Here is a 56,107-nt window from a genome sequence, read left to right on the forward strand (position 1 = left end):
GGGGTGGGGGGGCCGCCCCGTTTATCTGGCGGGGGGGGTTTGGCCACTATGTACAACGCCACGGTGCCTGATCGTCGGGACCGCAGGGGCCGCCGACTCGAGCGCGCCAGCGCTCCAATATCTCAGCTCTTGCCGACCTCTTTGTTGTAGGCCTCGGTGATGTCGGCCGAGATACGGCCGCGTGCGGAGACCTTGTGGCCCTTACGACGGGCCCATTCACGAATTGCGGCGCTCTGTTCGCGGTCCATGGAAACGCGGCTCTTGCCCTGCGGCGCCGGCGCACCGGCGGCCTTGGTCCGGCGACGGCCACTCACGCGACGCGCGTTGGCGACCCACTCGTCCAGGCCTTCGCGCAGGCGCGCCGCATTTGCCTCCGACAGATCGATCTCGTACGACACCCCATCGATAGCGAACTCGATGGTTTCGTCCGCGATGGACTCACCGTCGACATCGTCGATCAGGCTAACGGTGACCTTCTTTGCCATGAGATGAACGTCCTCTCGAAATCGTCAAGCCTGCCTCCAGGCCGAATACCCGAGGCAAGAATACCCCGAAATGCGAAATTTCCAACACGAGGCCTTCGCCCCGCGAATTCACAGGTCAGCGACTACTCGGGCGCACAATGGGGAACAGGATCGTTTCCCGGATTCCCAAACCCGTGAGTGCCATCAACAAGCGATCGATTCCCATACCCGTTCCGGTGGTCGGCGGCATACCGTGTTCCATCGCGGTGAGGAAGTCTTCGTCGAGCACCATCGCCTCGTCATCGCCCGCCGCGCCGAGGCGCGCCTGGTCGACGAACCGTTCCCGCTGGATGACGGGATCGACCAACTCCGAATAGCCCGTGGCCAACTCGAAGCCGCGAACATAGAGATCCCACTTCTCAGTAACGCCTGCCTTGCTGCGATGCTGACGGGTCAGCGGTGAGGTCTCCACGGGGAAGTCGCGAACGAAAGTCGGCGCGTAGAGCTTGTCGCCATAGACGTGTTCCCAGAGTTCTTCGACCAGTTTCCCATGGCCGTAGCCCTTGCCCGACGGAATTTCCAGACCGACCCGTTCGGCGAGTGCCAGCAATTCCTCGACAGTCGTTTCCGGAGTGACCTCCACACCGATCGACTCCGACAGCGACGGATACATCTCGACCGTCGTCCACTCGCCACTCAGATCATATTCAGTACCGTCGGCAAGAGTCACCACGAGGGTGCCGAATGCCTCTTGTGCGACTTCCTGGACCAATTCCCGGATCATCGTCGCCGAGTCGTCGTAGGTGCCGTAGGCCTCGTACGTTTCCAGCATCGCGAACTCGGGCGAATGGGTGGAGTCGGCGCCTTCGTTGCGGAAGTTCCGGTTGATCTCGAAGACCTTCTCCAGGCCGCCGACCACGCAGCGCTTGAGGAACAGTTCCGGCGCGATACGCAGGAACAGGTCCATGTCGAGGGCATTGGAATGGGTGACGAACGGGCGCGCGGCGGCACCGCCGTGGATGGTCTGCAGCATCGGGGTCTCGACCTCGAGGAAGCCGCGGCGCTCGAGCGCCGTGCGCAGCGCGCGCACCACGTTCACGCGGGTACGGGCCATTTCCCTGGCCTCGGGGCGCACGATGAGGTCGACGTAGCGCTGACGGACGCGCGATTCCTCGTTCATTTCCTTGTGCGCCACCGGCAGCGGGCGAAGCGACTTGGCCGCCATCGACCACGAGTCGGCCATCACGCTCAATTCGCCCGTGCGCGAGGAGATGACCTCACCGTGCACGAACACGAAATCGCCGAGGTCGACATCGGACTTCCAAGCCGCGAGCGCGTCCGCGCCCACGCCGTTGAGGCTGATCATCGCCTGCAGTTTGGTTCCGTCGCCCTCCTGCAGGGTGGCGAAGCACAGCTTGCCGGTATTGCGGACGAAAATGACGCGGCCGGCCACACCGACCTGCAGACCGGTTTGCGTATCGGGTTCGAGATCCGGGTAGGCGGAACGGATTTCGGCCAGCGTGTGCGTGCGCGGCACGACCACCGGATAGGCGTCACCACCGCCGGCGAGCAGCCGTTCACGCTTGTCCCGGCGAATCCGCATCTGCTCGGGGACATCGCTGTCCACGGCGGAACTGACGGCGCGGCCGGTCTCGGCGGAGTTAGGGGTGCTCACATTCGATAACAGTAGCGTGCACCGGAAAGGACCAGTGCGCCGCCCGTTACAACGAAGCCAGCGACTCCACTTCCCGGGCGAAGTGCGGCACCCCGACGCCCACGGTGAGCATGCCCGCCGACTTCAGCGCCTGATAACCGCCGATCAGATCGGTCGCACGGTGCAATCCGAGTTCCTGAAGCGAGGCCGCGGCCAAACTGGAGGTATAGCCCTCCGAGCAGAAAATGATCCACTCCACATCGTGGTCGCGCGCGAGCGACAACCGCGCCGACGATGTGGGATCCAGCCGCCATTCCAGCACATTGCGCTCGATCACCAGCGCGCCCGGCAGCGAGCCCTCCCGAACACGCTGCGCGGCCGGGCGGATGTCGACCAGAACGGCGCCTCGGGCCAGCGCGGCGGGGACGTCGTACACATACAGCCTGCGCAGCTTGGCGCGTGCGTTGTCGAGCATCTGGTCAATCGACAAACGGCTCATCACAGATCACCTTCGGGCTGGTCGGTGAGGACGGTTTGGGTGCGTCGCAGGGTGCCGTGGCCGGTCACCTCGTAATACGACATGGCGGTCAGCGGCGGCGAATACGCGTGCACGCTGAGGGTGGGATCGAGCGGGCCCGCCGTCGCGTCGGCGGCGCGGACCACATCGTGGACCCAGCCGATCGGAAACGACGCCTGATCGCCCGCGGCGAGGGTGCGCTCGCGTAACTCGGTGCCATTCCAGCGGAATTCCGACAGCGCGCCGCTGAGCACGGTGAGCGCGCCGAGCGAACCGGCGTGGTCGTGCAATTCGGTGGATTTTCCCGGCGTCCAGCTGATGAGCCAGACATCGACCTCGTCGTCGGCGATCAGGCGGGTGGCCCAGCGCTGTTCGGTCGGCCAGAGCCCGTCGGCGGGCAGCAGATGGTCGTAGCGACCGGCCAGGACATCCTCGGCGCCCTCGTCGGTGAGACGCAGCAGGTCGGCGGGGCGCAGCCGGGTGGGCAGGGCCGAGGCGACCGCGCGGTCGAGCGGCGGGGTCGCGGAGTATTCGTCACGGGCCGACGCCAGGGAAAGAACAGAAGAACGCATGAGCGCATCTCCAAGGAGTGAGAATCGGTCGAGGGGAAAACGTCAGCCTCGAACGGTCGAGGCAGGTCAGCCTCGACAACACTCCTGGGTGCTCACACGGAAAGACACGGGAGCGAGCTTAGCAGGCTCCCGTGTGGACGGGCCAATGACCTGGATCACTTCTTGTTGCGCTCGTAGACGTGGCGCAGGCCGGTGAGGGTGAGATGCGGTTCGTGCTGGTCGATCGTTTCCGATTCCGGCACGATCAGCGGCGCGCCCGTTCCGGTGGCGACGACGGTGACATCGGTACCGGCGAACGCGTCGAATTCGTCGCGAATGCGGTCGATCAATCCGTCGACCAGGCCGGCGAAACCGAAAATGGCACCGGATTGAATGCACTCCATCGTGTTCTTGCCGAGCACCGAGCGCGGCCTGGCCAGTTCGACGCGGCGCAAGGCACTGCGTTCGACCAGTGCCTCCGTCGAAACCTCGACGCCCGGCGCGATCACGCCACCGAGGAACTCGCCCTTGGCCGAGACCAGGTCGACACAGGTGGCGGTGCCGAAGTCGACGACGATCGCCGGGCCGCCGAACCGGCGGAACGCGGCGAGGCAGTTGACGATGCGGTCGGCGCCGACCTCCTTGGGATTGTCGACCAGCAGCGGAATGCCGGTCCGCACACCGGGTTCCACGACCACATTCGGCACATGCGACCAATAGCGGGCGAGCATGATGCGCAGTTCCCGCAGCACCGGCGGCACCGTCGACAACGCCGAGACACCGACCACCTGGTCGAGATCGGCACCGACCAGACCGCGCACCTGCATCGCGAACTCGTCGGCGGTGAGCAGTGGATTCGTGTGAATGCGCCAGTGCCGCACCAGTTTCGAGTGCTCGCCGAGACCGGAGAACAGGCCGAGTTCGATGGCGGTGTTGCGGACGTCGATCGTCAGCAGCATGTCCGACCCCCCGCCGCGATCAGGCGATCGACAGGGAACGCGGCGAGGTGAGCCCGGAACCCTCGGGCGCGTGGGCGGGATCGGCGCCGAGCTCGACGGGCCGGTTGCGGTCGTCGACGAAGACCACCTTCGGCGCGTACTCGCGCAGCTCGGCCTCGTCGAGCTGGCCGTAGGCGATGAGGATGACCAGGTCGCCGGGGTGCACGAGATGTGCGGCGGCGCCGTTGATCCCGATCACACCCGAACCGCGTTCGCCCGCGATCACATAGGTCTCGAGGCGGGCGCCGTTGTCGATGTCGACGATGCACACCTGCTCACCCTCGAGCAGGCCCGCGGCGTCGAGCAGATCCTGGTCGACGGTCACCGAACCCACGTAGTGCAGGTCGGCGTGGGTCACGGTGGCACGGTGGATCTTCGAGGTCATCATGGTGCGCAGCATCGGCTTCGCCTTTCTCAGTGCGCCTGCGGAGCAGGCAGGGAGTTCGCGTCGGGGTGCCCGTCGATCTGGGCGCCGAGAACAAGGGGTGCGTTGTCGATCAGGCGGGTGCTGCCGACCTTGGCCGCGACGAGCAGGCGCGCGTTGCCCGCGTCCGGGGCGGGGCCGAGGGTGGAGTCGCGCAGTTCGAGGTAGTCGACCTCGACACCGTCGGCCGAGTCGAGGACGGCGCGGGCGGCGGCGAGGACACCCTCGGGGCCGAGGCCCGCGGCGTGCCTGCCCGCGGCCAGTGCGGCCGACAGGGCGAGCGCCGATTCCCGTTGCGCCGCATCGAGATAGCGGTTGCGCGAGGACAGGGCGAGACCGTCGGGTTCGCGGACCGTCGGGTAGGCGACGATCTTCACGTCGAAGTTCAGGTCGCGGACCATCTGGCGGATCAAGGTGAGCTGCTGGTAGTCCTTCTCCCCGAAGTACGCCTCCGAGGCGTGGGTGAGCTGCAGCAGTTTCGCGACGACGGTGAGCATGCCCGCGAAATGCGTCGGCCTGCTGCCGCCTTCGAGCTCGGCGCCGAGCGGGCCCGGCTGCACGGTGGTGCGCGGGCCGTCGGGGTACATCTCGTTGGCCGACGGCGCGAACACCAGATCGACGCCCTCGGCCGCGAGCAGCTCGAGGTCGGCGTCGAGGGTGCGCGGGTAGGCGTCGAGATCCTCGCCCGCGCCGAACTGCAGCGGGTTGACGAAGATCGACACGATCACGATCTGATTGGTGAGCCGGGCCTGACGCACCAGCTGCAGGTGGCCCTCGTGCAGCGCGCCCATGGTCGGCACGAAACCGATGCTGCGACCCGCGCCGCGCAACGCCTTGGCCACCGTCGACAGCACCTCGGGGCTGTGGTGCACGGTGAGCGCGCCGGGCTTGAACGCGCCGGTCGCCCGCGCGCCGCCCTGGTGGTGATGCACTTCTCGGGGTTCCATCAGTGGCCTTTCTCGGCGAGCAGCTCGAGCAGAGCGGGATTGGTCCTTGCGAGTTCGGCCGTGCGCAACGACATGGCGCGATACGACGCGGCCAGGCGTTCGTCGAACGACTCGACGGCATTCAGGTGTGCGGCGACCGCGTCCACGTCGCCCCGGGCGACCGGGCCGGTGAGCGCGGCCTGACCACGGCGCAGCGCGTTGTCGAGGGCGGCGGAGACCAGCGGGCCGATGAGGCGTTCGGGCAGACCGCCCGGTTGCTCGTCGACCACCGGCTGGCCGAGCAGACCCGGGCCCGACATCGCTTCGCGCAGCGCCGAAACCGCATCGACGATGAGCGTGACCAGGTGATTGCTGCCGTGCGCGAGGGCCGCGTGATAGAGCGTGCGCTGGTCCTCCTCGATCCGCACCGGCTCGCCACCCATCTCGATCACCAGCGCCTGGGCGATGGCGTAGCCGACCTCGTCGGCGGCGGTGATGCCGAAGCAGGCATTGGCGAGGCGGGCGATGTCCTCGTCGTGACCGGTGAAGGTCATCGCCGGATGGATCGCCAGGCCCAAGGCGCCCTGCTCGGTGAGCGGGGCGAATACGCCGACGCCGTTGGCGCCGGAGGTGTGCGCGACGATCGTGCCCGGCCGGACCACACCGGCCGAGGCCAGACCACGAACCAACCCGGCCAGCTCGGCATCGGGCACGGCGAGCAGCAACAACTCGCTGCGCTGGGCCACCTGCTCGACCGGCAGGATCTGCGAATCGGGCAGCCGGGTGCGCGCCCGGTGCACGGAGGCATCGGAGATCGCGGCGACACCGAACACCACATGCCCGGCTCGCTCGAGCGCCACACCGAGCGCCGAACCCACCCGTCCCGCCGAGACGATTCCCACCGTCAGCCGTGCGGGCGCTGGATCGACACCTGAGTTCGCGCCATCAGAATCGACACTTCTCGAGGTCAACATTGTCCTCTCGATTGCGTTCCAGTCCCGCTGTGCGGGTACCAGACGTACGGGTCGAGAATAACGGGCCCTACGCCCGCCCCGCCACGCCCCCTGTCGTGATCTAGCACACCCGCCTCTCCGGGAATTCAGGCCAGACTCAGGAGCGGGGTGACGTGCGTCGGCGGCCAGACCATGTGCGCGGTTGCGGTTGCCCGTCCCCGGTGAGTTACCCATGTCCTCACTGACCCGCCTCCCCGAGAATTCAGACCAGGCTTATGCGCGGAGAGACTTGCGTCGGTGGCCAGACCATGTGCGCGGTTGCGGTTGCCCGTCCCCGGTGAGTTACCCATGTCCTCACCGAAGTGGGCGGGTGCGTGGCGGATTCAGCGGTGTGGTTCGGGTGGGTGGCCCGCTGGACGGTGATCTTGGTGCGGCTATGTGCGGGTGGACTCCGATTGGAGGTTGGCCATGATGTCGGCTACCGAGAGGCGGGTGCCTTCGGATTCGGCGCGACGGCGGCGGCGGGAGCTGGTGCCGACGGTGGGGGTGGTGGCCGGGGTGGGGTCAGGCGTGGGCTTGGGGGCGGGGGCCGGGCCGGAGTTCGGGGGGGCTTCGAAGCCGGATTCGGTGGTGGTGGCCGCGGCAGGCTGTTCGATCGGAGGCTCAGGGGTGGTGTAGCCGGTGGGTGCCGGGGTGGCCGACGGGTCGGTGCCGGTGGGTGCCGGGGTCGACGACTGGTCCGTGCCGTTCGACGACGTGGGGGCCGAGGGCTCGGGGTCGAGGAGGCGGCCGTCGTTGTCGACCTTGCGGGTGTGGGGGGCCGACAGGCGCGGGGGTGGGGTTTTGGTCGACGACGACTTGGCCGGTTCTGGCTCGGGGGTCGACTGCTGGGACTCGGCGTATTCGTCGAGCTGCACGGCCGAGGTCTCGGCGGTGACCGGGTCGTCGTAGGGGTCGGCGAAATTGGCCGACACCGGTTGCATGAAAACCGGCTTCAGGGCGCTGGGCGGTTGCTGCCAGGGGCCGAACCAGGCGGCCGCGGCAGCCTCGTGGCTATCGTCGATTTCGGGCTCCGCCTCGTCGAAGGCGTCGAAATCGGCATGGGCCGTCGCGCCGCTCGGCAGCGCATCGATGCGGACCGCGTCGGCCTGCAGGGCAGGCTGGTCATCGGGCAGGGCACCTTCGAACAGCACCTGCAGGTTCTGGCGCAGCAACGTGAGCTCCGCACGCAGGGCCGCGATCTCGGAAGCGTCGGCGCCCACTTCGGCGCGCACTCGTGCCTCGACACCCATCTCGTATTCGCGGCGGGCGTTGATCTCGCGCTCGAGCTGCAACTCGTACACCGTCTGCAGATCGCGCACCTTGGCCTTGTCGACGGCCGCGTCCTTGCGATACCGGGTGGCCGCGAGGGCACCGATCACGGCCGCCCACAGCGCCGCTACCAGGCCGATCCGGACGAATTGCACATTGTCGCTGAAGACGAGGAAAACGCTGGCTGTCAGGCCGAGGAGAAGGAGGGCGCCGATGAAGAGCTTTCCCGCGTCGTCCCGCCGTCGACGGGGCGTGGTGCTACGGGAGGGTGAAACCATGGTGGCCAGGGTAGCCGGAAACAGCTGGTCGGCACACCGACAACGGGGGTGATTCCATTCGCAAGTTGCTAGGTGGTTGCCGGTTCGTCCGGTGGTTCGTCGGGCGCGCGGCAGCAGTACTCGAGCCACAAAGCCGCGGCAACCAGGGCGGAACCGGCGAGCAGACCGACCACCGCGCCCGGTGAATCCGACGCCGCCGCCGTGACCGTGCCGCTCTGTGGGAAGACCCACAGCAGGAAGCCCAGCCACACGCCCGCCGCCAGCGAACCGACCTGCAACGACGCCTTGGCCAGCGCGGCCGCCCGCGCCACATTGATCGGATGCAGTTCACCCGGTCCGTCGCCGATGCGCTGCTCGGCGATCCGGTTCTTGACGACGAACCCGAGCGCCGCCTCGATTCCGGCCACCGGCAGCAGCGAGGCGCCTGCGAGCACCGAGATGGACGGAAAGGTCGAATAAGCGAAGCGGGTCGCGGTCCAGGCGATGGCCGCGGCCAGCACGACATTCAGGGCGAGGTCGAGCAGCCGGGTCGGTTTCAGCACGGGCGGGCGCCTTCGCCGAGGACCAGGTCGGTGCGGATCACACCCGCGCGTTCGGTGGGGTCGACGGCGGCGAGCAGGTCGGCGACGGGCACCTCGGCGCCGTGGACGTAGAGCCGACCATCGGGTTCGACATCCAGCCACGGAACCAGCACGAACGCCCGATGGTGCGCCTCGGGGTGAGGCAGGATCAGCGTCGGATCATTGTCGCGCACAACGGCTTCGCCGCTGTCGACGCATTGCACGATGTCGACGTCGAGAGTCCTGGCACCCCAGCGCACTTCACGCATCCGGCCCGCCGCCTGCTCGAGCCGCTGCCCGAAACGCAACCAGTCGTAGTCGTCGAACGACGGATCCTCGGCCACCACAACGGCATTCAGATAGTCGTCCTGCGCCACCCCACCCCACGGCGCCGTGGTGTACACCGGTGACACCGCGCGGGTGCGCTCCCCCAGCGCGTCGAGCACGCTGCGCAGATTGGCGAGCCGGTCGCCCAGGTTGGCGCCGATCGAGAGCACCGCACGGGTCATCGGCGCGGCTCCGGCACCGCGGTGCGGTAGCGGGTGGCGACCACGCGCACATCGGTGAAGGTATGCGGGATCGGCGCCTTCGGCTTGTGCAGCACCGCTTCGACCGCTTCGATCCGTGGGTCGGTCATCACGTCGTCGGCGATCTCGGAGACGACCGTTTCGATGAGATCGCGCGGCGGACCCGCGACGATGCGCACGGCGCGTTCGGCGAGAGCGCCGTAGTCGACCGTGTCGGCCAGATCGTCGGAGGCCGCGGCGGCCGCGAAATCGACCCACACGGTGAGGTCGACGACGAACTCCTGACCGTCGCGACGCTCGAAATCGAACACGCCGTGCCTGCCGAACACGGTGAGCCCGCGCAGTTCTATGCGCGAGGACGCGGGCCGGTCGGCGGGCGGGGGCAGCAGCGGTGAGTTCATCGGACGGCTCCTCGGGCGGCGGTGGCGCGCTGCCACGCATCGACAACGGTGACGGCGTCCAGCGAAGCGCGCACGTCGTGGACGCGCACACCCCAGGCGCCGTGGGTCGCGGCCAGCGCCGAGACGGTCGCGGTGGCGACCTCGCGTCCGTCGGGCGGGCGCGGGCCGGATTCGTCGGCCAGCAGGGCGCCGAGGAAACGTTTGCGAGACGCGCCGATCAGGATGGGCAGGCCGTCGGCGACCAGCTCCGGAAGGGCACCGAGCAGGGCCCAGTTGTGGTCGGCGTTCTTGGCGAAACCGAGGCCGGGATCGAGGATCAACCGGTCGGCGGCGATGCCCGCGGCCACGGCCAGGTCCACCTGGGTGCGCAGTTCGGCGCGCACCTCGGCGACCACGTCGTCGTAGTGGTCGGCCGGGCCGGTGTGGCGATAGTCGGCGCCCGCACGCCAGTGCATGAGGATCCACGGCACGCCCGCGTCGGCGACCACCCGGACCATGTCCGGGTCGGCTCGCCCGCCGGATACGTCGTTGACGACGGCGACACCGGCGGCCAGCGCCGCCTCGGCGACCTCGGCGCGCATGGTGTCGACGCTGGTCGGCACACCCGCCGCGACCAACCCGCGGATCACCGGCGCCACCCGTGCGGCCTCGGTGGCCGGGTCGACGCGGTCGGCGCCGGGCCTGGTGGACTCACCACCCACATCGACGATGTCGGCGCCCGCCTCGTACAGGGCGACACCGTGCGCGATCGCGAGGTCGGGATCGAGATAGCGGCCACCGTCGGAGAACGAATCGGCGGTCACGTTCACCACGCCCATGACCACGCACGAGCGGCCGCCCCGCGCGGTCACGAGGGGCTGGTTCATTTGCGCAGGATCAGGTCCAGCGCCTCGGATCGCGAGGCGGCATTGGTCTGTAAGAGGCCACGCACCGCCGAGGTGGTGGTGCTCGCGCCGGGCTTGCGGATACCGCGCATCGCCATGCACAGGTGTTCGGCCTCGATCACCACGATCGCGCCGCGCGGGTCGAGCCTGCGCATCACCGCGTCGGCGACCTGGCTGGTGAGGCGTTCCTGTACCTGGGGGCGTTTGGCGTAGAGGTCGACCACGCGGGCCAGCTTCGACAGGCCCGTCACCCGGCCGTGCGGCCCGGGAATGTAGCCGACGTGCGCGACGCCGTGGAACGACACCAGGTGATGCTCACAGGTGGAGAACATGGGGATGTCACGCACGAGCACGAGTTCCTGGTGGCCCTCGTCGAAGGTGGTGGCGAGTACCTCGTCGGGCTCGGTGTAGAGGCCGGCGAACATCTCGCGGTAGGCGCGGGCCACCCGGGCGGGGGTGTCGACCAGGCCGGGGCGATCGGGGTCCTCACCGACCGCGAGCAGCAGTTCACGCACCGCGTTCTCGGCGCGCTGCTGGTCGAACGCGCGGCCTGTCGCCAGCGCCGTCAGCTGGGCCGGGCTCGTCTCACCGAGCTCGCCGGCCGGGTCGAAACCCGAACCGTTCCCGGCCGGCTCAGCGACTTTCCTATTGGCCGACAACTTCTCCACACCTCCGGGGCATAACGCTGCCGGGTCGATCCGGCAGTGGTCGGGCCACCAGAGCCGGAAAGTCCCGGCTCGAACGGCAACCAGAGCCGAATCGATCCGGCTCGAACATCCCAGCGTAGTTGGCGCGTGGCCGACGGCAGCAGCTCGGCCCGGTGTCGATGGTCCGCGTCCACGACACGTGCCCGGTCGGGGCGCCGCCCGGTGTTGTTCCAGGCGGCGCACCGACCGGGCGGGCGCGACGGAGGTCCGTCAACGGCCGTTCGGGCCGTTCCATTCGTTGGTGTCCGGGTCCGCATCGCGCGCAGGTGGCTGCTGCGGCGGTGCGGTCGGCTGCTCGCCCCACGGCTCGAACTCGCTGCCGTGGCGCGGCTGGTGCTGGGGCGCCTGCTGCTGGGGCGGCTGTGACCAACCTCCCTGGCCCTGCGGCTGCTGCTGTTCATCGCGCGGCGGCCAGCCGGGTGCGGACCAACCGGCCGGGGCGCCGTAGTCCGGACGCGAACCGTGCGTGCCCGTCGTCGGACGCGGGAACGCCTGGGTCGGCGCGTTGGGCAGCGGGTATCCGCCGGCGGGCGGGGCAGGCTGACCGTAGGGCTGCTGACCCGGGTAGCCGTTGGGCTGCTGCGGCGGGGCACCGTTGGGCACCGGAACCGGGGCGGGCTGCACCGGCGGCCACGGCTCGCCACGCTCGAGCGCCAGCTCGCCCGGGGTCTTCACCGGCGGCTTGTCCGAGGGCAGCCGCTCACCGAAATCGTTGAAGGCGGTGATGCGCGGACGCTTCTCCACACCGGCGAGAACCTCCTCGAGGTCCTTGCGGTGCAGGGTTTCGCGTTCCAGCAGGGCCGTGGCCAGCGCGTCGAGCTGCTCGCGGTACTCGCTCAGGATCGACCACGCCTCGGTGTGCGCGGCCTCGATCAGGTTGCGCACCTCCTCGTCGATCTCGCGGGCGACCTCGTGTGAGTAGTCGGCCTGCACGCCCATGGAGCGGCCGAGGAACGGGTCGCCCTGCTCCTGGCCGTAGCGCACCGCGCCGAGGCGGGCGCTCATGCCGTACTCGGTGACCATGCCGCGCGCGATCTTGGTGGCCTGGTCGATATCCGACGACGCACCGGTCGTCGGCTCGTGGAACACCAGTTCCTCGGCCGCGCGGCCACCCATCGCGAAGACCAGTCGCGAGATCATCTCCGAGCGGGTCATCAGGCCCTTGTCGTCCTCGGGCACCGTCATGGCGTGCCCGCCGGTGCGGCCGCGCGCCAGGATGGTGACCTTGTAGACCGGCTCGATATCGGGCATCGCCCACGCGGCGAGCGTGTGCCCGCCCTCGTGGTAGGCGGTGATCTTCTTCTCGTGTTCGCTGATGATGCGGCTCTTGCGACGCGGACCACCGATCACGCGGTCGACCGACTCCTCGAGCGATTCGCCGGTGATGACCGACCCGTTCTCACGGGCGGTGAGCAGCGCGGCCTCGTTGATGACGTTGGCCAGATCGGCGCCGGACATACCGACGGTGCGCTTGGCCAGGCCCTCGAGGTCGGCGTCCTGAGCGATCGGCTTGCCCGCCGAGTGCACCCGAAGGATGGCGCGACGCCCGGCCAGGTCGGGGTTGCCCACCGGGATCTGCCGGTCGAAACGACCGGGGCGAAGCAGCGCGGGATCGAGGATGTCGGGGCGGTTGGTCGCCGCGATCAGGATGATGTTGGACCGGTCGCCGAAGCCGTCCATCTCGACCAGCAGCTGGTTGAGGGTCTGCTCACGTTCGTCGTGACCGCCGCCGAGGCCCGCGCCGCGCTGGCGACCGACCGCGTCGATCTCGTCGACGAAGATGATGCAGGGGCTGTTCTGCTTGGCCTGCTCGAACAGGTCGCGCACGCGCGAGGCACCGACACCGACGAACATCTCGACGAAGTCGGAACCGGAGATGGTGAAGAACGGCACACCCGCCTCACCGGCGACCGCGCGGGCCAGCAGCGTCTTACCGGTGCCGGGCGGACCGTAGAGCAGCACGCCCTTCGGGATCTTCGCGCCGAGCGCCTGGTAGCGGGCCGGATTCTGCAGGAAGTCCTTGATCTCGTACAGCTCTTCGACGGCCTCGTCGGCACCGGCCACGTCCTTGAACGTGGTCTTGGGCATGTCCTTGGACAGCAGCTTGGCCTTGGACTTACCGAAGCCCATCATGCCGCCGCGACCACCGCCCTGCATGCGCGACATCACGAAGATGAACAGGCCGACCAGCAGCACCATCGGCACGATGAACAGCAGCAGCTGTGACAGCCAGCTCTCCTGCTTGACCACCGTGTCGTAGGGCGCGCCCGACTTCTGGACCGCGTCGAGGATCTTGGCGGAGGTCTCGCCGCCGCCGGGGTACTTGGCGACGATCTTGGCGTTGTTCTTGGTCGCGTCGTTGCCGTTGTTCAGTTCGACGCGGAGCTGCTGCTCCTTGTCGTCGATCTGGACGTTCTTGACGTTGTCCTTGTTCTCCAGCTGACTGAGCGCCACGGAGGTGTCGACACTCTCCCAGCCGCGCGTGTCATCGCCGAGATAGCTGAACAGCCAGATCATGAGCATGATGCCCGAGATGATCGCCAAGGTGCGAAACACTGTCTTGCGGTTCATAGAGCGTCGGCCGGACGGCCCAGTCCTTTCCGGTTATTTCTCCGGGGTGTGCCTAGCGAAGCTGTCGAGATCGGCGGGATTCGGATGCGGACATGCCACGTTACCGCGTACGGTCTAGTCGATACATCGCGCAGTTCGGCTGCTGGTGCAGCTGCACTGGTAAACGGCCGGGGAACGGGAGAGGTTCCCGAGTACCCCGTCCGGGTTGTTGCAAGTGGCCACAATCATGTCATGCCCGTCTTATCGTGGGCGAGGACACAACTACAGCGCAGGGGGTACGGACATCGTCGAGCTACGAACACCCACAGCGATTCTGCGCCACGGCGAAGGGCGGCTCACCGTCCTGCGGCCGGGTACCGACGGCGAACGGGTTCTCGACGTTCCCATCGCCGACCTGCTCAAAGTCCGGCTGAACCGCCGCGCCGACGACGCGGTGGTGATCGAGATCTATCTGCGTTATCCCACCGCCGTACTCACCGGTGTGCCCGCCGACCGCACCCCGCTTCCGGTGCTGATCGCCGAACACGACGTGCCGACCGCGCTCGGCATCGTCGACCGGATCAACGACCAGATCATGGCCACCCAGCGCACCGATATCGCCGCGCCCGATCTCACCCCGCCCGCTCCCGAGTGGGGCAAGTCCGGGCCGGTCCGCGCCGATGTGGATCGTGCCGTGCGTCGGATGGCGCCGCGCAAGGACGCCCGCTCGGCGATCAACGCGCTGCACCGGTACGTCACCTCCGACGAATACGTGCTCGAGACCGCGATCGCCATCGCCTCGCCGCCCGCCGGCTCGGGTACCGGGCTGCTCGCGGCGACGACCGACCGGCTGCTGTTCATCGGCATCGGCGGCGATCGTTATGCCCACGAGCTGCCCGTTCCCGCGATTCTGGGCGCCAGGACGGTCGAGAGCCATGCGGCGCCCGGTGAGATCGACACCAGGCACGGCGGCTCGGGGATGGATGTCGGCGACGGCAATCGCACCCTGCATTTCGCGGGTGTCGACCGGGCCGATATCGAACGGGTGACCTGTGCGGTGAACTTCGCCGTGCGCAGGCAGGCGGCCGACGGCGCGCCGGGGCCCGCCGATCCCGGTGTCACCCAGCTCTACAGCGAATGGGAACTGCTGGTGGAGCGGCATTCGCTCGGCATGGTCGACGACACCCAGTTCCAGCGCTACGGCCGCGGGATCCTACGCAGCCTGTAGCTCGGTCAGCTGGGTTCTTCGGTCGGCGCCTCGGTCTTCGGTTCGGAGTCGTTGAGTTCGATGCGCCGCCAGGGGCTGGTCGGGCGGGTCCACAGCCGCAGCAGTTCCATCCGCCGGTCGACGCCGCCGTTCTTGAGTTCGGCGAGGTCCTCGGTAGCCTGCCAGTAGGTCCAGCCCGCTAGATAGGCGTCACCGAACTGGCGCCAGTTGCGGTAGCGGCGCTGGGCGGGCGGCAACGCGCGCATGGCGTACTCCCACGCCACATCGGCCTCTAGATAACCGGCCGTGAACGCCATCCGCGCCACCGCGACCACGCGCGCCAGGTCCCAGGCGTGGATGTCGTTGGGCAGGGGGCGGGCCAGGTGCTCGGTGAAACCGATCTTGATGGCCTGGGCCCAGATGTCGTAGTCGCGGACCAGCGCCTCCGGGTTGTCCATCCCGCGGAAGGAACCGACCTGGCGCAGGAAGGCGCGGTGCCGGTCGGCGCGCTCGCCGAAACGGTCGCGTTCACTGGCATTGACGGACGCCATCACCAGCGGATGCACCAGCGCGTAGAGGGGCGCGTGCATGCCTTCGAGGAGCTGTTCCATCGAGGCGCGCGCCTCGTTGCCGTCGGTGATCCCCCACGCACCGGTGAGCGTGTCGATGGCGAGTTCGCGCCGGTCACCGAGGGGGTGTTCGCGTTCGGGACCGAGCAGCATGGCGTCGTGGAAGGCGTCCCAGCGGGTGGAATAGAAGGCACCGAGTGCCAGGGCGCGCAGTTCGTCGTCGCTGACGCCCGCCCCCGACCAGTGGTCTTCCTCGCGCTCGTCGAGTTCCGGGTAGGGAAAGGTGGTCAGCGCTGGTACTCCCCGAGCAGGCATGCGGCCGAGTCTAGTGTCTTCTTGCCCTGCAGTGATGTGCCCCACAGGTCTATTGTTCTGTCATGTGTAGAAATATCACCGTCTTGCGTGGTCTGGAGCCTGCCGCCACCGAGCAGGAGATCTACGCTGCCGCCTTGCAATATGTGCGCAAAGTCGGCGGCATCTCCGGGCTGAGCAGCACCACCAAACCTGCGGTCGACAAGGCCGTCGCCGCCATCGCCGCGGCCACGACCACCCTGCTCGCCGAACTCCCCGACCGCCGCGTGCCGCCGCCGACGGAACCACCGTTGCGCCGGATCGCGGCACGCGATGCCGAGGTGTCCGAGACCGGCTAGACCGAGGGCGATTCGCGCGCACCGGGGAACCGGTGCGCCGATAACCCGTGACGTACGGGCACGACCGTGCCAGGCTGGTTGTGATTCACACAACGCAGTGGGGAGCACAACCGTGACACATATCGACCAGGTGATCGACGTCCGCAACCCGGCAACGGGCGAATCCGTGGGAACGGTGCCCGTCACCGACCCGGACGACGTCGCGGCCGCCGTCCGCGAACTGCGCCTCTACCAGCCCGAATGGGAGGCCATCGGGCCGAACGGGCGCAAGGAGTGGCTGCTGAAGCTGCAGGACTGGTTGATCGACAACACCGAGCACCTGGCCGACGTGCTGCAGTCCGAGACCGCCAAGCCGCGCGTCGACGCACTGATCGACCCGGCCTTCGCGGTCGATCTGGCCGGCTACTACGCGCGCCGGGCCGCCAAGTTCCTCGGCGACGATCATCCGTCGCCGCACAGCCCGCTGGCCAGGGTCAAGGCCCTCACCGTCACCTATCGGCCGTATCAGGTGGTCGGTGTCATCACGCCGTGGAACTTCCCGCTCGCGATGCCCGCGATCGACGTGTTCCCGGCGCTGGCCGCCGGTGCCGCCGTGATTCTCAAGCCGTCGGAGGTGACGCCGCTGTCCGCGGTCGAGCTGGCCCGCGGCTGGGCCGAGATCGGCGCGCCGCCGGTGTTCAAGGTGGTGACCGGCGCGGGCGCGACCGGAGCGGCCGTGGTCGACAACGCCGATTACATCCAGTTCACCGGTTCCACCGCGACCGGCCGCAAGATCGCGCAGGCCTGCGCCGACCGTATGGTGCCCTACAGCCTCGAGCTCGGCGGCAAGGACCCGGCGATCGTCCTGGCCGACGCAGACCTGGACCGCGCCGCGCACGGCATCGCCTTCGGCGGCATGTTCAACGCCGGTCAGGTGTGTATTTCGGTGGAGCGCGTGTACGTCGAGGCACCGGTCTACGACGAGTTCGTCGAGAAGCTGACGGCGGCGGTCGCGGCGCTGCGCCAGGGCGCCGACGACCGGGAGTCACGCAACGACGTCGGCGCGCTGGCCAACGAGAACCAGCTGCGCATCGTGGAACGTCACGTGAACGAGGCCGTCGCGGCGGGCGCGCGGGTGACCACCGGCGGTAAACCCACCGGCGTCGGCACCTTCTTCGAGCCGACAGTGCTTGTGGACGTTGATCATTCGATGTCGTGCGTCGCCGAGGAGACCTTCGGTCCGACCCTTCCGGTGATGAAGGTGGCCGACGAGGACGAGGCGGTACGGCTCGCCAACGATTCGATCTACGGCCTTTCCGCGTCGGTGTGGACGGGTGACAAGGCGCGTGGGCAACGCGTGGCGCGGCGGCTGAACGCGGGCGCGGTGAACATCAACGACGTATTCGCCAACCTGTTCAATTTCGCTATGCCGATGGGTGGCTGGGGCAAATCCGGCGTCGGCGCGCGCTGGGGTGGCGCTGCCGGAATCCGGAAGTACTGCCGCGCCCAGGCGATCACGGCACCGAAGCTGCCGACCATGTCCAAGGAACTGTTCTGGTTCCCCTATGACATGAACAAACTCGTCGTGGCGGTGGCGGCGATGCGGTTGGCCGGTGCGCGTGGGCTGCGGCGAGTGGACCTGCCCAAGGTGTGGCGACTCAAAGGCGGCAAGTAGGTCTCCCAAACCAATTTGTGATCAATGTCACTGATTCGTCGGTTCTGCGTGGTCAGCGAGCCGCCGCAAGGCCCCGTGACAGCGCACGGAGCGCCGTTACCGCTGTGAAAAGCAACGCATTTGCCCTGGTCAAACGCCCAGGTGTCGCGATGCGGCCGCTCACATCGGTCGTCGGCGAAATTCGATCGGGCTCGGTGGTGCGTTGCACCATGCCAGGCCATATGCTGTGAGATACCGACCTGGTGACTGTTTTGACCCGCTTTCGCGAACTTCTCTGCCCGTTTTGGCTAGATTTTCCCGACCGATTCTGATAGCAAGGTGCTATGGACCCGCATTTGCGCGATCTGCGGTATTTCGTCGCCGTCGCTGAGGAACTGCATTTCACCAACGCCGCTCAGCGGCTGCATATCGCCCAGCCGACGCTTTCCCGCCAGATCCGCCAGCTCGAACGCCAGCTCGACGTGGTCCTGTTCGACCGCAATCAGCGCAGCGTCGCCCTCACCGTCGCCGGTAAGGAACTACTCGAGGGCGCCCGCAAGATCCTCGAGCTGTGGGAGGTGACCAACGTGTCCCTCCAGGAAGCAGGCGAGGTGCTGCGCGTCGGCATCCAGTCCGCGCTCGGTCGCGGCCTGCTCAACGATCTGGAAAGTGCGAGCGGACACCGCCTCGCCCTGCACGCGGCGTCCTGGAACGACCCGTCGAGCGGGCTCGCGGGCCGCCAGGCCGACCTGGCCCTGGTGTGGCTGCCGCTGCCCGACCCCAACCGCTACCGCTGGCAGGTGCTGCGCACCGAGCCGCGCTGGGTGCTGCTGCCGGAGAACCACGCGCTGGCCGAGCGCGACACCATCGAGTTCGCCGATCTGCTCGACGAGCCGTTCGTCGCCCTGCCGACCGAAGCCGGCGCGGTGCGCGACTTCTGGCTCGGCAACGACGCGCGCGGTGGTCGCGCGGCCAAGATCGGAGCCGAAGCCGCCACCCCCGAAGACAAGCTCGAGGCCGTGAGCCTCGGCCTGGGTGTGTGCCTGCTGGCCGAGAACAATGTGCCGATGTACCGCTGGCCCGGTCTCACCGCGCGGCCGGTCGCCGGTCTTTCGCCGTGCGAGCTGGCCGTGGCCTGGCGGGCCGACGACACCCGTCCGACGATTCTCGAATTCGCCGGTCGCGCTGTCGACGGTGGTTTCTCCGAGCCCGCGCAGGCACCGCAGCCGATCGCGGTCTAGTTCGTCAGTTCGAGTTGGGCGGCCAGGCCGAGCAGGGTCGCCTCGGTGCCGGGTGGGCCGGCCAATTGCGCGGCGAGCGGGGTGTGCGCCTCGGGATGGATGCCCATCGGCAGTGACGCGGCCGGCCAGCCGACCAGATTCCACACGCCGGTGAACGGTGCGTAGCGCACCGAGGACACGACATTGGCGGCCCAGCCGCGCCTGCTCCACTGCCGCGCCTTGGGCGGCGGGGCGGCCAGCGTCGGGGTGATCACCACGTCGAAATTCTCGAAGAAGTCGAGCAGCCTGGCTTCGGCCCGGTCGGCCTGACTGGGCCGGACCAGGCGCAGGCGGCGGATGAGCCGGCCGAGGGCCAGGTGCCTGCGGGTACGTGGTTGGAGCCGGTCGGGGTCGGCCAGTCGCTCGGCGTCGGCCAATCCCGCTGTCGGCCAGCGCAACAGCATCGCCAGTGCCGCGTCGCCGTAGGGCAGTTCGACGGGCTCCACCAGGTGCCCGGCCGCTGCCGCGCGCGCACCCGCGGTGCGCGCCGCCGCCGTCCAGTGCCGATCGACCCGGACCAGTCGCGACGGCGGAGCCACGGCCAGTCCGATTCGTAGTCGCTGCGGTGGCCGTAGGTCGGCCAGATCGCTGCGGTCGGCCAGCACCGAGAGGGCGAGGGCGGCGTCGGAGACGGTGGTCGCGAGGATGCCGTTCTCGGCCATGCCCGACCAGGAGTCGGCGCCGATACCGGCCGGAACCACGTCGCGACCGGGTTTGATGCCGAAGACACCGCAGGCGGCGGCGGGCACCCGGATCGAGCCGAGCCCGTCGTTGCCGTGTGCGATGGGGACCAGGCCCGCCGCCACGGCCGCGGCCGCGCCGCCGGAGGAACCACCCGGCGTGCGGCCCACATCGCGCGGGTTGCGGGTGACGCGCCCGTCGGCGTCGGTGTTGGCCCACAGGCCGAGTTCGGGCATCGCGGTCAGCCCGACGACGATCGCGCCCGCCGCCCGCAATCTCGCAACCACGGGGTGATCGGCCGTTTCCACCTCGGCGGACGTGGCGGCCGAGCCGGCCGTGGTCGGCTCCCCCGCGACGGCGATGTTCTGCTTCACCGCGACCGGAACCCCGGCCAACGGCAACTCGTCCAGGTCGGGTCGCGCGGTGAGTTCGAGTGCCTCCGCGCGCGCCTTCTCGGACCGCACGACGGTGAAGGCGTTGATCTTGTGGTTCTCCGACGAGATGCGGGTGAGCGCGTCGGCGACCGCGTCGGCGGGCGTGATCGTGCCCGCTCGCACCCGCGCGGCCAGTGCTGCGGCCGGGCCGCCGATCGGGAAGTCGTCGGCGGGTTGGTGGGAGGAGTTCATCGCCACCTCAGCGTCCGTCACGCCGTCGTCGTCGACGGACTCCCATGCTACCGCTGTGAGGTCATCGTGCATGTGCGGATTCGCCCCCGTCGCATGGTCGTCGAAAATCGGGTGATCAGCTCTCCAGGCGCAAGTTATCATTTCGGGTACGGCTCGGGGCACGATGACGTCGGGTGTGGCGGAAGGAAATTCGTACCGATCCGCGCGAACCTTAGGTCGGCTGATGAGTGATAACACCGCAAGCGGTGAACAACCCGACGCGAGTACCGGTCGGTATCTGAACGTGCGCGCCGACATGGTCGAGGCATTCGCCGCCGCCTGGGGCACGGTCGACGGTGAACCACCCGATATCGCCGAGTTCCTCCCCGATGCGCGCACGCTGCGCAGGCAGGCGTTGCACGAGTTGATCCGGGTGGATCTGCGTCAGCGGTGGTTGCATCACGCCGCCGAGACCATCCCTCGCAAACGGCTCACCGAGTACTGCGCGGAGTTTCCCGAACTCGAACCCGAGGCGCTGCCCGCCGGGTTGGTCTTCGAGGAGTTCGTGATCCGCAGGCACAGCGGTGAGCGGGTCGATCCGCGCGACTGTCTGCGCGAATACCCGCACCAGGCCCCCAGCCTGCGCGCCCTGCTCAACGCCGACGACCTGGACCAGAGCACCCACCGCGTCGTCGACCCCGACGCGACGGTGAACCAGCCGGCCGAGCAGACCCGTAGTACCCAGATGTCGAACTTCGACTTCACCGCGACAGCGACCGCGCCCGCGTCAGCGCCCTCGGCCGCCACTGCGGCCGGTTCGGTGCCCGGTGCGTTCGTCGCGCTCGACCGTATCGAGATCGGTCAGCGGATCGGCGACTTCGAGTTGCTCACCGGGTTGGGGACGGGTGCGTTCGCGCGGGTGTTCCTGGCGCGGCAGCGGTCGATGCAGCGGCTGGTCGCGGTGAAGATCTCCGCCGACCGCGGCACGGAGCCGCAGACGCTCGCCCAGCTCGACCACGACTACATCGTCCGCGTGTTCGATCAGCAGTTGCTCGACGCGGATCCCGAGCCCACGGGCGCGCGCCGGTTGCGGCTGCTGTACATGCAGTTCCTGCCGGGCGGCACACTGCTCGGCCTGTTGCGCTGGGTCCGCTCGACCGCGCCCGCCGAGCGCAGCGGCAAACTGCTGCTCGAGGCGGTCGACGCGGCGATGGAGGAGAAGGGCGAAATCCGACCGACCGATTCCAGTGTGCGCGCCGAGATCGCCGCCCTGAGCTGGCCCGAAACCGTCGCCTGGTTGGGGCGCAGGCTGGCCGAGGCGCTCGACTACGCCGCGGCGCACGGTGTGCTGCACCGCGACGTGAAACCGGCGAATGTGCTGCTCACCGCCGAGGGCGTGCCCAAGCTCGCAGATTTCAACATCAGTTTCAGCCGGTCGGTCGAAGGCACGAGTCCGGTCGCCTACTTCGGTGGGTCGCTGTCGTACATGTCGCCGGAGCAGCTCGAGGCCTGCCATCCCGGGCGCGGCCGCAGCGCCGCCGACCTCGACACCCGCGCCGACATCTACTCCCTCGGCGTGGTGCTGTGGGAGTTGCTCACCGGGGCGAAACCGTTCGACGACTCCACCGCCGAAGCCGAGGGCCGAGGCGACGAGACCACCCTCGAGGCCATGCTCGAGCGGCGCAGTTCCGGCGTCGACGCGGCCGCGATGGAGCGGGTGCCGCCGAACTGCCCGTCGGCGCTGCGCCGCGTTCTGCTCACCTGTCTGACGCCCGATCGGGCGGGCCGCTGGGCCGACGGCGCGACGCTGGCCAAACAGTTCGACCTGTGCCTGGACGAACGCGCTCGTGACCTGGTCGACCCACCGCCGAACAGCTGGCGGATCCGGTTGCGGCGTTGGCCGCTGCTGGTTCTCGTACTGGCCATCGGCATTCCCAACGCCCTGGCCTCCTGGTACAACATCCAGCACAATCAGACGCTGGTGGTGAGCCGGCTCGGTGAGTCGGCGCAGCAGACGTTCATCATCATCACGGCCGGAGTGAACCTGGTGTTCTTCCCCGCCGGCGCGGCGCTGCTGATCTATCTGGCCCGTTTCCTGTTGGGTGTGCCCGGCGGATTACGCAAAGGCCGACGCTACGACCCGGCCACCCTGCGCCGGGCCAGACACGACACCGTGCGGTTCGGCGACCAAGCGGTGGTCGTCGCCTTCTCGCTGTGGGCGCTGGCCGGAGTCACCTTCCCCATCGCGCTGCAACTGGCCACCGGCAATGTGCCCGGCCGGGCGGTGGTGCACTTCCTCGCATCGCTGCTGGTGTGCGGGGCTATCGCGGTGGCGTATCCGTTCTTTCTCGTCACGTTCTACCTGATCCGCTGCCTCTACCCGGTGTTCCTGCGCCACGGTGAGATCAGCGCCGACGACAGCGCCTGGCTGCGCGGGTTGAGCCGCCGCTGCACGTGGTACCTGGCCGTGGCCGCCTCGGTGCCGCTGCTCGCGGTGGCCGGGCTGACGTTCCTGCCGCCCGCCGACATCCCCTCGGTGATCGTCGCGGTCCGGGTGCTGTGCGTGGGCGGCATCATCGCGTTCATCTGGTCGTATCTGCTGTTCCGTGCGCTCGAGGGCGACCTGCGCGCGCTGGAACGGGTGGTGAGCTGAACCATCACGTCCGCGCGTGCGTATGCCCAGCCGTGAGCTCCACCCGCACCGCGGAGGCGACCCGGCCCTCGCCTGTCCACAGCGCGACCATGCATCCGGCCGATTGCCGTGCGCTCGACCGGATCGAGGTCCATACACGGCTCGGCGATTTCGAATTGCTCACCGAATTGGGCGCGGGCGCGTTCGCGCGGGTGTTCCTGGCCAGGCAGCGGTCGATGCAGCGGCTGGTCGCGGTGAAGATCTCCGCCGACAGCGGCACCGAACCGCAGACGCTGGCCCGCCTGGACCACGACTACATCGTGCGCGTGTTCGACCAGCAGGTACTCGACGGCCCGACCCCCCTGCGCCTGCTGTACATGCAGTTCCTGCCCGGCGGCACGCTGCTCGGTGTACTGCGCTGGGTGCGCGCCACCCCACCCGCCGAACGCACCAGCGCCCTGCTGCTCGACGCCGTCGACGCGGCCATGGAGGAAAAGGGTGAGATCCGCCCGGGCGACTCGGCGGTGCGCGGCGAGATCGCCGCACTGACCTGGCCCGAGACCGTCGCGTGGCTGGGCAGCAGACTCGCGGCCGCGCTGAGCTACGCCGCCGCACGTGGCGTGCTGCATCGCGACGTGAAGCCGGCCAACGTGCTGCTCACCGCCGAAGGCGTGCCCAAGCTGGCCGATTTCAACATCAGTTTCAGCCACTCGGCCACCGAGGTGTCCGCCGCGTCCTACTTCGGTGGCTCGCCGGCCTACATGTCACCCGAGCAGCTCGAAGCCTGCTACTTCGGGCGCGATCCCGCCGACCTGGACACTCGCGCCGACATCTTCTCCCTCGGGGTGTTGCTATGGGAACTGCTCACGGGGACAAAGCCTTTCGACGGCGACAACGACGACCCGGCCGCGGTGCTGGACCGCCGCCACGGTGCGGTGGTCGGCGAGCTGCCCGCCGATTGCCCGGCCGCGTTGCGCCGAATTCTGCTCACCTGCCTGTCGCCCGAACGCGAGAATCGCTGGTCGGACGCCGACCTCCTGGTCGCGCAATTCGAGCTCTGCCTCGACCCCCACGCCCGCGAACTCGTCGACCCCCCACCACGCAGCTGGCGAAACCGCTTGCAGCCGTACCTTTTTCCCGTACTCGCCCTGGCGATCCTCATCCCGAATCTGCTGGCTGCCTACTACAACCGGGGACTCAACATGTCCCTGCTCCACGGACTCGACCCCGCGGTCCAACCCATCCGGCGGACCTACGCGATCACCATGAACGCGGCCTTCTTCACCGCGGGCGCCGCGACCATGATCTATCTGGGCAGAAGGCTGCTCACCGTGCCCCGCCGACTGCGCGCGGGCAGACCGTGCGAGCCTGCCGTGCTCGCGCGCACCGGCCGCGATTGCCTGCGCCTGGCCGACTGGGCCGTGGCCGTGGCCTTCGTCCTGTGGATCGCGGGCTCGGCCGGGCTGGCGATCACGTTGAACCTGGTCGACGACCCGCCGATGCGCACCGCGATCCACCTGCTGCTGGTCGCCTGCCTGTGCGCCGCGGTCGCGATGACCTACCCGTTCTTCCTCATCACCCTGTACCTGGTGCGCTGCGTGTACCCCCTGCTCCTGCACCACGGTCAGGACCTGCGCGCCGACCACGCGGCGCTGTCGGGCCTGCGCGCCCGCTGCCACCGGTACCTGGTGGTGGCCGCGTCGATTCCGCTGCTCACCATCGCGGGCGCGACGTTCCTGCCGGTCGACGACCTGCTCGCGACGCTCACCCCGCTGCGCACAGTGTGCGCGGGCGGGGTGCTCGGTTTCGTCGGGGCGCTGCTGGTGTTCCGGGTGATCGAGACCGATATCCGCGCGCTACTGCGCGTGGGCTCGGCTCAGGAGTAGACGGCGGGGTTCAGGGTGCCGATGTAGGGCAGGTCGCGGTAGCGCTCGGCGTAGTCGAGGCCGTAGCCGACGACGAACTCGTTGGGGATGTCGAAGCCGACGTGAGCCACGTCGACCGGGGTGCGTAAGGCGTCGGGCTTGCGCAGCAGGGTCACCACTTCCAGCGAGGCCGGGTTGCGGGTGGCCAGGTTGCGCTTGAGCCACGACAGGGTCAGGCCCGAGTCGATGATGTCTTCGACGATGAGGACGTTGCGGCCCGCGATGTCCTTGTCCAGGTCCTTCATGATGCGCACGACGCCCGAGGACGAGGTGGACGACCCGTAGGACGACACGGCCATGAATTCGAGCTGGGTGGGGATGGGCAGGGCCCTGGCGAAGTCGGTCACGAAGAAGATCGCGCCCTTGAGGACGCAGATCAGCAGCAGGTCACCTTCGGGAGAATCCGGCGGGTACCGCTTGGCGACGAGTTCGGCGAGCTCTTCGATCTTTGCCTTGATCTCGTCTTCGGTGATCAGCACCGACGCGATGTCGTCTCCGTACACGGAAGTGGGTATCCCTTCGTGGTGTCGGTCCCGGCTCGACCGATCCATTATGTGGCATCGAAACGCGGCTGGGCGCGCACGGTCAGCGTGCCATGTTCACGCACTACGACCAACCGGTGGGCCCTGCTGCCGCCCCCGATCGCCACCCCGCCCTGGCCGCGCCAGTTGCTCACCAGCTCGTCGATCGCCTGTAAGTGGGTGTTCATCAGGCCGCTGACGCCCTGTTCGGTCAGCCAGGCGCGGATCGCCCGGCGACGCAGGGCCGCCGGTGCAGTGGTCAGAATCTCGATCGCGAGGGCGGACCGATCGCTGTCGTCGCCGCCACTGCCGGGTCCGGCGTCTGCCCCTTCGTGGATCATCGGCCCACCGGTCTCGCCGACGCCACCAGCGGGCCGAGCCGACGACGGCCCTTCAGCGGTCGGCGCCCGGGTCTCGCCGAGCACAGCTCGGGGTCGAACGGCAGGCATTCGGGCGGCGCCCAGGAGTTCGCGCGCGAGGTCGTCGAGGACGGCACCGTCGGCGCGCAGCTGGTCGGCGGTGCGGGCCAATGCCTGCGCCACACCCCCGCCGAGCACGTCCTCGAGCAACGGCAGCACTTCGTTGCGCACCCGCACCCGCGTGTAGGCCGGGTCGTCGTTGTGCGGATCGCGCCACGCCTCGAGACCCAGGTCGGCGCACAGCTGCTCGGTCTGCGCCCGCCGTACCCCGAGCAACGGCCGCCCCCACGGCTCGTTCCACGCCGCCATCCCCTGAATGGACCGCCCACCCGACCCACGCGCCAAGCCGAGCAACACCGTCTCGGCCTGATCGTCGAGGGTGTGCCCGAGCAGAACCGGCTGACCGTCCCGCACCGACTCCAGCGCCGCGTACCGAGCCGCCCGAGCCGCCGCCTCGACCCCACCCTCGCGTCCGACCTCGACCGCGACGACCTGCGCGTCCACGCAGCCCAGCGCGAGGGCCTGGTCGGCAGCCCGCCGGGCGACCTCGCCCGACCCGTCCTGTAACCGGTGATCCACGACGACGGCGGTCACCGCCCCGCACTCGATGACGGCGCCCGCGACCAACGCCAGCGAATCGGCGCCTCCCGACAAGGCGACGACGACCGGACCGCGCTCACCGTGCGCACTGAACCACTGGCGCACGGCACGGCGCACTGCCAGCACCGCCGGGGTTTCGGGGAGTTTCGGCGTCCGCACCGGCTACAGCACGCGGTCGATCCACCGTTGCGGCGCATCGACCTCATCGAGTCGAGGCAGCGTGTCCGCATTCGTCCAGATGGTGTTGAACTCCGTGACGCCCACCCGCTCGACCACCGCGTCGACGAATTTCTTGCCCCGCACGTACTGCGCCACCTTGGCGTCCACGCCGAGCAGCGCCCGCAGGATCCGCTGGATCGGGTTGGACGGCTTCTGCCTGCGCCGATCGAAGGCGGCCCGGATGTGGGCGACGCTCGGCACCACCGAGGGGCCGACGGCGTCCATCACGTGGTCGGCGTGCCCTTCGAGCAGGGTGCCGAGCATGAGCAGCCGGTCGAGTGCCTCGCGCTGAGGTGGCGCCTGGGCCGCGCGCAGCAGGCCCACGATGCCCTTGGCGTTCGGGTCGTCGGCGAGGTCACCGCTGCGGCGGGCGCGCAGTTCGCCGACGAGCCGGGTGAGCATCTCGCTCATCGGTTCCTCGCCGACCTCGCTGAGAATGTCGACATTGGTGCGCATGTATCCGGCGAGCCAGGGCGCCGAGGAGAACTGCACCCGGTGGGTCACCTCGTGCAGGCACACCCACAGCCGGAAATCGCTGGAGTCGACACCGAGGGCACGTTCGACACCGAGAATGTTGGGCGCGACCAGCAGCAAGGTGCCGTCCTCACCGGTGAACGGGTCGTATTGGCCGAGGATCGCGGTGGACAGGAACGCCAGCATGGTGCCGGCCTGCACGCCCGCGGGTTTCCCCGCGAACGGGCCTTTGCCCGCGCCGGTGCCGGTGAGCACCGACATCGAGTCGGCGGCCGCCGCGATCCAGCCGGGCCGGTCGACGATCCGCGCCTCGGGTACCGGCCGGTCGTCGAGCAGCCCGCTCACCTCGCGCACCGGCATCTCGGCCAGGATCGAGGCCGAGGCCAGCTCGGCGACGACCTGTTCGGCGGTCTCGCGCGAGGTACGTGGTCCCGATGGCGCGAGCAGCGCCCCGGTCCTCGCGGCCAGCCTCCAGTCGACGACCGCACTGAATCCGGGATTCTTGCGCCCGGTCTTGTCCTCGCTCATCGCCACCCGCTCTCAGGAACATCCACAGTTGCGCAGGGCACCCGCCACCGCGTCGAGCGCGGGTCTGCTGACCTCCGGCAGCCGGTCGTTGGACATGAGCGCGAAGGTCAGTACCCGCCCGTCCCGGTCGAGCACATACCCCACCAACGCGCTTGCCACGCTCAGAGTTCCGGTCTTGGCCCGCACCCAGCCCGCGCCTTCCCGGTTCCGGGTGACGAAGCGAGGCGCGAGCGTCCCGGTTCCGCCCGCGACGGGCAGGTCGTCGAGCAGCGGCGCCAGAGCCGCTGCGCGCGGATCGTTCTCGGGCCTGGCCTGGGTACCGACGGGCACGACGGCGGCGTCACCGGTGGGCTTGGCGGCGGTGGCGATGATGGTGTCGAGCAGTCGCGGCGGCACCCGGTCGTCTACGGACAGGCCGCTGTTGTCGGCCAGGTGCAGGCCGCTCACATCGAAGCCGGCGCTGGTGAGCGCGGCGGCGGTGGCGGCGGTGGCACCGGCGAAGGACGCCTCGCGTCCGGTGGCGACGGCGAGTTCGCGCCCGATGGTCTCGGCGAGCACGTTGTCGGAATGGATCATCATGTCGTGCAAGCGGATTCGCAGCGGTGCCGACTCGACCTTCGCGATCTCGGCGCCGTTGCTCGCGGCCTGGCCGACGCGCACGGCGGCCGGGTCGATGCCGAGTTCGGCGGCCAGGGCGCGGCCCGCGTCGAGTGCTGGAGTCGAGGTGCGCGGTGAGTAGTCGGCCGACGGGTCGAACCGCCCGCCGTCGAGCATCACCGGTTCGATGGGGGTGATCGAGCCCTCGGGGATGTCGATCGGGTCCCAGCCGGCCGCCATGGTCGGACCGGTGTAGGCGGAGGTGTCGACGACGATCGCGCTCGCCTGCTTGCCCGCCGCCTTGATCTGCGCGGCGAGGTCGGCGATGCGCGGACCGTCGGTGTAGTAGCCGCCGTCGGCGCGGGTGGTGAGCGTCGGATCGCCGGCGCCGACGAGCACCAGCTCCCCCGGCGCTCCGGCGACGACGCGGGTGGTGACCCGCTGATCGTCGGGCAGGGTGAGCAGCGCGGCCGCGACCAGCATGATCTTGGCCGTGGACGACGGGATCATCGCCTTGGTCGGCTCCTGGCTCCAGAGCACGGTTCCGCTGGTCGGATCGGTGACCTGGCCCGCGAACGCGCCGAGATCGGGGCTGCTGGTCACCTGCGCCAGCGCGGCGGCGATCCCGGCGACCGTCGGCGCGGGTGCGTCCGATCTGGCCGGGGCGATGGCGGTGGTCGGTGTGGCGGCAGACGGCGCGTCGGCGACGGTGAGCCCGCCGTGCCGGAATTCCGGCGTCCACGGCCGGGCGATCACCGCGAAGCCGCCGCCGATCAACAGCAGGGCGACCACCACCGCTGACAGCCAGATCCACCCCGACCGGCGACGTCGCGGCTCCTGCCATCCGGGATTCTGTTCGCTTGGACCGATCACGACCGTCGTTTCTCCTCTAGCCCGCCCGACGCCCGGCCGCGCTGAGCCGCCTGCCGCACCGGTGTTCCAGCACACCACACTATCCTCGTTGCGCAACGGTTCCCCAGAACGATCTGGCGATTCGGCACACAAGCACTCGAACGAACAAGGAGATGGCGTGGAGTTCGACGTCACCATCGAGATTCCCAAGGGTTCTCGGAACAAGTACGAGGTCGATCACGAGAGCGGCCGGGTGAAGCTCGACCGGTACCTGTACACCTCCATGGCCTACCCGGCCGACTACGGCTTCATCGAGAACACCCTCGGTGAGGACGGCGATCCGCTGGACGCGCTGGTGCTGCTGCCGGAATCGGTGTTCCCCGGTGTCATCGTCGAGGCCCGCCCCGTCGCGGTGTACCGGATGACCGACGAGGCCGGTGGCGACGACAAGATCCTGTGTGTGCCCGCGGGCGACCCGCGCTGGGATTACATCCAGGACATCACCGACGTCCCGGACTTCGAGCTGGCCGCGATCAAGCACTTCTTCGAGCGCTACAAGGATCTCGAGCCCGGCAAGTTCGTGAAGGGTTCGGAGTGGCTCGACCGCGCCGAGGCCGTCAAGATCATCGACGAGGCCTTCGCCCGGCTGAAGGAATCCGGCCACTGAGCCGATAGACGCGAAAAACGGGAAGTCCGAAGGGGATTGGACTTCCCGTTTTTCTGTTCCTGGTGGATCAGTACCAGATGTAGAGGTCCCAGCCCTCCCAGGTCTCGACGCACTGCCAGTAGTAGCCGCCGGTGTAGGACGACTCGCCGTCGGCGCGGCACTGGTAGAGCTCGTAGTAGGTGCCGTAGTACGTGCCCTCCGGCGCGGCCGCTGCGGCGGTGCCCGCGGTGACCGTCGACACCCCGGCGACGGTAGCCAGGGCCAGCAGTGCGGCGGCGATGGTGGTCTTGATGCGCATGTCGTTCTCCTGATGTTCGTTGCGACATCAGGAACGTTATGGCTGTTCGACCGCCGAAACAGCCACCCCTAGGGGGCCTTTCGGGCCCACCTAGGTCGCTTCACCTTTCCCACCCTTCATCGACTGCGCGGCGGTGTCGGTCATGGCGCCGATGCCCTCCGCGGCTTTCGCGTCGCCCGCCGCCTGCAGGCCACCCGACATCCGCAGCGGCACTTCCTTCCAGAACAGCACGAGCAGCAGTGCCAGCAGCGCGACACCGGTGGCGAACAGGAACACCGTCGACATGGAGTCGGCGAAGCCCACCTGGAACGGTTCGGCCAGCTGCGGGTCGAGCTGCTGGATGATCGAGCTGTCCTGCAAGACCTTTCCGGCCGCCGAGGTGTCCTGGGCCAGCAGACCCTGCGACAGCGCGGCGTCGGCCGGGTTGCTGCTGCGGGCGCCTTCGACCACGGCCTGCTGGTAGGCCGGATCGGTCGCCGCCTGCCGCAGTTCGTCGGTGATGTTCGGGGTGAGCAGGGTGAACAGGACCGAGAGGAATACCGCGGCACCGAGGGTGCCACCGATCTGCCGGAAGAACGTGGCCGCGGCGGTGGACACACCCATGTCCTTGGGCGGCAACGCGTTCTGCAGGGCGAGGGTGAGCGGCTGCATCAGATTGCCGAGGCCGAAACCGGCGACCGCCATGAAGATCATCGCCAGCCACAGCGGACTGTGCGCGTCGAGCAGGTGCAGCAGGAACAGGCCGAGAGTGAGCGTGGCCGCACCGATCAGCGGGAAGGCGCGGTAGCGCCCGGTCTTGGAGATCAACCGGCCCGAGAGGATGGAACCGAGCATCAGCCCGAGCACCATCGGCAGCATCTGCAGACCCGCCTCGGTCGGCCCCGCACCCCGCACCACCTGCAGGTATTGCGGCAGCAGCAGCATCCCGCCGAACATCGCCGCACCGACGACGAACGAGATGACCACCCCGAGGGTGAAGGTGACGTTGTCGAAGATGCGCAACGGGATCAGCGCCGCGTCACCCATGTACTTCTCGATCGCGACGAACCCGATCAGCCCGAGCGCGCCGATCACGTAGCAGACCACCGAACCGGTACTGCCCCAGCCCCACTCGCGGCCCTGTTCGGCCACGATCAGCAGCGGGACCAAGCCGACCGCCAGCACGAGCGCACCCGCGAAGTCGATGCGGTGCGTGGCGTGCGGCTTGCGCGGCAGGTGCAGCACCCGCGTCACGACGACCAGTGCGAGCAGGCCGAGCGGCACGTTCACCAGGAAAACCCAGCGCCAGCCGGTGATGCCGAGAATGCTGTCCTGCCCGGCCAGCAGGCCGCCGAGCACCGGGCCGAGCACACTCGAAATACCGAACACGGCAAGGAAATAGCCCTGGTAGCGGGCGCGTTCACGCGGTCCGATGATGTCGCCCATGATGGCGAGCGCCAGCGACATCAGGCCGCCCGCACCGAGCCCTTGGAAGGCGCGGAACGCGGCGAGCTGATACATCGATTGCGCCAGCGTGCACAGCAGCGAACCGATGATGAACAGCCCGATCGCGGTGAGGAAGAACGGCTTTCGGCCGAACATGTCCGAGAGCTTGCCGTAGAGCGGGGTACTGATCGTCGCGGTGATGAGGTAGGCCGTTGTCGCCCAGGCCTGCAGCGAGTAGCCGTGCAGGTCGTCGGCGATGGTGCGGATGGAGGTCGACACGATCGTCTGATCGAGCGAAGCCAGCAGCATGCCGAGCATCAACCCGGACAGGATGGTCAGAATCTGGCGATGGGTGAAACCGGCGGGCGATTCCTCCACTGCCACGGTCGTCGTCACGAGTCGTTCTCCGATGGGTTGAGCGTGAGGAGCAGGGGCCGGGCCCGGTCGTAGTCCTCCACGAAGCGGGTGAGCAGCGCGGCGAAACGCTCGCGGTCGGGTTCGGGCCAGTCCTGGGTGACGATGGTGATGGATTCGCGACGCCGCTCCCGGATCCGGTCGGCGGTCTCGCGGCCGTAGTCGGTGGCAGCCAGCACGGTGGCGCGGCCGTCGTCGGGGTCGGCCATGCGGACCACGAGCCCGCGTTCCACCAGCTGCGCCACCTGCCTGCTCACCGTCGAGGCATCCGAATTCACCGCCTCGGCCAATGCGCCCGAGCGCATCGGCCCGTCGCAGACCAGCCGGAACAGCACAACGAAGCCCGCCGGTTCGATGCCCGAGCGGTCCTTCATCTGGGCGAGGGCGCGGTCGCGCAGCCGGTGCAGGCGGACGAGTTGGACGGCGATCGTGTCGATCGCCGGGTCGTACTCCGTCACCGCATCACCCTTTACTTGTATCAGTCAACTAGTTGTGTAATGCAAGTATGTGGGCAGACCGGCTGCCGGGGCAACCGTTTAAGCTGGCTTTACTCGCCCTTGAACTGCGGGGCGCGCTTCTGGAAGACCGCGGTCATCGCCTCGGTGAGGTCGTGCGAGGGCAGGAACGCCGCGTTCCACGCCGAGACGTAGCGCAGGCCGTCGGCCACACCCGGAGCGGTGCGGTGCTCGAGCACATCCTTGATGCCCTGCACCACCAGCGGCGGATTGTCGGCGATCTCGCGCGCCATCGCGTGCGCCGCCGCGAGCACCGCTTCCTGATCGGCGAACACCTCGTTCACCAGACCGATCCGCTCGGCCCGGGCCGCGTCGATATCCTTTGCGGTGTAGGCCAATTCGCGCAGGTGACCCTCACCGATGATGCCCGGCAGACGCTGCAGCGAACCGATATCGGCCACGATCGCCACCTTCGCCTCACGCAGGCTGAACTTGGCGTCGGCGCTGGCCAGGCGGATGTCGGCGGCCGCGATCAGGTCGAGCCCGCCACCGATGCACCAGCCCGACACCGCCGCGATCACCGGCTTCACGCAGGTGGCCACCGAGGTGACGGAGTCCTGCATGCGCCGGACCTCCTTGAGGAACTCGGTGCGCTTGGCCGCCTTGGCGCCGTCGGCCAGCACCGGGCCGAGCGTGCCACCCATCGCGGCCAGGTCGAGGCCGTAGGAGAAATGCTTGCCCGACCCGGTGAGCACCACGGCGCGCACCTGCGGATCGGCGTCCAGCTCGGCGAAGATCTCCGGCAGTTCGCGCCAGAAATCCGGTCCCATCGCATTGCCCTTGCCGGGCCCGGTCAGGGTGACCTGGGCGATATTGTCGGCGATCTCGACGGCGAAGGCCTTCCATTCACTCATGCGCTGATTATGGCCTCATCGGGTGCGCCCACCCCGTCCGGCGTCCGGAGCGAATTCGCGGCAACCCGAAAATCTCACTCTCCCGGCATAATTCGACCGACCGTCCTACTCTGGATGACATGCGCAGGTCGTCCTTGCCGATGGTCGCGTGCCGGGTGGCCGACACGCTCATCGCGCGCGGCCACCACGGCGTCATCGTCTCCCCCGACACGCCGACCACCAGCGCCATCGATGCCGCGCGCGCCTTCGGTGCCCACCCCAGCGCCATCACCACCGCGCAGCTGTTCCTCCTCGACAACGACCCGGTCCTGCTGCTGGTAGCCGCCCATCACCAGGTGGACCTGCACCGCACCGGCCCCCGCCTCGAAGGAAAGCTCACCCCCTGCCCCACCGCCCTCGCCGAGCGCGTCACCGGTCAGCCCATCACCGGCACCGCCCCCGTCGGCCACCCGACCAACCTGCCCACCTGGGTCGACACCGCCCTGGCCGCCCACCGCGAAATCTGGGCCGCGGGCGGCCACCCCACCACCGTCTTCCGTACCAGCTACCGCGAACTCATCCGCATCACCGCGGGATTGCCGGTGGACATCGACTGAAGGGTTTTCCTCGGCGTGAGCCTGTCCATAGGCGGGCTCGGATGGCGGGCGTAGTTTGGGGCCTGTGGGTGATATGCAACGAACTCCGGCCGACCTCGTCGTTCCCGACGACCTGAGTGGGATCACCGCCGAGCAGTATCGGGCGTCGATGCGGCACTATCCGGCAGGCGTCACGGTGGTGACGATCGGCGCCGAGACCGGTCCGGTGGGTTTCACCGCCACCTCGTTCGCGTCGCTGTCGCTGGAACCGCCGCTGGTGTCGTTCAATATCGCGCACACCTCGTCGAGCATCGCGGCCCTGCGCGCCGCCGATTCCGTGGTCATCCATTTCCTCGGCGAACACCAGCACCACCTGGCCCACCGCTTCTCCCGCTCCGCCGCCGACCGCTTCACCGACCGAGCCCTCTGGACCACCCTCGACACCGGCGAACCGATCCTGCACGGCACCCCCATCTGGCTCCGCACCACCATCCACCAACTCATCGACCTGGGCGACCACACCCTCGCGGTAGGCCTGGTAACCCGAGTCCACGACGAATCAGCCGACTCCCCCTCCGCCGCCCCTCTGCTGTATTACAACGGCAGATACCACCGCCCCACCCCTCTCGACACGTAGATCGGATTCTCCATGAGCGAGTTCCGGGTGACCGGCGTCTACCCCGTCAGCTTCCGACCCGCTCGCTACGTAACCGGCTATGCCAGCGGAAATTTCGTCACGGGCGACACCGTCGAACTGCGGCGAGCGGATAGCTCGATCGCCCGCGGTGTCCTACAGGGCATGCACATCCACCTCAGCCCTCGCGGCGAACACTCGTTGTTCTTCTCGGACGACATTTCCGAACACGTCCGCGTCGACGATGTCATCCACACGGTCGACACCACGACCTGCCCGCTCTCCGGCCACGGAGACGACAAGTAGCCGCCTCATTCGCAGGCGACTCCATCGCTGTTCCCGTCCAGTCCTGGACGGTAACCGGGCTCGCCGCGAAGGATGGGCGCCGCTCCTGCCGCTCGTGCGGCGGTGCAGTTCTTGTAGTAGACCCCGGCGGGTGACGGCGCCTCGGGCCGGGGCAAATCGACCGTGGGCGGCGGCACGTACGGCGTAGTCGCCGGCGGGGGCGGGGCAATCGGCGTGATGATCGGCGGGGCCGAGGTGACCGTCGTTGTCGGTACCACCACCGTCGGACGCGCCACCGTCGTCGTCACCGTCGCGACCGGTGGCGGCGCAATCGGTGCCGCTGTCTCGACCGAGGTAGGGGGCAAGACCATCGAGGTGGTCGACGATGGGACGACGCGCGTCGTCGAGGTCGACACGATCTTGTCCGGCTCCGATTCGCCGAACACCGCTCCGATTACCGAGAGCCCACACAATCCGAGAACACCGATTCCGACCACCCACGGCCATCGCAGCTTCTTGTCGCGCTGTCTCGGCGGACGAGCCCACGGATCGGGTGGCTGAATCGGTCGCGTCATTATTTCCCCTTAGAAGTACCTGGTAGGTCGGGGGCTTCATCGCGACCGATTCGGGGCTCGTTACCCAATCCGGTGACACGCCAAACGCATTGGTCGAACTTTGCTTCCCGATCAGCCGATCAGCCGATGAGGCAAGGGGTGGCGCCGGTGGGGTCGGGGGTGAGGGGGCGGGTTTCGGGGGTGGGGTTCCAGTGGCCGTTGGTTGGTGCGTAGGTCCAGGTGGGGCCGGTGGTTACCAGGGTGGTGAGGGCGGTGATCAGGCGGTCGATGTCGGCGGGGGTGGTGCCGAGGCCGATGCTGGCGCGGAGGGCGGCGTCGAGGCCGAGACTCGTCAGGAGCGGATGGGCGCAGAAACGGCCGTCGCGCAGGCCGATGGCGTGTTCGGCGGAGAGGTAGGCGGCGACGTGGCCGGGGGTGTAGCCGTCGACGGTGAAGGCGACGATGCCGACGGAGTCGGGGCTGTCGGACCAGATGCGGACGGGTCGCACACCGGGGATCGCGGCGAGGCCGTCGCGCAGCCGGTCGGCCAGGGCGCGTTCGTGAGTGACCAGTTCCTCGGGGTCGAGGGCGGCGAGCGCGTCACAGGCGGCGGCGATGGCGGCCGCGCCGAGGACATTGGGTGAGCCGGCTTCGTGGCGTTGCGGCGCCGGCGCCCACTCTGCTTCCGCCACACCGACATTGCGCACCGCACCGCCACCGGCCAGGTACGGATCGGCCGCGTCGAGCCAGTCGCGCCTGCCGACGAGCACCCCGGATCCGAACGGCGCGTACAGCTTGTGCCCGGAGAAGGCCAGGTAGTCGATGCCGCTCTCGCGCAAGGAGATCCGCCGGTGCGGCGCCAGCTGGGCGGCGTCGACGAGAATCCGCGCACCACACAGATGCGCGATATGGGCCAGCCGCGCCAGCGGCAGCACCTCACCGGTCACATTCGACGCGCCGGTGACGGCGAGCAGAGCCGCCGGCCTGCTGCACAATTCGGCGACGATCCGCTGAATGGTCTCCTCGAGCGTCGCGGCGGCCCGGACAACCCTTCGCCCGTTGCGCGTCCACGGCAGGAAGTTGGCGTGGTGTTCGATATCGAGCACCACCGTCTCCCCCGGCACGCATCCGGCCAGCAGGTTCAGCGAGTCGGTGGTGTTGCGGGTGAACACCACGACCTGGTCGTCGGCGGCGTCGAGGAACCGGGCGACCGAGCCGCGCGAGGCCTCGTAGCACTCGGTGGAGATCCGCGAGGCGTACCCGGCGCCGCGGTGCACGCTGGCGTAGTACGGCAGCAGTTGCGAAATCCGGTCGGTGACCTGGCGCAATGCAGGTGCGCTCGCCGCGTAGTCGAAGTTGGCGTAGGTGCTCGTGCCGCCCTGGACGAGCGGAACGCGCAGGTCGGCACCGGAAACGGCGGCGAGGGCACAGGTGGGGTCGATAACAGCGGTCATGACGAATATCCCGTCGGCTCAGGGACTCACCACGTAGAGAGAGTCCGCGCTTGCCGCGTCCACTTCGGACGTCGGCCTGGTCGTCACCCGGAGCACCCCACCGCGGAGGAGGGTTGCCGACCAGCTAGCCGGGGCTTGTCGCTGGTACTCGTGACCTGGCATCGAGATTGGCAGACGATCCGGGCCGCTGTCAACCACCGATCGAAAGATGTTGCTCGCCACCATGTCTCGATTGCCCCTGGATTGCCCATGCGCCAACAGGCGGCAATCCCGATCATGGACACCCCAAATGATTGAGTCCCCCCACTATTTGCTAGAGTGGCCGCCATGCCTTCGACCACGAACCCCGAACGCGGCCTGGCGCGCTACCCGGTGTACGCGCTCGGCAGGCTCACCAAAGCCATGCACGCCGAGATCGACGTCCCGCTGCGTGACCACTGGGTGCTCACCTTCATCGAGGAGAACGCCGACCTCACCCAGAAGAAAGTCGGCGAGTCACTCGGCATCGACCGCAGCGAGGTGGTCCGCCTGATCGACGCACTGGAGGGCGCGGGCCTGGTCGAACGCACCCGCGACGGCAAGGATCGCCGCAAATACCGGCTGCGTATCACCGAAGCGGGCCGCAAGCAGTGCAAGCGCACCGACAAGCTGATCGCCGAGGCCACCGCTCGCGCCCTCGCCCGGCTCGACGCCGACGAACAGGCCACCCTGCACCGGCTCGCGCTCACCGCACTCGGCGAGACACCCGCGGCGCCCGCCCCGTAGCTGCCGGGCGCGCCCGACAACTCCCGGTACCGTTGGCAACTGGTGACCATCCCGTTTGCCCTCCGGTAACCCGACCGTGAAACAACAGACACCGATGGGGGTCAACCGATGAGAGGTGGACTGAGCACGATGCTCGAGCCACGCACCGAGGGCCCGGCGAACCGGCGGCACGATCCGCTGCTGCGCGCCGATCTGGCCGCGCCGCCACGCACCCTGGTCGACATTCTCACCAGCACTGCCCTGGCCCACCCCGACGCGCCCGCGATCGACGACGGCACGACCGTGCTCAGTTACATGGAGCTGGTCGCCGCGATCGAAGCCAGGATGACCGAGCTCGCCGAGGCCGGGGTCCGCCCGGGCGACCGGGTGGGCGTGCGGATGCCCTCGGGCAGCGCCGCGCTGTACGTCACCATTCTCGCGGTGCTCTACTGCGGTGCCGCCTACGTGCCCGTCGACGCCGACGATCCGGAGGAACGTGCCCGGCTCGTCTTCGGTGAGGCGCGGGTGAGCGCGATCGCGACCGCCGCGGGCATCGAGTCCGACACCGCCGTCGCGGGCAACGGTCACAGCGATCCGCACACCCTGCCCACTCCCGCCGACGATGCCTGGATCATCTTCACCTCCGGTTCCACCGGCACCCCGAAAGGTGTTGCGGTGACCCACCGCAACGCCGCCGCCTTCGTCGACGCCGAGGCCCGGTTGTTCCTGCGCGACGCCCCGATCGGCCCCGGCGACCGTGTGCTGGCAGGCCTGTCGGTGGCGTTCGACGCCTCCTGCGAGGAGATGTGGCTGGCCTGGCGCAACGGCGCCTGCCTCGTTCCCGCCCCGCGCGACCTGGTCCGCACCGGCGCCGACCTCGGGCCGTGGTTGATGCGCCGCGAGATCAGTGTCGTCTCCACAGTGCCGACACTGGCCGCCACGTGGCCCTCGGATGCCCTGGAATCGGTGCGGCTGCTGATCTTCGGTGGCGAGGCCGTGCCGCCGGAGCTGGCCGAACGTCTGGCGGGTGCCGACCGCGAGGTGTGGAACACCTACGGCCCCACCGAGGCGACGGTGGTCGCGTGCGCGGCGCTGCTCACCGGTGAAATGCCGGTGCGCATCGGTCTGCCGCTCGACGGCTGGGACCTCACTGTCGTTGACCCGCAGGGCAATCCGGTACCGACGGGCGAAACCGGTGAACTCGTGATCGGCGGTGTCGGCCTGGCCCGCTACCTCGACCCGGCCAAGGATGCCGAGAAGTACGCACCGCTGCCGTCGCTCGGTTGGGAACGCGCTTATCGCAGTGGCGATCTCGTGCGCAACGACCCCGAGGGCCTGATCTTCCTCGGCCGCGCCGACGATCAGATCAAGATCGGTGGCCGCCGCATCGAACTCGGCGAGATCGACAATGCCCTGCAGCATCTGCCCGGCGTGAGCGGTGCGGCCGCCGCGATCCGGACCACCAAGGCGGGCAACAAGATCCTCGTCGGCTACCTCACCGGCGCCGGACCGGATTTCGACGCAAAACAGGCCAGAAAGATGCTGGCCGAACAACTTCCGGCACCGCTGGTCCCGCGCCTCGCCGTGGTGGCAGACCTGCCGACGCGCACCTCCGGCAAGGTCGACCGCGACGCTCTGCCGTGGCCGTTGCCGAGCACCGACGACACCGCCGACCACGGGCTGAGCGGCACCGCCGCCTGGGTCGCGGGACTGTGGGACGCCATTCTCGGCGCCGAGGTCACCGATCTCGACACCGACTTCTTCGATGTGGGCGGCGGTTCGCTCTCGGCCGCCCAGCTGGTCGGCGCGCTGCGTGAGCGGTATCCGCATGTCACCGTGGCCGATCTCTACGATCATCCGCGCCTTGGTTCGCTGGTGCAGTACCTCGACGGCAGCGCCCCTGTCGCCGCCGTCGACGCGCGGGTGGTTGAACCGACTCCCCTGCGCGCTCAGCTCACCCAAGTACTGGCCACCATCCCGCTCACCACGCTCACCGGGTTGCAGTGGGTCACCTGGCTGGCGGTGGTGTCGGCGATCGCCGGCTGGTCCGGTTCGCTACCGTGGCTGCCCCGGTTGTCGTGGTGGTGGATCGTGCTGGCGTTCGTGCTGTTCATCTCTCCGATCGGCCGGATGACACTGTGCGTTGCGGGTGCCCGCGTGCTGCTCGCCGGGTTGCGCCCCGGCACCTACCCGCGCGGTTCGTGGGTGCATCTTCGCCTGTGGGCGGCCGTGCGGCTCTCGGAAGCCAGTGGCGCCGAAAGTCTTTCGGGCGCACCGCTGATGGTGCCGTTCGCGCGGGCGCTCGGCGCCAAGATCGGCAAGGGCGTCGACCTGCACTCCCTGCCGCCGGTCACCGGCATGCTCGAACTCGGTGACGGCGCGAGCGTGGAACCCGAGGTCGACCTGTCCGGTTACTGGGTCGACGGCGACCGCGTGCACATCGGCGGCATCACCATCGGCGACGGCGCGGTGATCGGCGCCAGGTCGATCCTGCTGCCCGGAACCAAGATCGGTAAGCGGGCCGAGATCGCGCCCGGTTCGGCGGTGTCCGGCAAGGTCAAGGGCGAACAGGAATGGGCGGGCTCACCGGCGGCGAAGACCGGTAAGGCGCCACGTCGCTGGCCCGACCACTCCCCCGAGCGCGCCAGGCACTGGCTGATCGTGTTCGGCCTGTCGTCGATGGCGCTCGCCGCGATGCCGGTGCTCGGCCTGGCCGTCGGCGGCACGTTCATCGCCTGGTGGGTCCGCGAGGAGACCACCATCGGCGCCGCCGCCCTGCGCGGCTTCGCGATCCTGCCGGTCGCCACCCTGCTCAGCCTCGGTGTGTACGCGGTGGCGACGGTGATCGCGGTCCGCCTGCTCGGCATCGGCCTGCGCGAGGGCTACCACCCGGTGCGCAGCCGCACGGGCTGGCAGGTGTGGGCCACCGAACGCCTGCTCGACTCGGCCCGAACCTTCCTGTTCCCGCTGTATGCCAGCCTGCTCACCCCGATCTGGTTGCGGCTGCTCGGCGCGCGGATCGGCAAGAACGTCGAAGCCTCGACGGTGCTGTTGCTGCCCAAGTTCACCGTGGTCGCCGACGGTGCGTTCCTGGCCGACGACACCATGATCGGCAGCTACGAACTCGGCGGCGGCTGGCTGCGCATCGGCGAGGCCAAGGTCGGAAAACGCGCCTTCCTCGGCAATTCCGGGATGACGGCGCCCGGTCGCCGGGTGCCGAAGAACGGGCTCGTCGCGGTGCTGTCGGCGGCGCCGAGCAAGGCGAAGGCCGGGTCGTCGTGGCTGGGCAGCCCGCCCGTGCGGTTGCGGCGCGCGGCCGAATCCTCCGATACCTCTCGCACTTTCGACCCGCCGCTGCGGTTGAAACTCGCGCGCGCGTTCGTGGAGACCTGCCGGCTGATCCCGGTGATGGTGACCTTCGCCATCGGCCTCGGCGTGCTGTTCACCCTGGCCCTGATCGCCCAGCACAGCGACTATCTGGTCGCGGCGCTGCTGTCGGGTCTGGTGCTGATGGTGGCGGGCGCGGTGGCGGGCATGATCGCCGTCGCCGCGAAATGGCTGCTGGTAGGCCGCATCCGGGCCGTGGAGCATCCGCTGTGGAGCTCGTTCGTGTGGCGCAACGAGGTGTCGGACGCCTTCGTCGAGACCGTCGCCGCGCCCTGGTTCGCCCGGGCCGCCACGGGTACCCCGGTGATGAATCTGTGGTTGCGCGGACTCGGTGCCAAGATCGGCCGAGGGGTATGGTGCGAATCCTATTGGCTTCCGGAGGCAGACCTGGTGACACTCGGTGACGGCGCGACCGTGGAACGCGGCTGCGTGGTGCAGACCCACCTGTTCCACGACCGCATCATGTCCATGGACACGGTGACCCTCGACGCCGGCGCGACCCTCGGCCCGCACTGCGTCGCCCTGCCCGCCGCCCACATCGGCGCGGGCGCCACCATCGGACCGGCCTCGCTCGTCATGCGCGGCGACGTGGTTCCGCCCTCGACCCGCTGGTGGGGCAACCCCATCACGCCCTGGGCCAGTTGATGCGCTCGTTCTACGAGGACCCGATCGACGTCTACCTCCCGCAGAACGGCAATCGCGGCTACCGGGTGTCGCGCTACGAGCTGGAGCTGAGCTACAAACCGGCCAGCAATCGGCTGGCCGGGCGCGCGGTGATCATCGCGGTCACCACCGAGGTCCGTTCGTCGTTCACCCTCGACCTGTCCCCCGCGCTCGGGGTGTCGAAGGTGTTCGTCAACGGGTCCAAGTCGGTGAAGTTCAGTCATCAGCGCGGCAAGCTGGCGCTCACCCCGCAGCAGAAGATCCCGGCGGGCGGGGTGCTCGAGATCGCTGTCCACTACTCGGGCACGCCGAAACCGGTGCGCGGTCCGTGGGGCGAGGTGGGCTGGGAGGAACTCACCGAGGGCTCACTGGTTGCCAGCCAGCCCAACGGCGCGGCGTCGTGGTTCCCCTGCGACGACCACCCGAGTTCCAAAGCGTCCTACCGTATTTCGATCACCACCGACAGCCCGTACTACGCACTGGCCAACGGCACCCTGATGCGTAAACAGGCCAAGGCGAGCCAGACCACCTGGGTGTACGAGGCACCCGAACCGATGGCCAGCTACCTGGCGACCATCCAGATCGGCAACTACCGCAAGTACCGCGTGGGCAGTCCCGGCGAGCCGGTGCCGATGCAGGCCATCGTCCCGCCGCGCCTGCGCACGAACTTCGAGCACGACTTCGCGCGCCAGCCGCAGATGATGGCGTTGTTCACCGAGAAATTCGGGCCGTACCCGTTCGAGAACTACAGCGTGGTCGTCACCGACGACGACCTGGACATCCCGATCGAGGCACAGGGCATCTCCATCTTCGGCGCCAACCACTGCGACGGCAGGCGCGGCGCCGAACGACTCGTCGCCCACGAACTGGCACACCAGTGGTTCGGCAACAGCCTGACCCTGCGGCAGTGGCGCGACATCTGGCTACACGAAGGCTTCGCCTGTTACGCCGAATGGCTCTGGTCGGAGGCCTCCGGCGGGCCGGGCGCCGATCAGTTGGCGCGCGCCGCGCACGCGAACCTCGCCCGCCAACCGCAGGACATCATCGTCGGCGATCCCGGCCCGGCGGACATGTTCGACGACCGCGTGTACAAGCGCGGCGCCCTCACCCTGCACGCGTTGCGCCTGGAACTGCGCGACCACCTGTTCTTCCAGCTCATCCGCGAATGGACCGCGCGCTACCGGCATTCGTCGGTGACCACCGAGGACTTCGTCGACCTCGCGGGCCATTACAGCGTCGCGCCGCTGCGCGGGCTGTTCGCGGTGTGGCTGGGCACCAAGCCGTTGCCGCAGCTGCCTCAGAACACCAAGTAGCGCTGGGCTAATTCCTCGACGAGCGGGTCGTCGGCGGGCACCATCTCGAGTGCTTCCAGATCGTCGGCCACCGAGATGTGGCGGTTGTCGTCCTGCTCGGGGTCGGGCCCGTCCTCGGCGAGATGACGCTGCAACTTCTGCCGGACCCGGTCCTTCAGTGAATCGCGCATAGTTCCAGGTTGCCCGTCGACCCGCGCGCACGCCAGCCTCAGACGGGCGTGAGCCAGGTTCCCCACGGGGTGTTGCGCAGCACCGAATACCCGATGAGCAGGCCGAAGAATGTCCACACCGTCACCGGACTCAGGCCGGGTAACCGCCAGCCTTGCCCGCGTCCGGCGCGCAGGAACCAGTCGACGACGAAGGCCGCGAACGCGAGGGTCAGCGGCAGCGCGAGCAGGTTGCTGTGCAGGGAATCGATGATGCGGCCGTCGGTGAGGTTGTGCATCGCGCGCATCCCGCCGCAGCCGGGGCAGTACACCCCGAACATCGCGTACACCGGGCACAGGCCGTAGGAACCCTCCACGTGCGGGTCGCGGAAATGCAGCAGAGCCAGGGTGCCGATCCCGAGACCTGCGGCGATCAGCGGCGGCGCGAACCGTCGCCAGGCCGGCGCCGGGGTGCTGGCTGCGCCGGAAATCCCGGTCGCGACGTGCGCGTTGTCCACCCTCTTACGGTAACGGGGCCCGCTGGGGGCCGCCACAACGCCTGTAATTCCCCGGCCGCCTCGGACGATTTCACAAGGTAAGCGGGTGTCGATACCCACTCGGCAACAAATGGGACACTCTGACCCGCTAACACTAGCTAGCACGCAAGCTCGCACTGTACGGTGGCCTACGACACAAAGGAGTGCCGATATGCTTGCGAAGTCGATGATGACGCTCGCGGCAGCGCGTTCCACGGTCTCGAGTTTCGAGTCCGGCGCACTGACCGCCCAGTTCCGTGCCGGGCTGCGTACCCGCAGTTTCGCCACCACGAAACTCAACGCCCCCGCCGCCCCGCACCGGGTCGTCCCGGTCACCACCGCCGACGGAGCCGAGCTCCGGGTGCACGTCTACGGCGACGACACCGCACCGACGCTGGTGCTCATCCACGGCTGGGCGTGCAGCATCGAGTACTGGAACCCGCAGATCAGCGCCTTCGCCGACAGCTATCGCGTGGTCGCCTACGACCAGCGCGGCCACGGCGAATCGACGCTCGGCACCGCGGCCCCCAGCGAGCACACGCTCGCCGACGACCTCGCCACCGTCCTCGAAGCGACCCTTCGCCCCGGTGAGCAGGCCGTACTCGCCGGTCACAGCATGGGCGGCCTGACGATTCAGGCCTGGGCCAAGCATCATCCGGAGCAGGTCACCGAGCGAGCCGCCGCCGTGCTGCTGGCCAACACCGCCAACTCCGACATCCGCGCCGAGACCGACCTGCTGCCGCTGCTCAACAAGCAGCTCACCGTCGCCACCACCCCTGTGACCATCCTCGGTGCACCGATTCGGATGCCGCAGCAGATCAGCGAAACCGTGCTGTTCACGCCGGTCCCGATTCCCGGCGGCTGGCTCACCGAGCAGGTGTTCCGCTACCGCATCCTCACCCCGGCGGCGACCGCCGACGAGATCGACTTCGCGATCGGCATCATCCGCTCGTGTCGTCCGCTCGCCCGCGCCCGGCACGCCGCGGCCATGGCCGACATGGACCTCACCGCGGGCACCGCCAACCTGACGGTCCCCACCACGGTGATCGCCAGCGCCCAGGACCGCCTCCTCCCGCCGCGCATGTCACGGCCCATGGTCGAGGTCCTGCGCCGCTCCGGCCACCTGACCGACTTCCACGTCCTGCCGCACGGTCACCTCAGCAATATCGAAGACACCGACGCCTTCGACACCGCCCTGCGCCGAATTTTGCGCACTGCCACGAACTCTCGGTTCACCCGAGGCGCGACCGCCACGAGCTGACCCGAGCTTGCTCTTCCTGAGTCCGATCAACGGCGATCGGCTCAGGAGGACCCGCCACCGAAGGCCCTCGACCGTCGCGGTCGAGGGCCTTTTCAGGTCCCGGCTCTGGCATGATCGAGATGACTCGCCCGACTGTTCGGAGGGCTGATGTACGTCTACACGAATCTGTCCGCGGCACTGCGCGACAAGACCTCGCCGCTGCGCGAGTACCTGCACAGCCGTTATCCGAATACCCGCGCCGTGCAGGGTGCTTATCGTCGCGCGGCCGGGCCGCTGCTCGTCGACACGGGCGGCGCCAACCCCGCCACGCTGGGCGCAGCGTTCGACTTCGAGGTCCGGTTCCTGCTCGTCCCCGACCATGAGCCGGTGCTGCCGCTACTCGGCTTCTTCGGTTTCCCGCAGGAGTCGGCGGTGATCGAATCGGTGATCGAGACCGCCCAGGCCGCGGTCGCCTCGACAGCCGAGGACGTCGACCGGCTCGGCCGCGCCTGCTGGGCACTGGCCCTGTGCACGGATGTGTACCGCCGCGGCCTATTGCGCGAATCCGCCCTCGACAACCTGCTCAGAACGGGCCGCTTCACCCCCGACCACCTGCTTGCCCTTGCCCCACCCGACGCGATCCGCCAACTCTGGGAACTGCGCGGCCTCGCCGAAGAACACCTCTTCCCCCACCTGGGATCCCCCACATACCCCGGCCCCACGTTCGACGCATCGGTCCTGTGCAACGCCGACGCCGACCTCATCAGCGCCCACACCCTGCTCGACCTGAAAACACATCTGGGCCCGAAGAATCAACGCACCGGCATCCGTTCCGACGCCCTGACCAGCAACGACCTGTACCAGATCATCACCTACGCCCTCTTCGACCACTCCGATGCCTACCACCTGACCGAGGTAGGCATCTACTCCGCCCGCTACGCCCACCTGGAAACCTGGCCCCTCACCCACCTGCTGGCCGCCCTCGCAGGCACCGACATCGACCTCACCGAGGAACGCGAAACGGTCTGGAGACTCCTCGGTGGGCCGCTGCGTTCCTAGTCGCGATACACCACGACATAGGCGTTGGTCGCGGTCCCGATGCTGTAGGGCCCGATGCACGAAGCCGATCCCTGCCCCGTCGCCTTGATCGCGCCGCTCCACGAGCCCTGGTAGGGCCCGATTCCCATGAGCGGGAACGCATTCGGGATGCCGGCCAGTCCCCAGCATTCGACGATCAGGCTGTACTCGCGACTCGCGGGTGCACCGGTGTCATGACAGCTGACCGAAGCGCCGACCAGATCGCGGGTGACAACACAGCCCTGTGGGCCCGCGTGCGCGGCGCCGGAACCGACAACAGCCGAGAACCCCACCACCGACGCTGCGGCAGCGGTGAGGCGAACTGCCGCGATCACTGATTTCCTCATACGGAATCTCCCTTGGCTCGTTATATAGCAGTCGGGCATATCGTTAGCGTTGTTACACATCAGGGCGACAGCAGTCCCCAGTACAGGGCCCACAGGGTGAATCCGATGCCGCCGACGACGACCAGTACCCATCGGACGCGCGCACCCTTTCCCGCGCCCTCGAGTATGGCCCTGCGTCGGGCGATGAGGTAGACCAGCGAGCACACCGCACACACCGCGATCACCTGCAAGGCCAGCCAGGGCAGCGTGCGACCGAACAGCAACGGTCCGAACGAGGTCGCCCTGGTCGACGCCACGTACAGCACCTGCGCGATCGTGCCGATGATGCCTGTCCCCGCTGTTGTCACCAGCAGGCGTGCGACTCCGGCTCGCGGCAGACGCCAGGTACTGGCAAATCCGGTGAACGCGTAGCCAAGCAGGGCGAACACGGTACCGAGGAAGAGCACCGACAACGCCGTCGGCGATTCCCACCACGCCTGTGGTTCCAGCGCTGTCACCGAATGTGCTTGAGGGGCAGGTTCATCCGAGTGCTTGCCCGCTGATCCGGGCAGGCCTTTCACCCAGTCGCCCACGAGCTCGGGGTATCCGGGCGCCAGGTCCGCACCCTTGTCGAAACCGTCGGTGGTCGTGAAGGCGCCGTGCTGCGCATCCGTCAGCGTGCGCAGGGCGTAGTCGGTTTTCCCTACTCGATCGAAGGCGTCGCGGAACCCGCGCAGGCTGTCGCCGGGTGGGGTGAGCCGGTCCTTGTCGCCCCAGATGGCGAGCACCGGCTGCCCGATGGTTTCCAGCACCGGCACCGGATCGTAGTACGCCTGGGCGAACAGACCGGCGGCCGCGCTGACACGAATCGCGTTGCGACCCAACGTATCCACCATCGAACCGCGCACGCCCGCAGCCCCGAACCTGGTCTCGTTCGCCCAGGCCTGCTGCGCCGCCGGGGCACCGGCATTCGCACCGACGACGATCAGGAATGCGACGTCCTGCGAACGCGAAGCAGCGAGCGGCGCAACCCAACCACCTTCGGACAAACCCCACAGACCCACGCGGGCGGGGTCCACTTCGGGTCGGTCGCGCAGGGCCGCCGCACCCGCGAGGGCGTCATCGGCGAGCAGCGAGTAGTCGCGGTGCGCCGGTGTGTAGTCCTCCGTTCGCTTCTCGTACCGGAGCGTGACAATGCCTTGACGTGCGAAAGCAGTTGCGATCTGCGTGTATTGAGGACTGCGTCCATCGCCGGATCCGTGCACGAGGACGACTCCCGGTAGCCCGGTGGCACCCACCGGGGCATGCACGGTGCCCGTGGTTGTGGTGCCGTCGGAGCGGGTGAAGGTGATGCCGGTGGTGGTTGTCTCGTCGGCGCCTGCTGTCGGCGCGAAGGCGATGAGAGCCGCGATCATGCTGGTGAGCAGGATGATTCGGGTGATCATGCGGGTTCCTACTCGTCCATCCCCGGTGCGGGGAACGCGATGAAACGGGTCAGCACCCGGCGCGCCCCAGGCCGATTTTCGGCGTGCGTGGCCTGAAAGCGTTTGAGCAACGCGAGATACTCCTCGCAGAAGGCGTCGAGTTCCTCACGCGTCGCATAGATCGCCCCGCGTGAAAACGGCATCACGTCACCCCACTCGCCGAGCCTGTCCCGCTCGGCCTGGAACCGCCCGAACAGCTCGACATCCTCAGCGATGTGCTGCGCCACCAACCCCTCCAGCAGCTCGCGCATCTCCGGCGATTGCGACTTGTCCAGCCGATACCGCAGATCCTTCGGCGGCGACCGCCACCACCGCTCCTTCCCCTTGGCCAGCTCCGGCGCCTCCTCGATGAACCCGTGCTCGGCCAGCTGCCGCAGGTGATAACTGGTAGCCCCCGTGTTCTCCCCCAAAACCTCCGCCAGCCCCGTAGCGGTCGCCGGCCCCTTCTCCGCCAACGCCCGCAGAATCCGCTGCCGCAAAGGATGCGCCAAGGCCCTGAGCGCCACCGGATCCGTAATCTCCCTGGGTTCTACACCATCCATACATGCACACTAGGCTTTGCACACTCATCTATGCAAAGAAAACTATGCACACTCCCCTAGACAGCGTTGCAAGCTCGGGCACCGCGAGATAAATCGGAGGAAGTACGAGGTCGGGTCTGCTTCAGTAGCCAGGTGATCACGATGCAGGCTGTCGTCGAGGTACCGAACTTCGACCTCGAGCCACCACAGCCCTGGCCGGTGCTCTCGGCTGAACCATATTCCTTCGTGCCGATTCATCGTGGTTGCTCGGACGCCGAAGTCGGTCTATTCGTGAGCGCGCTGACCTGCGGGCTCGAGATCACTGGCAGCCGAAACGAGGTGGTGACAGCTCTGCTGGCCGAGGACACACTGCTCCAACTCGGGGGCCTGCGCTTGACCGACACAGTTGGGGGCGCGGTGGTGGTACCGGGATGTTGTGCTGGGTTGGAGGATTGGCGCCAGTGGATCGACGTGCTCGCAGGAACGCCGCCGTGGCTAGGCCACGGCCCGACCCCTGAAGTCGAGATCGGTGTCGACGAGCTGCGCGTGTGGCAGGACAGCGGCGCCAACCGACAGGCAGCACAAAGTATCGTGGTGGCGCGTAACGCATTGCCGGAGCTGCTCAACGGGGTTCACCGCGATCTGGTCGACTTCCTGTCCTGCGTCCGAAGATGGTCCGACCGAAACGGGTTGGGCCGCAGAGGCACCGAACTAATCGAGGCGATCGATCGAAACTTCGACGTGACCGCTCCGTTGATCTTCCCCCGAGTTGGCCGAAGGGACTATTGATTCGCTTGCGGCCACACAGTGTCGCCGTTGTGTTTGAGGTCGTCGGGAAACAGGTTGTTCCGGCGGTCGAGGTCGCCGTGAACCCAAAGCTCTGAAAGCCCGCCGGAGAAGAGGATCACTTCGATGACCAGGTCGACAGGATGCTCGTACTCCACGGTCATGGCGTCGCCAGGCTCGAGGTAGATGTCATCTCCGTAGGGCTCGACCCGCCACTGCTGATCCCGTTCGTCCCGGTTGGTCACCTCGTAGCGGATCATCGATGCGGCTCCAGCGGGTAGTTCCTGGCCCGGTAGCGAAGGGGCCGAAGCTCCCATGCGGACGTCAGGACGTCAGAACGGTCAAAGGCCCTCTCCGGATCCCGGAAAGGGCCTTCGACCTCGGAGCCGCCTGGGGGAATCGAACCCCCGACCTTTTCATTACGAGTGAAGCGCTCTACCGACTGAGCTAAGGCGGCGTGCCTTTCGGCGACGAGAGTCTATCGCGAGTGGGGCTGGATCGCGAAAACGGGTGGTCAGGTGGAGCGGGCGGCGATGAGGGTGGCGACCATGGCGGCTACCGCGAAGCGGGGTTTGACGTTGAGGTCGAGGGCTTCGCGGCAGGCGAGGACGGCGTCGATGCTGCGGAGGAGGCCTTCGGGGCGGACCGAGGCGGCGAGGTCGGTGATCTCGTCGGCCATGTCGGGGTGGGTGAGGGTGATGGCGGCGCCTCGGCCGGCGAAGCGGAGGGCGAGGGCGTCGCGGTACATGCCCGCTACGTCGATGAGGGCGCGGTCGAGGGCGTCGCGGCCGGTACGGGTGGCGCGGGATTTCTGGCGGCGTTCGAGTTCTTTCAGTACGCCTGCCGAGCCGCGGGTGGCCGTGGCCGCACCCTTGCCGGTGCCGCCCGCACCGAGGGCGGTGGCGAGTTCGTCGCGTTCGCGGTCGTCGCGTTCGGAGCTCATCTGTTTGGCTTCGTCGTCGGCCGATTTCACCAGTTCGTCGGCGGCGGCGTAGGCGGCACCCGGGCGCTCGGTGGCCTTGACCAGGGCGAGGGCGCGCTGACGGCGTTTGCGGGCGTCGTCGTCGGTGGCCAGGCGACGCGCCCGGCCGACGTGCCCGCCGCTCACCGAAGCGGCCCAGTCGGCGGTCTTCGCATCGAGCCCGTCGCGCTCTTTCAGCACTTGCGCGATGGACGGCACCGACGGCGTGACCAGGTGCACATGCCTGCACCGCGAACGCAGCGTGACCGAGATGTCCTCGGGGTCGACCGAGGGCGCGCACAGCAGGAAGACCGTGCGGTCCGGCGGTTCCTCCACCACCTTGAGCAGCACATTGCCCGCCGCCTCCGTGAGACGATCGGCGTCCTCGACCACGACTACCTGCCACCGACCGGTACTCGGGCGCCGCGAGGCGACCTGCACGATCTCGCGCATCTCCTTCGTGCTGATGCTGAGGCCTTCGGGTACGACCCGACGCACGTCACCATGCGTTCCGGCCATCGTGGTCGTGCAGGCATGGCACCTACCGCAGCCGACGGTCTCCGGGTCCGTGCACTGCAGAGCCGCCGCGAAACACAGCGCGGCGATGGAACGCCCGGAGCCGGGCGGCCCGGTGAAGAGCCAGGAATGCGTCATCGCACCGGTGACGACACCAGCCCTTGCCGCTGTGGCGGCAGCGGTCAGCTCGGTCTCGACCACGTCCTGGCCGACCAGTCGATCGAAGACTCCTGCCACGGCACACACCCTAGTCGCGCGCACCGACAACCTCGAGAGCGGTGGCCGGCAGCCGCACCCTGGCGCAGAACCCGCTCGCGGCCGCCGCTCGTCAGCCGCACGGAGTTACCGCCGCGATCGGGCGACACCGCCGAACACCGTCAGCCGCGCTCGCTGAGCGCTGCCCCGAGCGCCGAATCAGTCCTGCCCAGCCGTTGAGAAGGTCGAGCCATCAATCACCGTCAGCCGCCACGACCCGAACTGTCGAAGAACGTGCTCCTCGCGGTCCGCATCCACGCGTCTTCCGACGAATCCCTGCGCACCCGCATGGAACTGCTCCAAGCCGATCGCCTGCTTCATCGCCGAACCCATTCAGGGTGAGGGCGCTCGCGCGTCAGTCCTCGCTCGCCCCAACGCTTTTCGCTGCCGCCTTCTTGGCAGGGGCCTTCTTCGCAGCAGTCTTCTTCACGGTCGTCTTCTTGGCTGTGGTCTTCTTGGTCGCCGTCTTGGTCGCCGTCGACTTGGCCGCGTTCTTCTTGGCAGGTGTCTTCTTAGCCGCCTTCTTCGCCGGCGCCTTCTTCTTCACCGGCCCCCGCGCACGCCGCTCCGCCAGCAGCTCCGAGGCGCGCTCGTCGGTGATCGACTCCACTTCGTCACCCTTGCGCAGGCTCGCGTTGGTCTCACCATCGGTGACGTACGGACCGAAACGGCCGTCCTTGATGACCATGGGTTTGTCAGTGGCCGAATCCTTGCCGAGCTCACGCAGCGGTGCCGCGCTCGCCGCCTGCCGCCCACGCCGCTTGGGTTCGGCGTAGAGCTTGAGCGCCTCGTCCAAAGTGACGGTGAACAACTGCTCTTCCGATGCCAGCGAACGGGAGTCGGTGCCCTTCTTCAGGTACGGGCCGTAGCGGCCGTTCTGTGCGGTGATCTCCTCGCCCGAGGTGGGGTCGTTACCGACGACGCGCGGCAGCGACAGCAGTTTCAACGCGTCGTCGAGCGTGATCGTCGACAGATCCATCGACTTGAACAACGACCCGGTGCGCGGTTTGACCTCCGCAGTCTTCTTCGTCGTCTTCTTCGCGGGCGCGGCGGCCGGGTCCGGCGCGGGCGGTTCCGGCAGGATCTCGGTGACGTACGGCCCGAAACGTCCTTCCTTGGCGACGATTTCGTGCCCGGTGGCCGGATCGACGCCGAGTGAACGACCTTCCTGCGGCGTCGAGAACAGCTTCTCGGCGACCTCGGGAGTCAGCTCGTCGGGCGGCAGATCATCGGGCAGGTTGGCGCGCTGCGAGATCGGATCACCGTCCGGGTCATCGGGATTGACGACCATGCGCTCCAGATACGGCCCGAAACGACCGACGCGGACCACCACGTCGCGGCCCTCGTCGTCGACGAACATCTTGATCGAGTTCACTTCGCGCGCGTCGATGTCGTCGAGCTGCACGGAGACCATCTTCTTGAGGCCACCCGAACGCGCGACCGAACCCTCGGCGCCGTTCTCGCCACCGAAATAGAAGCTGGACAACCAGTTTCCGCGCTGCTCGCGGCCACCGGCGATCGCGTCGAGATCGTCCTCCATGGCGGCGGTGAAGTCGAAGTCGACGAGCCTGCCGAAGTAGGCCTCGAGCAAACCGATCACCGCGAAGGCCACCCACGACGGCACGAGCGCACTGCCACGCTTGTACACATACCCACGATCGAGAATCGTCTTGATGATCGAGGAGTAGGTCGAGGGGCGGCCGATGCCGAGTTCCTCGAGCGTCTTGATCAGCGACGCTTCGGTGTAGCGGGCGGGCGGATTGGTGCTGTGACCGTCGGGGTTGAGCTCGACGGCCGTGACCGCCTGGCCTTCTTCGAGCGCGGGCAGGCGCGACTCGGCGTCGTCGGACTGGCCGCCCGCCTCCTCGTCGACACTCTCGACATAAGCCTTGAGGAAGCCGGGGAAGGTGATGGTGCGGCCCGAGGAGGAGAACACACACTCCTCACCGGAGCGTGCGGTGCCGGTGATGCGCAGGGTGAGGGTGGTGCCACGCGCGTCGGCCATCTGCGAGGCGACGGTGCGCTGCCAGATCAGCTCGTAGAGGCGGAATTCGTCCTGGTCGACCTTCGACGCGAGCTGCCCCGGCGTCATGAAGGTGTCACCCGACGGACGGATCGCCTCGTGTGCCTCCTGCGCGTTCTTGACCTTGCGGTTGTACTGACGCGGCGTGGGTGACACGTACTCCGCGCCGTAGAGCTGGGTGGCCTGCGAGCGGGCCGCCGCGATCGCCGACTCCGACAGCGTGGTCGAGTCGGTTCGCATATAGGTGATGTAGCCGTTTTCGTACAGCCGCTGCGCGACGCGCATGGTGCGCTCGGAGGTGAACCGCAGCTTGCGGCCCGCTTCCTGCTGCAACGTCGAAGTCATGAACGGCGGATACGGTTTGCGGGTGTACGGCTTGGCCTCGGCCGAGCTGACCACCAGGTCGACACCGTCGAGCGACTCGGCGAGCCGGCGCGCGTAGGCCTCGTCCAGCACCACGACACCGGAGGCCGACTTGAGCTGACCGTCGGAACCGAAATCGCGACCCGACGCCACGCGCGCGCCCTCGACCTGCACCAAGCGGGCGCCGAAGGTACGCGGGTTGGTGGAATCGGACTTCTCGTCGGGGCCCGCGTCGAGCTTGGCGGCGATGTCCCAGTACTCGGCGGAGCGGAACGCGATGCGCTCACGCTCACGCTGCACGATCACCCGGGTGGCCACCGACTGCACGCGACCGGCCGACAGGCGCGGCATGACCTTCTTCCACAGCACCGGACTGACCTCGTAGCCGTAGAGGCGGTCGAGGATGCGGCGGGTTTCCTGCGCGTCGACCAGGTCGTTGTCGAGGTCGCGGGTGTCGGCGGCGGCCGCGAGGATGGCGGGCTCGGTGATCTCGTGGAAGACCATCCGGCGCACCGGGACCTTCGGCTTGAGCGTTTCGAGCAGGTGCCAGGCGATGGCCTCGCCCTCGCGGTCGGGGTCGGTGGCGAGGTAGAGCTCGTCGGCGTCGGCCAGCAGGCCCTTCAGCTCGGCGACCTTGGCCTTCTTGTCGGGGCTGACGACGTAGATCGGCTCGAAGTCGTGATCGACATCGACACCGAGGCGAGCCCAAGGCTGGCCCTTGTATTTGGCAGGCACGTCGGCGGCACCGCGTGGAAGGTCGCGGATGTGGCCGACGGAAGCTTCGACGGTGTAGTTGCGGCCGAGATAAGGCGCGATCTTGCGGGCCTTCGTCGGGGACTCGACGATCACGAGACGACGCAGGGGTCGCCCCTGGTCGGCTGAACTGCGGTCTCGTGTTGCCACCGGCGAACACCTTCCTTCTAGATCCGCGCCTCGGGAGGTCCGCTCGGAGCGCGGCTGGGGCAGACGGCGCGACGTTCGACATCGCCACCAGTGACGTTTATACCCTGCGCCCATGGGAAGAAGCGCCGTCGGCGGCTGGCGCCGGGGTTTTCAGGTGCGCGTGCTCGCGTGTCCCGGGTCTGCCGTTCTGGCCGATCGTACCCGGAAATGGCTCGTCCCCCACCTCCGCGCACGGGGGTGGGGGACGGGCGTAGTTGTGTTTCGCAGCTCAGGAGAGCGCGCGAACGCCGGTGGCCTGCGGGCCCTTGGTGCCCTGGCCGACCTCGAACTCGACCTTCTGGTTTTCCTCGAGGGTACGGAAGCCCGACCCCTGGATCTCCGAGTAGTGGACGAAGACGTCAGCGGAGCCGTCCTCGGGCGCGATGAAGCCGAAGCCCTTCTCCGCGTTGAACCACTTCACAGTTCCCTGTGCCATTCTGTTCCTTCTCTTTCTTACCGGAACGGCGGACAACTGGGTTCGTCCACCGGGTCCGTTGAGACCGCTGTACTGTTGGATCCCCCTGCAAGGAAAACCTGAGCACGGCGTTCGCAACATCGATCCTGCTGATGGTTGGACTTTGGATCCGTACCTCGAACACAGAAGCTTGCGACCGAGACCCAGTGAACCATGTCTCCGAGCAATTCAACAGTCGAGTTACCGACAATTTGCAAAATTCTTGATCTTGCGAATGCGCAGGTAAGGGGACGATTGGGTGTATCCGTACTTTCAGTCTGTTTGCTTAAGGATAACCGGGTGAGCTTCCAGCAAACCTCCTGTGACCCAGGTCGCTATTGGGTTACGAAAACCCAGGTGGCCCTCGGCGCACACACACGTTTCACACTTCCGATGTCGCATGAGAGGGCAACCGGATGAATCCGACAGGGCGGACCGAGCTCCGCGCGGCGTCCGCGGCCGAAAGCTACGGTCGATCGTTGCTGAATCGTGTCCTGCTCGATGCGGCATCGAGCACTGGTCCGTTGACCCACGTCGCGCAGCTGGCCGCGCGGCCCGCCCATACAACGGTCTGGCCGGATTGGGTGCCGTCGGAGCTGGTCAGCGCGCTGAGTGCACAGGGAATCGAGCGGCCGTGGGCGCATCAGACGCGCACGGCCGAGCTCGCCGCCGCGGGCGAACACGTCGTCGTGAGCACCGGAACCGCCTCCGGTAAGTCCCTCGGATACCAGTTGCCGGTCCTCACCGCCCTGCGCGACGACCCGCGCGCGACCGCCCTGTACCTGTCCCCGACGAAGGCTCTGGGTGCTGATCAGTTGCGGGCCGTCGGCTCGCTGATCCACGACAACCCGCTGCGCGAGGCCCATCCGGCGAGCTACGACGGTGACACTCCCGCCGAGGTCAGGCAGTGGGTTCGGGCCAACGCGCGCTGGATCTTCACCAATCCGGACATGCTGCACGTCGGGGTGCTTCGGTCGCATCAGCGCTGGTCACGGGTACTGCGCAACCTTCGGTACGTGGTGGTCGACGAGTGCCACGCCTATCGAGGGGTGTTCGGGTCGCATGTCGCGCTGGTGCTGCGCAGGTTGCGAAGGCTCGCACGGTTCTACGGTGCCGACCCGGTGTTCATCCTGTGCTCGGCCACCAGCGCCGATCCGGCCGAGTCGGCGAGCCGACTCGTGGGGGCGCCGGTCACCGCCGTCACCGAGGACGGTTCACCGCGCGGCGCGCGCACTGTCGCCCTGTGGGAACCGCCGTTGAGCACCGTGGTGACCGGGGAGAACGGGGCGCCTGTTCGGCGTACCGCGACGGGCGAGGCCGCAAAGATCATGGCGAGCCTGGTGGCCGAAGGCGCGCGGACGCTGACCTTCGTGCGTTCCCGGCGCGGAGCCGAGTTGATCGCGCTCGAGGCGCGCCGAGTCCTCGCTGATACCGCGCCTGAGCTGCGAGAACACATCGCCGCGTATCGCGCGGGCTATCTGGCCGAGGACAGGCGGGAGCTCGAGCAGGCGCTGTCGCGCGGCGATCTGCTCGGCGTGGCGAGCACCAATGCGCTCGAGCTCGGTGTCGACATCGCCGGACTCGATGCCGTCGTCATC

General features: G+C 68.3%; 55 protein-coding genes, 1 tRNA gene and 1 riboswitch (1 of these 57 cut by a window edge). Of the genes, 18 read left to right on the top strand and 38 right to left on the bottom strand.

The annotated features are described in order from the left end of the window. Positions 1-122: 122 nt before the first annotated feature. From AB0F86_RS28890 to ftsH, 15 genes are all read right to left on the bottom strand, one after another. Positions 123-485 carry an Lsr2 family protein gene (locus AB0F86_RS28890; protein ID WP_181700796.1) on the bottom strand — a complete coding sequence of 121 codons (363 nt, stop codon included), beginning with the start codon at positions 483-485 and terminating at the stop codon, positions 123-125. Between the two features lie 115 nt (positions 486-600). Next, positions 601-2,067 (bottom strand): lysine--tRNA ligase, encoded by a 1,467-nt coding sequence (gene lysS / locus AB0F86_RS28895; RefSeq protein ID WP_181700838.1) that lies wholly within the window; start codon positions 2,065-2,067, stop codon positions 601-603. A 118-nt stretch (positions 2,068-2,185) separates the two neighbouring features. Further along, positions 2,186-2,617 (bottom strand): rhodanese-like domain-containing protein, encoded by a 432-nt coding sequence (locus AB0F86_RS28900; RefSeq protein ID WP_181700794.1) that lies wholly within the window; start codon positions 2,615-2,617, stop codon positions 2,186-2,188. Further along, a complete protein-coding gene (locus tag AB0F86_RS28905) occupies positions 2,617-3,207 on the bottom strand; it encodes a cysteine dioxygenase family protein (protein WP_255495629.1) in 591 nt (196 codons plus the stop codon). The genes AB0F86_RS28900 and AB0F86_RS28905 overlap by 1 nt, the downstream gene beginning before the upstream one ends. Before the next feature lie 155 nt (positions 3,208-3,362). Continuing rightward, complete coding sequence (locus tag AB0F86_RS28910; RefSeq protein WP_181700792.1) at positions 3,363-4,145, bottom strand: type III pantothenate kinase; 783 nt, start codon at positions 4,143-4,145, stop codon at positions 3,363-3,365. Between the two features lie 19 nt (positions 4,146-4,164). Further along, entirely contained in the window at positions 4,165-4,584 is a 420-nt protein-coding gene (gene panD, locus AB0F86_RS28915; RefSeq protein WP_067640553.1) for an aspartate 1-decarboxylase, read from the bottom strand. 14 nt (positions 4,585-4,598) lie between these two features. Continuing rightward, complete coding sequence (gene panC, locus AB0F86_RS28920; RefSeq protein ID WP_356984425.1) at positions 4,599-5,555, bottom strand: pantoate--beta-alanine ligase; 957 nt, start codon at positions 5,553-5,555, stop codon at positions 4,599-4,601. Further along, positions 5,555-6,508, bottom strand: a complete 954-nt coding sequence (locus AB0F86_RS28925; RefSeq protein WP_356984427.1) for a DUF2520 domain-containing protein — start codon at positions 6,506-6,508, stop codon at positions 5,555-5,557. The genes panC and AB0F86_RS28925 overlap by 1 nt, the downstream gene beginning before the upstream one ends. 413 nt (positions 6,509-6,921) lie before the next feature. Continuing rightward, positions 6,922-8,076, bottom strand: coding sequence for a DUF6779 domain-containing protein (locus AB0F86_RS28930; protein WP_356984429.1), 1,155 nt, complete (start codon positions 8,074-8,076; stop codon positions 6,922-6,924). A 68-nt stretch (positions 8,077-8,144) separates the two neighbouring features. Then, positions 8,145-8,618 (bottom strand): DUF3180 domain-containing protein, encoded by a 474-nt coding sequence (locus AB0F86_RS28935; RefSeq protein WP_067640545.1) that lies wholly within the window; start codon positions 8,616-8,618, stop codon positions 8,145-8,147. Then, the gene (folK, locus tag AB0F86_RS28940) at positions 8,612-9,145 is read right to left on the bottom strand and encodes a 2-amino-4-hydroxy-6-hydroxymethyldihydropteridine diphosphokinase (RefSeq protein ID WP_356984431.1); all 534 of its coding nucleotides are present in this window, start codon (positions 9,143-9,145) and stop codon (positions 8,612-8,614) included. Before folK ends, AB0F86_RS28935 begins: the two co-directional genes overlap by 7 nt. After that, the gene (gene folB / locus AB0F86_RS28945) at positions 9,142-9,564 is read right to left on the bottom strand and encodes a dihydroneopterin aldolase (protein WP_181701057.1); all 423 of its coding nucleotides are present in this window, start codon (positions 9,562-9,564) and stop codon (positions 9,142-9,144) included. The genes folK and folB overlap by 4 nt, the downstream gene beginning before the upstream one ends. Beyond that, positions 9,561-10,430 (bottom strand): dihydropteroate synthase, encoded by an 870-nt coding sequence (folP, locus tag AB0F86_RS28950; RefSeq protein WP_356984433.1) that lies wholly within the window; start codon positions 10,428-10,430, stop codon positions 9,561-9,563. The genes folB and folP overlap by 4 nt, the downstream gene beginning before the upstream one ends. Next, complete coding sequence (gene folE / locus AB0F86_RS28955) at positions 10,427-11,017, bottom strand: GTP cyclohydrolase I FolE (protein WP_356984769.1); 591 nt, start codon at positions 11,015-11,017, stop codon at positions 10,427-10,429. The genes folP and folE overlap by 4 nt, the downstream gene beginning before the upstream one ends. Before the next feature lie 348 nt (positions 11,018-11,365). Next, positions 11,366-13,726 (bottom strand): ATP-dependent zinc metalloprotease FtsH, encoded by a 2,361-nt coding sequence (gene ftsH / locus AB0F86_RS28960; protein WP_356984435.1) that lies wholly within the window; start codon positions 13,724-13,726, stop codon positions 11,366-11,368. A gap of 226 nt (positions 13,727-13,952) precedes the next feature. On the opposite strand from ftsH, the gene AB0F86_RS28965 reads away from it, so the two are divergent. Beyond that, positions 13,953-14,933: a hypothetical protein gene (locus AB0F86_RS28965; RefSeq protein ID WP_255495643.1), complete on the top strand. Its 981-nt coding sequence runs from the start codon at positions 13,953-13,955 to the stop codon at positions 14,931-14,933. 5 nt (positions 14,934-14,938) lie between these two features. Here the strand turns inward: AB0F86_RS28965 and AB0F86_RS28970 are convergent, their stop codons facing one another. Further along, positions 14,939-15,796 carry a DUF1266 domain-containing protein gene (locus AB0F86_RS28970; protein ID WP_356984437.1) on the bottom strand — a complete coding sequence of 286 codons (858 nt, stop codon included), beginning with the start codon at positions 15,794-15,796 and terminating at the stop codon, positions 14,939-14,941. Positions 15,797-15,858: 62 nt separating this feature from the next. Between AB0F86_RS28970 and AB0F86_RS28975 the strand changes: the two genes are divergently transcribed. From AB0F86_RS28975 to AB0F86_RS28985, 3 genes are all read left to right on the top strand, one after another. Continuing rightward, positions 15,859-16,131 carry a DUF2277 domain-containing protein gene (locus AB0F86_RS28975; protein ID WP_067495790.1) on the top strand — a complete coding sequence of 91 codons (273 nt, stop codon included), beginning with the start codon at positions 15,859-15,861 and terminating at the stop codon, positions 16,129-16,131. A gap of 112 nt (positions 16,132-16,243) precedes the next feature. Next, on the top strand, positions 16,244-17,785 hold the full coding sequence (locus AB0F86_RS28980) for an aldehyde dehydrogenase family protein (protein ID WP_356984438.1): 1,542 nt from the start codon (positions 16,244-16,246) through the stop codon (positions 17,783-17,785). Positions 17,786-18,108: 323 nt separating this feature from the next. Further along, positions 18,109-19,005, top strand: coding sequence for a LysR substrate-binding domain-containing protein (locus AB0F86_RS28985; protein ID WP_225281398.1), 897 nt, complete (start codon positions 18,109-18,111; stop codon positions 19,003-19,005). Here AB0F86_RS28985 and AB0F86_RS28990 read toward each other — a convergent pair. Further along, on the bottom strand, positions 19,002-20,351 hold the full coding sequence (locus AB0F86_RS28990) for an amidase family protein (RefSeq protein WP_356984771.1): 1,350 nt from the start codon (positions 20,349-20,351) through the stop codon (positions 19,002-19,004). The genes AB0F86_RS28985 and AB0F86_RS28990 overlap by 4 nt on opposite strands. A gap of 223 nt (positions 20,352-20,574) precedes the next feature. Between AB0F86_RS28990 and AB0F86_RS28995 the strand changes: the two genes are divergently transcribed. Further along, complete coding sequence (locus tag AB0F86_RS28995; RefSeq protein ID WP_356984440.1) at positions 20,575-22,983, top strand: protein kinase; 2,409 nt, start codon at positions 20,575-20,577, stop codon at positions 22,981-22,983. Positions 22,984-23,015: 32 nt separating this feature from the next. Continuing rightward, positions 23,016-24,848, top strand: coding sequence for a serine/threonine-protein kinase (locus AB0F86_RS29000; protein ID WP_357171745.1), 1,833 nt, complete (start codon positions 23,016-23,018; stop codon positions 24,846-24,848). On the opposite strand, the gene hpt is transcribed toward AB0F86_RS29000, so the two are convergent. The 4 genes from hpt to AB0F86_RS29020 are packed head-to-tail and all read right to left on the bottom strand — an operon-like array spanning position 24,839 to position 29,118. Beyond that, positions 24,839-25,390, bottom strand: coding sequence for a hypoxanthine phosphoribosyltransferase (hpt, locus tag AB0F86_RS29005; protein ID WP_067495798.1), 552 nt, complete (start codon positions 25,388-25,390; stop codon positions 24,839-24,841). The genes AB0F86_RS29000 and hpt overlap by 10 nt on opposite strands. Positions 25,391-25,437: 47 nt before the next feature. Further along, a complete protein-coding gene (gene tilS, locus AB0F86_RS29010) occupies positions 25,438-26,586 on the bottom strand; it encodes a tRNA lysidine(34) synthetase TilS (protein ID WP_356984442.1) in 1,149 nt (382 codons plus the stop codon). Between the two features lie 3 nt (positions 26,587-26,589). Then, on the bottom strand, positions 26,590-27,648 hold the full coding sequence (locus AB0F86_RS29015; RefSeq protein WP_356984444.1) for a zinc-dependent metalloprotease: 1,059 nt from the start codon (positions 27,646-27,648) through the stop codon (positions 26,590-26,592). Positions 27,649-27,660: 12 nt separating this feature from the next. After that, on the bottom strand, positions 27,661-29,118 hold the full coding sequence (locus tag AB0F86_RS29020) for a D-alanyl-D-alanine carboxypeptidase (protein WP_356984446.1): 1,458 nt from the start codon (positions 29,116-29,118) through the stop codon (positions 27,661-27,663). A gap of 157 nt (positions 29,119-29,275) precedes the next feature. Between AB0F86_RS29020 and AB0F86_RS29025 the strand changes: the two genes are divergently transcribed. Next, a complete protein-coding gene (locus AB0F86_RS29025) occupies positions 29,276-29,764 on the top strand; it encodes an inorganic diphosphatase (RefSeq protein ID WP_181701073.1) in 489 nt (162 codons plus the stop codon). A gap of 67 nt (positions 29,765-29,831) precedes the next feature. Here the strand turns inward: AB0F86_RS29025 and AB0F86_RS29030 are convergent, their stop codons facing one another. From AB0F86_RS29030 to AB0F86_RS29045, 4 genes are all read right to left on the bottom strand, one after another. Beyond that, positions 29,832-30,062 carry a hypothetical protein gene (locus AB0F86_RS29030; RefSeq protein WP_067495806.1) on the bottom strand — a complete coding sequence of 77 codons (231 nt, stop codon included), beginning with the start codon at positions 30,060-30,062 and terminating at the stop codon, positions 29,832-29,834. Positions 30,063-30,152: 90 nt separating this feature from the next. Continuing rightward, positions 30,153-31,883, bottom strand: a complete 1,731-nt coding sequence (locus AB0F86_RS29035; protein WP_356984448.1) for a DHA2 family efflux MFS transporter permease subunit — start codon at positions 31,881-31,883, stop codon at positions 30,153-30,155. After that, the gene (locus AB0F86_RS29040; protein WP_181701077.1) at positions 31,880-32,359 is read right to left on the bottom strand and encodes a MarR family winged helix-turn-helix transcriptional regulator; all 480 of its coding nucleotides are present in this window, start codon (positions 32,357-32,359) and stop codon (positions 31,880-31,882) included. The genes AB0F86_RS29035 and AB0F86_RS29040 overlap by 4 nt, the downstream gene beginning before the upstream one ends. 89 nt (positions 32,360-32,448) lie before the next feature. Continuing rightward, positions 32,449-33,270: a crotonase/enoyl-CoA hydratase family protein gene (locus tag AB0F86_RS29045; RefSeq protein ID WP_356984450.1), complete on the bottom strand. Its 822-nt coding sequence runs from the start codon at positions 33,268-33,270 to the stop codon at positions 32,449-32,451. Between the two features lie 119 nt (positions 33,271-33,389). Between AB0F86_RS29045 and AB0F86_RS29050 the strand changes: the two genes are divergently transcribed. The 3 genes from AB0F86_RS29050 (at position 33,390) to AB0F86_RS29060 (ending at position 34,785) form a co-directional block, all read left to right on the top strand. Next, positions 33,390-33,866 (top strand): YbaK/EbsC family protein, encoded by a 477-nt coding sequence (locus tag AB0F86_RS29050; protein WP_181701081.1) that lies wholly within the window; start codon positions 33,390-33,392, stop codon positions 33,864-33,866. Positions 33,867-33,939: 73 nt separating this feature from the next. Next, positions 33,940-34,482: a flavin reductase family protein gene (locus tag AB0F86_RS29055; RefSeq protein ID WP_181701095.1), complete on the top strand. Its 543-nt coding sequence runs from the start codon at positions 33,940-33,942 to the stop codon at positions 34,480-34,482. A gap of 12 nt (positions 34,483-34,494) precedes the next feature. Further along, on the top strand, positions 34,495-34,785 hold the full coding sequence (locus AB0F86_RS29060) for a hypothetical protein (protein WP_356984452.1): 291 nt from the start codon (positions 34,495-34,497) through the stop codon (positions 34,783-34,785). 5 nt (positions 34,786-34,790) lie between these two features. Here AB0F86_RS29060 and AB0F86_RS29065 read toward each other — a convergent pair whose 3' ends face one another. Continuing rightward, positions 34,791-35,072, bottom strand: a complete 282-nt coding sequence (locus tag AB0F86_RS29065) for an excalibur calcium-binding domain-containing protein (RefSeq protein ID WP_356984773.1) — start codon at positions 35,070-35,072, stop codon at positions 34,791-34,793. On the opposite strand from AB0F86_RS29065, the gene AB0F86_RS29070 reads away from it, so the two are divergent. Then, positions 34,999-35,325 (top strand): hypothetical protein, encoded by a 327-nt coding sequence (locus tag AB0F86_RS29070; RefSeq protein WP_356984800.1) that lies wholly within the window; start codon positions 34,999-35,001, stop codon positions 35,323-35,325. The two genes, AB0F86_RS29065 and AB0F86_RS29070, sit on opposite strands and share 74 nt — an antisense overlap. Before the next feature lie 133 nt (positions 35,326-35,458). On the opposite strand, the gene AB0F86_RS29075 is transcribed toward AB0F86_RS29070, so the two are convergent. Beyond that, complete coding sequence (locus AB0F86_RS29075; protein WP_356984454.1) at positions 35,459-36,772, bottom strand: aminotransferase class V-fold PLP-dependent enzyme; 1,314 nt, start codon at positions 36,770-36,772, stop codon at positions 35,459-35,461. Positions 36,773-36,813: 41 nt separating this feature from the next. Further along, a riboswitch (SAM riboswitch) is annotated at positions 36,814-36,928 on the bottom strand. Positions 36,929-37,099: 171 nt separating this feature from the next. Between AB0F86_RS29075 and AB0F86_RS29080 the strand changes: the two genes are divergently transcribed. The 3 genes from AB0F86_RS29080 to AB0F86_RS29090 all read left to right on the top strand — a co-directional run bounded on the left by AB0F86_RS29080 (position 37,100) and on the right by AB0F86_RS29090 (position 42,879). Then, positions 37,100-37,537: a MarR family transcriptional regulator gene (locus AB0F86_RS29080; protein ID WP_356984456.1), complete on the top strand. Its 438-nt coding sequence runs from the start codon at positions 37,100-37,102 to the stop codon at positions 37,535-37,537. 129 nt (positions 37,538-37,666) lie between these two features. Continuing rightward, on the top strand, positions 37,667-41,548 hold the full coding sequence (locus AB0F86_RS29085; RefSeq protein ID WP_356984458.1) for a Pls/PosA family non-ribosomal peptide synthetase: 3,882 nt from the start codon (positions 37,667-37,669) through the stop codon (positions 41,546-41,548). After that, positions 41,548-42,879: a M1 family metallopeptidase gene (locus tag AB0F86_RS29090; RefSeq protein WP_356984775.1), complete on the top strand. Its 1,332-nt coding sequence runs from the start codon at positions 41,548-41,550 to the stop codon at positions 42,877-42,879. The genes AB0F86_RS29085 and AB0F86_RS29090 overlap by 1 nt, the downstream gene beginning before the upstream one ends. Here the strand turns inward: AB0F86_RS29090 and AB0F86_RS29095 are convergent. Both AB0F86_RS29095 and AB0F86_RS29100 read right to left on the bottom strand, forming a co-directional pair. Continuing rightward, positions 42,864-43,049 carry a hypothetical protein gene (locus tag AB0F86_RS29095; RefSeq protein ID WP_067495829.1) on the bottom strand — a complete coding sequence of 62 codons (186 nt, stop codon included), beginning with the start codon at positions 43,047-43,049 and terminating at the stop codon, positions 42,864-42,866. The genes AB0F86_RS29090 and AB0F86_RS29095 overlap by 16 nt on opposite strands. 38 nt (positions 43,050-43,087) lie before the next feature. Beyond that, the gene (locus AB0F86_RS29100; RefSeq protein ID WP_225281409.1) at positions 43,088-43,543 is read right to left on the bottom strand and encodes a DUF2752 domain-containing protein; all 456 of its coding nucleotides are present in this window, start codon (positions 43,541-43,543) and stop codon (positions 43,088-43,090) included. A gap of 190 nt (positions 43,544-43,733) precedes the next feature. Here AB0F86_RS29100 and AB0F86_RS29105 point away from each other — a divergent pair, with 190 nt between their 5' ends. Both AB0F86_RS29105 and AB0F86_RS29110 read left to right on the top strand, forming a co-directional pair. Beyond that, entirely contained in the window at positions 43,734-44,822 is a 1,089-nt protein-coding gene (locus AB0F86_RS29105; protein ID WP_356984460.1) for an alpha/beta hydrolase, read from the top strand. Between the two features lie 147 nt (positions 44,823-44,969). Then, entirely contained in the window at positions 44,970-45,860 is an 891-nt protein-coding gene (locus tag AB0F86_RS29110; RefSeq protein ID WP_356984462.1) for a hypothetical protein, read from the top strand. On the opposite strand, the gene AB0F86_RS29115 is transcribed toward AB0F86_RS29110, so the two are convergent. The 3 genes from AB0F86_RS29115 to AB0F86_RS29125 are packed head-to-tail and all read right to left on the bottom strand — an operon-like array spanning position 45,857 to position 48,230. Continuing rightward, on the bottom strand, positions 45,857-46,225 hold the full coding sequence (locus AB0F86_RS29115; RefSeq protein ID WP_356984464.1) for a hypothetical protein: 369 nt from the start codon (positions 46,223-46,225) through the stop codon (positions 45,857-45,859). The genes AB0F86_RS29110 and AB0F86_RS29115 overlap by 4 nt on opposite strands. A 59-nt stretch (positions 46,226-46,284) precedes the next feature. Then, a complete protein-coding gene (locus AB0F86_RS29120) occupies positions 46,285-47,649 on the bottom strand; it encodes a prolyl oligopeptidase family serine peptidase (RefSeq protein ID WP_356984465.1) in 1,365 nt (454 codons plus the stop codon). Positions 47,650-47,657: 8 nt separating this feature from the next. After that, entirely contained in the window at positions 47,658-48,230 is a 573-nt protein-coding gene (locus AB0F86_RS29125) for a helix-turn-helix domain-containing protein (protein WP_225281414.1), read from the bottom strand. A 132-nt stretch (positions 48,231-48,362) separates the two neighbouring features. On the opposite strand from AB0F86_RS29125, the gene AB0F86_RS29130 reads away from it, so the two are divergent. Then, positions 48,363-48,998 (top strand): hypothetical protein, encoded by a 636-nt coding sequence (locus AB0F86_RS29130; protein ID WP_356984466.1) that lies wholly within the window; start codon positions 48,363-48,365, stop codon positions 48,996-48,998. On the opposite strand, the gene AB0F86_RS29135 is transcribed toward AB0F86_RS29130, so the two are convergent. The 6 genes from AB0F86_RS29135 to AB0F86_RS29160 all read right to left on the bottom strand — a co-directional run bounded on the left by AB0F86_RS29135 (position 48,992) and on the right by AB0F86_RS29160 (position 54,491). Next, on the bottom strand, positions 48,992-49,255 hold the full coding sequence (locus tag AB0F86_RS29135; RefSeq protein ID WP_356984468.1) for a hypothetical protein: 264 nt from the start codon (positions 49,253-49,255) through the stop codon (positions 48,992-48,994). The genes AB0F86_RS29130 and AB0F86_RS29135 overlap by 7 nt on opposite strands. Before the next feature lie 124 nt (positions 49,256-49,379). Then, positions 49,380-49,452: transfer RNA gene (locus tag AB0F86_RS29140), tRNA-Thr, on the bottom strand. Between the two features lie 57 nt (positions 49,453-49,509). Further along, a complete protein-coding gene (locus AB0F86_RS29145; protein WP_356984470.1) occupies positions 49,510-50,709 on the bottom strand; it encodes a DNA polymerase III subunit delta' in 1,200 nt (399 codons plus the stop codon). A 177-nt stretch (positions 50,710-50,886) separates the two neighbouring features. Next, on the bottom strand, positions 50,887-51,048 hold the full coding sequence (locus tag AB0F86_RS29150; protein WP_356984472.1) for a hypothetical protein: 162 nt from the start codon (positions 51,046-51,048) through the stop codon (positions 50,887-50,889). A 34-nt stretch (positions 51,049-51,082) separates the two neighbouring features. Beyond that, positions 51,083-54,016, bottom strand: coding sequence for a type I DNA topoisomerase (topA, locus tag AB0F86_RS29155; protein ID WP_356984474.1), 2,934 nt, complete (start codon positions 54,014-54,016; stop codon positions 51,083-51,085). Positions 54,017-54,284: 268 nt separating this feature from the next. After that, a complete protein-coding gene (locus tag AB0F86_RS29160) occupies positions 54,285-54,491 on the bottom strand; it encodes a cold-shock protein (protein WP_011206895.1) in 207 nt (68 codons plus the stop codon). 434 nt (positions 54,492-54,925) lie between these two features. On the opposite strand from AB0F86_RS29160, the gene AB0F86_RS29165 reads away from it, so the two are divergent. After that, on the top strand, positions 54,926-56,107 hold the 5' end (the start) of the coding sequence (locus tag AB0F86_RS29165) for a DEAD/DEAH box helicase (RefSeq protein ID WP_356984475.1). 1,209 nt of this gene lie beyond the right edge of the window; the window shows 1,182 of its 2,391 coding nt (coding positions 1-1,182); the start codon lies at positions 54,926-54,928; its stop codon lies beyond the right edge, outside the window.

This window comes from Nocardia sp. NPDC023733 (genome assembly GCF_040639775.1).
Lineage (GTDB): Bacteria > Actinomycetota > Actinomycetes > Mycobacteriales > Mycobacteriaceae > Nocardia > Nocardia rosealba.

What these genes read in the sequence shown, in the direction of transcription:
- AB0F86_RS29030 (WP_067495806.1), bottom strand. Translation starts at nt 30,062, where the DNA reads ATGCGCATCAAGACCACCATCGCCGCCGCACTGCTGGCCCTGGCTACC.
- AB0F86_RS28995 (WP_356984440.1), top strand. Translation starts at nt 20,575, where the DNA reads ATGAGTGATAACACCGCAAGCGGTGAACAACCCGACGCGAGTACCGGT.
- panD (WP_067640553.1), bottom strand. Translation starts at nt 4,584, where the DNA reads ATGCTGCGCACCATGATGACCTCGAAGATCCACCGTGCCACCGTGACC.
- AB0F86_RS28930 (WP_356984429.1), bottom strand. Translation starts at nt 8,076, where the DNA reads ATGGTTTCACCCTCCCGTAGCACCACGCCCCGTCGACGGCGGGACGAC.
- AB0F86_RS28905 (WP_255495629.1), bottom strand. Translation starts at nt 3,207, where the DNA reads ATGCGTTCTTCTGTTCTTTCCCTGGCGTCGGCCCGTGACGAATACTCC.
- panC (WP_356984425.1), bottom strand. Translation starts at nt 5,555, where the DNA reads ATGGAACCCCGAGAAGTGCATCACCACCAGGGCGGCGCGCGGGCGACC.
- AB0F86_RS28990 (WP_356984771.1), bottom strand. Translation starts at nt 20,351, where the DNA reads ATGAACTCCTCCCACCAACCCGCCGACGACTTCCCGATCGGCGGCCCG.
- AB0F86_RS29080 (WP_356984456.1), top strand. Translation starts at nt 37,100, where the DNA reads ATGCCTTCGACCACGAACCCCGAACGCGGCCTGGCGCGCTACCCGGTG.
- AB0F86_RS29125 (WP_225281414.1), bottom strand. Translation starts at nt 48,230, where the DNA reads ATGGATGGTGTAGAACCCAGGGAGATTACGGATCCGGTGGCGCTCAGG.
- lysS (WP_181700838.1), bottom strand. Translation starts at nt 2,067, where the DNA reads ATGCGGATTCGCCGGGACAAGCGTGAACGGCTGCTCGCCGGCGGTGGT.
- AB0F86_RS29090 (WP_356984775.1), top strand. Translation starts at nt 41,548, where the DNA reads ATGCGCTCGTTCTACGAGGACCCGATCGACGTCTACCTCCCGCAGAAC.
- AB0F86_RS28975 (WP_067495790.1), top strand. Translation starts at nt 15,859, where the DNA reads ATGTGTAGAAATATCACCGTCTTGCGTGGTCTGGAGCCTGCCGCCACC.
- AB0F86_RS28965 (WP_255495643.1), top strand. Translation starts at nt 13,953, where the DNA reads ATGTCATGCCCGTCTTATCGTGGGCGAGGACACAACTACAGCGCAGGG.
- AB0F86_RS29150 (WP_356984472.1), bottom strand. Translation starts at nt 51,048, where the DNA reads ATGAAGCAGGCGATCGGCTTGGAGCAGTTCCATGCGGGTGCGCAGGGA.
- AB0F86_RS29120 (WP_356984465.1), bottom strand. Translation starts at nt 47,649, where the DNA reads ATGATCACCCGAATCATCCTGCTCACCAGCATGATCGCGGCTCTCATC.
- folB (WP_181701057.1), bottom strand. Translation starts at nt 9,564, where the DNA reads ATGAACTCACCGCTGCTGCCCCCGCCCGCCGACCGGCCCGCGTCCTCG.
- AB0F86_RS29110 (WP_356984462.1), top strand. Translation starts at nt 44,970, where the DNA reads ATGTACGTCTACACGAATCTGTCCGCGGCACTGCGCGACAAGACCTCG.
- AB0F86_RS29085 (WP_356984458.1), top strand. Translation starts at nt 37,667, where the DNA reads ATGCTCGAGCCACGCACCGAGGGCCCGGCGAACCGGCGGCACGATCCG.
- AB0F86_RS29105 (WP_356984460.1), top strand. Translation starts at nt 43,734, where the DNA reads ATGCTTGCGAAGTCGATGATGACGCTCGCGGCAGCGCGTTCCACGGTC.
- AB0F86_RS29160 (WP_011206895.1), bottom strand. Translation starts at nt 54,491, where the DNA reads ATGGCACAGGGAACTGTGAAGTGGTTCAACGCGGAGAAGGGCTTCGGC.
- AB0F86_RS29015 (WP_356984444.1), bottom strand. Translation starts at nt 27,648, where the DNA reads ATGAGCGAGGACAAGACCGGGCGCAAGAATCCCGGATTCAGTGCGGTC.
- AB0F86_RS29135 (WP_356984468.1), bottom strand. Translation starts at nt 49,255, where the DNA reads ATGATCCGCTACGAGGTGACCAACCGGGACGAACGGGATCAGCAGTGG.
- AB0F86_RS28985 (WP_225281398.1), top strand. Translation starts at nt 18,109, where the DNA reads ATGGACCCGCATTTGCGCGATCTGCGGTATTTCGTCGCCGTCGCTGAG.
- folK (WP_356984431.1), bottom strand. Translation starts at nt 9,145, where the DNA reads ATGACCCGTGCGGTGCTCTCGATCGGCGCCAACCTGGGCGACCGGCTC.
- folP (WP_356984433.1), bottom strand. Translation starts at nt 10,430, where the DNA reads ATGAACCAGCCCCTCGTGACCGCGCGGGGCGGCCGCTCGTGCGTGGTC.
- AB0F86_RS28900 (WP_181700794.1), bottom strand. Translation starts at nt 2,617, where the DNA reads ATGAGCCGTTTGTCGATTGACCAGATGCTCGACAACGCACGCGCCAAG.
- AB0F86_RS29075 (WP_356984454.1), bottom strand. Translation starts at nt 36,772, where the DNA reads ATGACCGCTGTTATCGACCCCACCTGTGCCCTCGCCGCCGTTTCCGGT.
- AB0F86_RS29055 (WP_181701095.1), top strand. Translation starts at nt 33,940, where the DNA reads ATGCAACGAACTCCGGCCGACCTCGTCGTTCCCGACGACCTGAGTGGG.
- AB0F86_RS29115 (WP_356984464.1), bottom strand. Translation starts at nt 46,225, where the DNA reads ATGAGGAAATCAGTGATCGCGGCAGTTCGCCTCACCGCTGCCGCAGCG.
- AB0F86_RS29060 (WP_356984452.1), top strand. Translation starts at nt 34,495, where the DNA reads ATGAGCGAGTTCCGGGTGACCGGCGTCTACCCCGTCAGCTTCCGACCC.
- AB0F86_RS29045 (WP_356984450.1), bottom strand. Translation starts at nt 33,270, where the DNA reads ATGAGTGAATGGAAGGCCTTCGCCGTCGAGATCGCCGACAATATCGCC.
- AB0F86_RS29095 (WP_067495829.1), bottom strand. Translation starts at nt 43,049, where the DNA reads ATGCGCGATTCACTGAAGGACCGGGTCCGGCAGAAGTTGCAGCGTCAT.
- AB0F86_RS28970 (WP_356984437.1), bottom strand. Translation starts at nt 15,796, where the DNA reads ATGCCTGCTCGGGGAGTACCAGCGCTGACCACCTTTCCCTACCCGGAA.
- AB0F86_RS28925 (WP_356984427.1), bottom strand. Translation starts at nt 6,508, where the DNA reads ATGTTGACCTCGAGAAGTGTCGATTCTGATGGCGCGAACTCAGGTGTC.
- AB0F86_RS28910 (WP_181700792.1), bottom strand. Translation starts at nt 4,145, where the DNA reads ATGCTGCTGACGATCGACGTCCGCAACACCGCCATCGAACTCGGCCTG.
- AB0F86_RS29050 (WP_181701081.1), top strand. Translation starts at nt 33,390, where the DNA reads ATGCGCAGGTCGTCCTTGCCGATGGTCGCGTGCCGGGTGGCCGACACG.
- ftsH (WP_356984435.1), bottom strand. Translation starts at nt 13,726, where the DNA reads ATGAACCGCAAGACAGTGTTTCGCACCTTGGCGATCATCTCGGGCATC.
- AB0F86_RS28890 (WP_181700796.1), bottom strand. Translation starts at nt 485, where the DNA reads ATGGCAAAGAAGGTCACCGTTAGCCTGATCGACGATGTCGACGGTGAG.